This is a genomic window from Pseudomonas sp. PvP089 (assembly GCF_017875165.1).
GTDB classification, from domain to species: domain Bacteria; phylum Pseudomonadota; class Gammaproteobacteria; order Pseudomonadales; family Pseudomonadaceae; genus Aquipseudomonas; species Aquipseudomonas fortuita.
The window spans coordinates 5,183,158-5,239,662 of sequence record NZ_JAGGME010000001.1; the positions used below are offsets into that span (position 1 = coordinate 5,183,158).

Sequence of the window (56,505 nt, forward strand, 5' to 3'; positions counted from 1 at the left end):
CGGTGAAGGCGCTGTTCAGACCGCGGTTACGCTTGGCGATAACAACGCCTTCGAACGCCTGCAGACGGGAACGCTCACCTTCCTTCACTTTAACCTGGACAACAACGGTGTCGCCTGGTGCGAAGGTCGGGATTTCCTTGCTCATCTGCTCGGCTTCGAGCTGCTGGATGATCTTGTTGGTCATGCTGTGCTCCTAAGATGGATACGCGATCCACCATCGATACGTTTAACTATCGTCCCGCTCGCGGAGGTATTCCTCGAGCAGCTTCTTCTCTTCTCCAGAAAGCGAGCGACTTTCCAGAAGATCGGCGCGTCGTTCGAAGGTCCTACCAAGGGACTGCTTCATCCTCCAACGCCGGATATGTGCATGGTTGCCACTTAGCAACACGTCGGGAACACGCTGATCCGCATACACCTCAGGTCGGGTGTAGTGCGGGCAATCCAGCAGACCGTCGGTGAAGGAGTCTTCTTCCGCCGAGTCCACATGCCCTAAAGCTCCGGGCAGCAGCCGTGTAACCGCATCGATCAGTACCATGGCCGGCAGCTCGCCACCGGAAAGCACATAGTCACCAATCGACCACTCCTCATCGACATGAGCCTCGATAAAGCGCTCGTCGATGCCTTCATAACGACCGGCGATCAGGATCAACGATTCCTGTTCGGCCAGGCCTTTGACCGCCTGCTGAGTCAGCTTGCGGCCTTGTGGCGAGAGGTAGATCACCTTCGCCGCAGCTCCGGTCGCTTGCCTGGCGCTAACCAGGGCGTCTTCCAGAGGCTTGATTTTCATCACCATGCCCGGACCACCGCCAAACGGCCGATCATCTACCGTGTGGTGACGATCTGTGGTGTAGTCCCGCGGGTTCCAGCAAGTTACCTGAAGCAACCCCTGTTTCACCGCGCGGCTGGTAATGCCGTACTCCGTGATGGCCGAGAACATCTCGGGGAACAACGTGATGACGTCTACGCGAAGGTTACCCATCGTTTAGAAGTCCGCGTCCCATTCGACCCGCATCACGCCTGCTTCCAGGTCGACGTTGAGCACGCATTGCGCCGTGTAGGGCAACAGACGCTCGCGATCATCCAGGCTGCCTGCGCAGGGCTTGACCACCATTACATCGTTCGCACCGGTCTCCAACAGGTGATCGACCTTGCCGAACAGCTGTTCGTCCTGGTTGATGACCTTCAGACCTACCAACTGGTACCAGTAGTACTCGTCGGCAGCCAGGTTGGGCAAAAGGCTCCGCGCAATGCAGATTTCGTAACCGCTCAGAAGACGGGCTTCATCACGATCATCGAGGCCTTTCAACTTCACGACCAGGCCCTTTTGGGAGCCACGACCGCTGACCAGCTCGACCTGCTTTACCTTGCCTTCGTGCCGAAGCGTCCAGCCGGGATAATCCAACAGGTTTTCAATCGGATCGGTAAAGGAATACACCTTCACCTCGCCGCGAACGCCGTGAACCGAAAAAATCTTGCCAACGACGATGAGGTCGTCAGCCTTTTCTGGCGTCGCGTTCATACTGTTCAGGCAGCGGCCTTGGCAGCGTCCTTCAGCAGCTGAGCAACACGCTCAGACGGCTGTGCGCCCTGGCTCAGCCAGTAGGTGACGCGCTCTTGGTTGACCGACAGCTTGACTTCGGCGCCCGATGCGATCGGGTTGAAGAAGCCAACGCGCTCAACGAAACGGCCGTCACGGGCGTTACGCGAGTTGGTCACGGTCAGGTGGTAGAATGGGCGCTTTTTCGAGCCGCCACGGGCCAGACGAATGGTTACCATGTGAACATCGTTCCTATAGTCGGTGTTGCAGTTTGTACTGCAAATCTGAATGCCAAATAGGCACACGGGTGCCCAAAAGGCCGCATATTCTCGGGGAATACACGGACATTTGCAAATGACTTTTTCGGCAAGGCATTGCCCCACCGTCCAGATTTGCCGATTTAGCCGCTAAATCAACGGCAGTTGCCCCGCCAGGCGGGGGTTCTGGAAGCCTGCCCCGCTAAAGGCGGGCTCCCGGAATAGGGATTACAGCTTCGGCATGCCGCCGCCTGGCAGCATCCCGCCCAAGCCGCGCATCATCTTGGCCATGCCGCCTTTGGCGGAGAATTTCTTCATCATCTTCTGCATTTGCTTGTGCTGCTTGATCAGCCGGCCGATGTCCTGCACCTGCGTGCCGGAACCCAAGGCGATACGGCGCTTGCGCGAACCACTGATCAGGTCAGGGTCGCGGCGCTCGGCCGGGGTCATGGAGTTGATGATCGCTTCCATCTGCTTGAACTGTTTCTCGGCCGCGCCCTGGGCGTTGCCCATCTGCGACAGGTTGACCCCACCGATGCTCGGCAGCTTGTCCATCAGGCCGCCCAGGCCGCCCATGTTCTTCATCTGTTGCAGCTGGTCGCGGAAGTCTTCGAGGTCGAAGCCCTTGCCCTTCTTCAGCTTCTTGGCCAGCTTGTCGGCCTTGGCCTTGTCGATGGTCTGCTCGGCTTGCTCGATCAGGCTGAGCACGTCACCCATGCCGAGGATGCGCGAAGCGACGCGGTCAGGGTGGAACGGCTCGAGGGCCTCGGTCTTCTCACCCATACCGATGAACTTGATCGGCTTGCCGGTAATGGCACGCACCGACAGTGCAGCACCGCCACGGGCATCACCGTCCACCTTGGTCAGCACCACGCCGGTGAGTGGCAGGGCCTCGCCAAAGGCCTTGGCAGTGTTGGCGGCGTCCTGGCCGGTCATGGCGTCGACCACGAACAGGGTCTCGATCGGCTTGACTGCAGCGTGCAGCGCCTTGATCTCGTCCATCATGTCGGCGTCGATGTGCAGACGGCCGGCGGTGTCGACGATGACCACGTCGATGAACTTCAGCTTGGCTTCGCGGATGGCCGCTTCGGCAATGGCCACCGGCTTCTGGCTGATGTCGGACGGGAAGAAGGTGACGCCGATGTCGTTGGCCAGGGTTTCCAGCTGCTTGATCGCCGCCGGACGGTAGACGTCGGCGGACACCACCATCACGCTCTTTTTCTTGCGCTCTTTAAGGAAGCGCGCGAGCTTGCCGGCAGTGGTGGTCTTACCAGCGCCCTGCAGGCCGGCCATCAGTACAACGGCAGGCGGTGCGGCGTTCAGGGCAAGGTCTTCGTTGGCCGCGCCCATCAGGCTTTCCAGCTCGGCCTGGACGATCTTCACGAACGCCTGGCCCGGGGTCAGGCTGCGCGACACTTCGGTGCCGACCGCACGCTCCTTGACGCTATTGACGAAATCCTTGACCACCGGCAGGGCAACGTCGGCCTCAAGCAGGGCCATGCGCACTTCGCGCAGCGTGTCCTTGATGTTGTCTTCGGTCAGCTTGGCCTTGCCGGTGACATGGCGCAGCGTCTGTGACAGGCGGTCGGTCAGGTTTTCGAACATGGTGATCCTTTCAGGCCCAGTAAAAGCCGAGGTTTGTCAGGCACCCTGGGGGAAATACACACCCGCCGGGCACAGCAAGGCGGCGATTATAGCGAAGTGCAGCGGCGGCGCACACCTTGGGAGACATTCGGTGGCTGCAGTGCCCCCTTCGCGGACACGCCCGCTCCCACCGGATCCCCACCTTATTGCGACCTGCGCTGGACCTGTGGGAGCGGGCGAGCCCGCGAATGCCCTGACACAAGCCTTCAGTCTTCCTTGATCAGCGGAATCTATGCCAAACTCCGTCTCTTTAAGGCTCGCCAACCAGGACTTATGGTTTCCTCTCCCAGCCTCATCCCCAACCTGATCGCTGCCGGCCTTTATATAGCGGCGGCCATCTACCAGGGTTCGCACCTGGCCCAGGGCCGCAAGTCCGACAAGCGCCTGCTTGCCCTGCTGGGTACTTTTGCGGTGCTCGCCCAGGCCGGTGCACTGTACTTCCAGCTGATCACCCCGCTGGGCCTGAGCCTGGACTTCTTCAGCGCCGCCAGCCTGATCGCCGTGGCCGTCATCGCCCTGACCCTGGTGGCCTGCCTGCGCATACCGGTGGAAAACCTGCTGGTGCTGCTGTTCCCGCTGGGTGCGGTGACTGCACTGCTGGCGCAGTTCGCGCCACCTGGCACAGTGCCGCTGATCAACGAAGAGCCGGGCATCCTCGCGCATATCCTGCTGTCGATCCTGGCGTACGGGCTGTTTACCATCGCGGTGTTCCAGTCGCTGCTGTTGCTGCTGCAGGACCACCAGTTGAAGCACAAGCACCCGTCCGGGCTGATCCGGAATTTCCCGCCCCTGCAAACCATGGAAAGCCTGCTGTTCGGCTTCCTCTGGGCCGGCTGGTGCCTGCTGTCGCTGTCGCTGATCTCCGGCTGGCTGTTCCTCGACAACCTGTTCGCCCAGCACCTGGTACACAAGACCTTGCTGGCCTGTGTCGCCTGGGTGGTGTTCAGCGTACTGCTGTGGGGCCGCACCCGCCTGGGCTGGCGTGGCCACAAGGCCATCCGCTGGACGCTGGCCGGTTTCTGCCTGCTGATGCTGGCCTATTTCGGCAGCAAGCTGGTTCGCGAATTCATCCTGCATATCTGACGGCCGCTCATGGACACACTGCCGTACGCACCGCTATTCGGCACTTTGGCACTGGCGCTGCTGTGGTCGGCGCTGTTCACCACGGTGGAAGCCGCCCGACTGCAGCTCAATGGCACCCTGCGCGCCCACGAGGACGGCCAGCCCGTGCTCCCGGCACAGGCCCTGGTGCTGTGCGCCAGCCTGGGCAAGCTGCTGGTGTTGGGCCTGGCCTGCCTGGTGGGCCAGCGCCATAGCGGCGAGCACGGCTTCTGGCTGGCAGGGCTGGCCGCAACCCTCACCTTGCTGGTGTTTGCCGAGTACCTGCCGCGGCGCCTGGCCCGGCGCAACCCACAGGCATGTGTCAACCTCGGTACCAGCCTGCTGAAAGTGCCCCTCGCCCTGCTGCAGCCACTGGCCTGCCTGCTGGACGGTTTCGCCAAGCTGCTGCTGCGCCCGTTCCGCGTGCAACCCACGGCCGTGGCCCTGCACCCGCAGGAAGCCGACGACTTCGACGAAGACGAGGAGCACGAAACACCCCGCCATGGTCTGCTCGATGGCCTGCAGGCGCTGGACAAGATCACCGTCAACGACATTCTGGTACCGCGCAACGAAGTGGACGGCATCAACCTCGACGAGCCGATCGAGCGCATCATCGAGCAGTTGATCGTCAGCCGCCATACCCGCTTGCCGGTCTACCACAACGACATCAATCAGGTCGAAGCAATCCTCAACACCAAGCTGATCAGCCACCTGCTACCCAAGGCCGACCTGACCCTGGAGGCACTGCACGGCGCCTGCTACGAACCCTATTTCGTGCCGGAAAGCACGCCCTTGCAAATGCAGCTGCTGAACTTCCACAAGCAACAGCGCCGGTTGGGTGTGGTGGTGGACGAGTACGGCGAGGTGCAGGGCATCGTCACCCTGGAAGACATCCTCGAAGAGATCGTTGGCGAGTTCGAGGACGAACAGAGCCTGGAAAACCCCCATGTACACCCGCAAACCGATGGCACCTTCGTCATCGACGGCAACGCCTCGCTGCGCGAGATCAACCGCACCCTGGGCTGGCACCTGCCCTGCGACGGCGGGCCGAAAACCCTCAACGGGCTGGTGACCGAAGCGTTGGAAAGCATCCCGGAAACCGCCGTTTGCCTGAAGATCGGCCGCTATCGCCTGGAAATCCTCGAAACAGAGGACAATTGTGCCAGCAAGGTACTGGTTTGGACGGTGACCCGATAGCTATACTCGGGTCACGCTTACCCAGCCCCGCCGCCACGCCTGCTACCCGCACCCGGCGTTCCACGGCCAGTCCGCTCCACTGACACGCCCTGCGGTCCTGCTTCAACACCCCGAACAGTGCCCGCGCCGCCCCTACCCCCCTTGGGCTATCGTCAGTCGTGCGCACACAACAACAAAACGCTCCGGCGCCCGCGCAACCGTGCCTGCCTTTTTTCGGCACGCCGCTGCGGGCCATGCCCATGGAGCCGGACCAGACTGTCAGGGACCTATTCAATGACAAGCAGCACCTATGCCGAAGCGCCTGATGCGCCGGTCAACTCGCCCGCGCGGGTCGCCACTGCCAGCTTCATCGGCACCGCCATCGAGTTCTACGATTTCTATGTCTACGCCACCGCTGCAGCCCTGGTGATCGGCCCGGTGTTCTTCCCGTCCGGGTCGAGCACCGCGCAAATGCTGGCAGCCTTCCTCACCTTTGGCATCGCCTTTCTCGCCCGCCCGCTGGGTTCGGCGCTGTTCGGCCACTTTGGCGACCGCATCGGCCGCAAGTCGACCTTGGTTGCCTCGCTGCTGCTGATGGGCGTCTCTACCACGGCCATCGGCGTGCTGCCTGGCTATGACAGTATTGGCGTGTGGGCGCCGATCATTCTTTGCCTGCTGCGCTTTGGCCAAGGACTGGGCCTGGGCGGTGAATGGGGTGGCGCGGCGTTGCTGGCCACCGAGAACGCCCCGGAGGGCAAGCGCGCCTGGTTCGGCATGTTCCCGCAGCTGGGCCCTTCGATCGGCTTTTTGGCCGCCAACGGCCTGTTCCTGACCCTGGCCCTGACGCTCAGCGACGAGCAGTTCCGTGAATGGGGCTGGCGTATTCCGTTCTTGCTCAGTGCCGCGCTGGTACTGGTGGGCCTGTATGTGCGCCTGAAGCTTGAAGAAAGCCCGGTCTTCGCCAAGGCTGTCGCCCGCCATGAGCGGGTGAAAATGCCAGTGTTCGAGCTGTTTTCCAACTATTGGGTGCCTACCCTGCTGGGCGCTGCAGCGATGGTGGTGTGCTATGCGCTGTTCTATATCTCCACGGTGTTCTCGCTGAGCTATGGCGTGACCACGCTGGGTTACAGCCGCGAGACATTCCTTGGCCTGCTGTGCTTCGCGGTGGTGTTCATGGCCTTGGCGACGCCGCTGTCGGCCTGGCTCAGCGACCGTTACGGGCGCAAGCCGGTGCTTATCGTCGGCGGCCTGCTGGCGGTAGCCTCAGGCTTTACCATGGAGCCGCTGCTGACTTCGGGGTCGACGGCCGGTGTGGCGCTGTTCCTGGCGATCGAGCTGTTCCTGATGGGCGTGACCTTTGCGCCGATGGGGGCACTGCTGCCTGAACTGTTCCCGACCCACGTGCGTTATACCGGGGCTTCGGCGGCGTACAACCTGGGCGGCATTGTCGGCGCCTCGGCGGCACCGTTCTTTGCCCAGAAGCTGGTCAGCATGGGCGGGTTGAGCTGGGTGGGGGGATATGTATCGGTCGCGGCGGTGATCAGCTTGATTGCCGTGCTGTGCCTGAAAGAGACCCGTAATACCGCACTTTGAGTGGACCGGGGCTGCTTTGCAGCCCATTCGCGGGACAAGCCCGCTCCCACAGGATTGCCACAGGCCTCAGGCATTGCGAGTGGTCTGTGGGAGGCCATTCGCGGGGCAAGCCTGCCCCCACAGGATTGTCACAGGCTGCAGGCATTGCGATTGATCTGTGGGAGGCCATTCGCGGGACAAGCCCGCTCCCACAGGATTATCACAGGCTGCTGGCATTGCGAGTGGTCTGTGGGAGGCCATTCGCGGGACAAGCCTGCCCCACAGGATTATCACAGGCCGCTGGCATTGCGATTGATCTGTGGGAGGTCATTCGCGGGACAAGCCCGCTCCCACAGGATTATCACAGGCCGCTGGCATTGCGATTGATCTGTGGGAGGTCATTCGCGGGACAAGCCCGCTCCCACAGGATTATCACAGGCTGCAGGCATTGCGAGTGGTCTGTGGGAGGCCATTCGCGGGACAAGCCCGCTCCCACAGGATTATCACAGGCCGCTGGCATTGCGAGTGGTCTGTGGGAGCGGGCTTGTCCCGCGAATGGGCCGCAACGCGGCCCCATACGGTCTCAGATCAGAACTCGACCTTGACCGCCTGGGAAGCGCGGGTCGCCTTGGCCCGTGCCAGCTCCACCGACTCGTCACGCGCCAGGCACACGCCCATGCGGCGAGTACCGTTGATTTCCGGTTTGCCGAACAGGCGAATGGCCGTGTCCGGCTCGCTCAGTGCTGCGCCCAGGTTAGCGAAGCTGGTCTGTTGCGACTGCCCTTCTGGCAGAATCACCGCCGACGCCGACGGGCCAAACTGACGCACCACCGGAATCGGCAGGCCGAGAATGGCACGGGCATGCAGCGCGAACTGCGACAGGTCCTGGGAAATCAGGGTTACCAGGCCGGTGTCATGCGGGCGCGGCGACACTTCGCTGAACCACACCTGGTCGCCCTTCACGAACAGTTCCACACCAAACAGCCCGCGACCGCCAAGGGCATCGGTGACTGCCTTGGCCACGCGCTGCGACTCGGCCAGCGCTTTCGGGCTCATGGCCTGCGGCTGCCACGACTCCTGATAATCGCCCTTCTCCTGGCGGTGGCCAACCGGCTCCAGGAAGGTGGTACCGCCAACGTGGCGCACGGTCAGCAGGGTGATTTCGTATTCGAAGTCGATGAAGCCCTCGACGATCACCCGCCCCTTGCCGGCGCGGCCACCTTCCTGGGCGTAGTCCCACGACTTCTGCAGGTCGGCATCGCTGCGCAGCAGGCTCTGGCCCTTGCCGGACGAGCTCATCACCGGCTTGACCACGCACGGGTAACCCACATCGGCCACGGCCTTGGCGTAGTCTTCATAGGTGTCGGCGAAGTGGTACGGCGAAGTCGGCAGGTCCAGCTCTTCGGCGGCCAGACGGCGGATGCCTTCACGGTTCATGGTCAGCTGCGTGGCGCGGGCGGTCGGCACCACGTTGAAACCTTCATTTTCCAGCTCGACCAGGGTGGCGGTGGCGATGGCTTCGATTTCAGGGACGATATAGTGCGGCTTTTCTGCCTCGATCACCGCGCGCAGGGCAACGCCATCGAGCATGTTGACCACGTGGCTGCGATGCGCGACCTGCATGGCCGGGGCATTGGCGTAGCGGTCGACGGCGATCACTTCGACGCCCAGGCGCTGCAGCTCGATCACCACTTCCTTGCCCAACTCGCCACAGCCGCAAAGCAGTACACGGGTCGCGGTGGGCGACAAGGGGGTTCCGATACGGGTCATTTCAGGTCCTCGAAGGCGTCCGGGGCCGCGCCAGGCTTTGCGCCGCCCGCTGAAAAAGGACCGCTATTCTACACCATCAACCGGCGACGGCGGCCCGTCGGGCGCGAAATGCCATGGCCAGCCACACGGCAGTGACACCGGCGAACTTTGACGCCATCGCGGTGCCAATCACCGCCGGGGTCAGGGCGCCGATCATGCCGAAAAAGATGAAGGTATCCACCGGAATGCTCAGCGCCGAGCTTAGCCACAGGCGGTCACGCAGTGGCCGGCGGGTAATGCTGAACACCAGCCAGTCGATCAGCTCGGAAATGAAGAACGCGGTGGCGCTGGCCAAGGCAATGGCCGGCTCCGAGGTGACATAGGACAGCACCAGGGCCACCAGCATGGCAACCAGGGCACCATGGCCGAAGCGGGTCTGCACCATGTCGCGCAGGATGAACACCAGGCCGCCCCAGGCGGACCAGATGATGTCCAGGTGCGGGGCGCTGGAAAAGGCGTAGTTGATCAGCACTACGCTGCTGATGTAGGCAATCAGATAGAACATGGCGGGTCGTCTGTGGGCAAGCCGAACAGATTACCGCTGGCGCCCCCGACAGGCAACGCCGTCCCTGTAGCAGCCTTGTGTCGCGCCTACAGGATGAGGCCAGCCTCTACTGCCCGTTCATGGCAAAGCTTGAGCACCGCCCGGCGCTCATCATTGTCCATCCGCCCCCAGCGGCCAATCTCCGCCACGGTACGCTGGCAGCCCGTGCAGATATCCTGCTCGTCCAGTGCACAAATGCTCACGCACGGCGAAGCTACCGGCCGCTCTGCAACATCACTCATCATCAACCACCAGCTCCTGAGCATAACGCTGGGCATTGTGCACGTAATGCGCGGCACTGGCTTCAAGCATGCGTTTCTGCTGTTCTGTCAGTTCACGGACTACCTTGCCGGGCGAGCCCATCACCAGCGAACCGTCCGGGATTTCCTTGCCCTCGGCGATCAGCGCATTGGCGCCGATGATGCAGTGCTTGCCAATGCGCGCGCCGTTGAGGATCACGGCATTGATACCGACCAGGCTGTAGTCGCCCACCGTGCAGCCATGCAGCATGGCGTTATGACCAACGGTAACGCCCTTGCCCAAGGTCAGCGGCGAGCCCATGTCGGTATGCATCACCGTGCCGTCCTGCACGTTGCTGCCTTCGCCAATATCAATGAGCTCGTTATCGCCGCGCAGCACCGCGCCAAACCACACGCTGGCATTGGCCTGCAGGCGCACGTTGCCGATCAGCGTGGCGTTGGGTGCAGCCCAACTGGTGGGGTGGCTTTCGACCCGCAGGTCGCCCAGGCGGTATTTCATGCATGCTCCTCAGGCTGGAACGCAGACGGCGGGGTGAGCCCCGCTCAGGTTTCGATGTAACGCTCTGGTGGCTGGTGCAGGCTGATGCCGGCATCAAACAGCACGTTGACCAGTTCGACGATCATGATCGCCGACAAGCCCCAGATCTTGTATTCGCCATAGCGGTAGCTGGGCACGTACCAGCTGCGCCCCTGATAATCGATACGGTGGGTATGGTCGCGCGGGTCCTGGCGGAAGAATTCCAGCGGCACGGTGAATACTGCCGCGATTTCGGCATCGTTGGCACGGTATTCGACGAAGTCGGGAATAAGCCCGACGAATGGCGTCACTTTAAGGCCATGCAGCGAAACAAGCGGGCTGAGCGGGCCTATCACTTCCACCAGCCCAGGCGGCAGGCCGATCTCTTCCTCGGCCTCGCGCAGGGCGGTAAACACCAGGTCCGGGTCTTCCGGGTCGCGTCGACCACCGGGAAAGGCCACTTCGCCACCATGGGTGGACAAGCCCTTGGCGCGCAGGGTCAGGACCAGCTCGGGCGCTTCGCTGCGGGTAATGGGCAAAAGGACCGCCGCTTCAGGGAACCGCCGGTCGGTTTCCAGTGATGCGGGTTGGTGGTTGCTCATTCGGCGAAGTAGCTCGTCCAGCATTGCGCACGCTCGTATCCAAGGCCTGCCTTGCATGATGCACCAAAGCCGCGAAGCACCCAAGCCCCTGCGCTTGCGGCAGACCTGCCTGCACGCCAAGATAGCCCTGAACAAAAGGAACCTCACATGAAATTCTGCAGCGCGTGCGGCCAGCCGGTCACTCAGCGGATTCCCGAGGGCGATAGCCGCCTGCGGTATGTCTGCGAGTCTTGCCAGACCATCCACTACCAGAACCCCAACATCGTCGCTGGCGTACTACCGACCTGGGGCAGCCAGGTGCTGCTGTGCCGGCGCGCCATCGAGCCACGCCGTGGCTTCTGGACCCTGCCTGCCGGGTTCATGGAGAACGGCGAAACCATCGACCAGGCCGCCCGTCGCGAAACCGTCGAGGAAGCCTGCGCCCGGGTCGGACCCATGAGCCTGTACCAGCTCTTCGATTTGCCGCACATCAACCAGGTGCATGTGTTCTTCCGCGCAGAACTCGCAGACCTGGCGTTTGATGTGGGTATCGAAAGCCTGGAAGTGCGGTTGTTCGAACAACATGAGATTCCGTGGGGCGAGCTGGCTTTCCGCACCGTCACACGCACACTAGAATGCTACTATCGCGACCGCATCGGGGCGCACTACCCCATAGGCCATGAGTACCTGCCGCCGATGAACGTCTCGACCTCGACCTCTACTTAGAAGAAGCCTTCAGGGATACCGTTCCATGCGCTGGTTGCTTGCCCTTTTCTGCCTTTGCGTTACCTCGGTGTCCCAGGCGGCCTTCACCGAGACCATCATCCGCAAGCCTGTGCCGGCAGCGCAAACGCCGTCGCCTTCGCAGCAGGCCATGCAACCGCTGATCGACAAGGTGCTGGTGATCAAGTCCGAGCGTCGCTTGCAACTGATCAGCCGTGGCGAGCCGCTGAAAACCTACCGCATTTCCCTGGGCAAGCAGCCCAAGGGCGCCAAGCAACGCGAAGGCGATAAAAAAACCCCTGAAGGCCTGTACTGGCTGGACTGGCGCAAGCAGAGCGACCGCTTCAACCTGGCCATGCACATCAACTACCCGAACGTGAGCGATGCCGCCCGCGCCACGCGCGAAGGGGTGAGTGCCGGCAGCATGATCATGATTCACGGCACGCCGATCAACGACGAGTACCCGGAGTGGTACTTCCATACCCTGGACTGGACCGACGGGTGTATTGCCATGCGTAACCGTGACATGCAGGAGGTCTGGGACCTGGTACGTGATGGCACGTTGATCGAGATCAGGCCCTGATATAGGGCCTTCCGGCAAAGGTTGTAGGAACCTTCCCACCATTTTACGCGACCTTGCCTCACAGTTGCTTAGGCAAGGTACTGCATCCAGGCGAATGCCTTAATTTTTAGCATCCACGCAGACGAGTACGAAGACCGTACATCATTTGCGGGGTGTATCAATGCCGTGCCTGTTTTACCGCATCGCCCGTTGGCTGCCAGCCAGTTGCCTGTCAGGCCTGTTGTCCATCGCCCAGGCGCTGGCCGACGACCCGGCCAGCCAGCAACTGCGCGATCAACAGCATGGGCTGCGGCAGCTGGAGCAACAGCAGCGCCTGGAACGCTGGCAGCGTGCGCCCGCCGCAGCTCAACCCACCGACAGCACGCCTCACCGCCCGCACGACGCCCGCTGCTGGGCAGTCGATGGCGTGCGCGTGGCGGGCAACCACCAGCTTTCAGACACGGCGCTGGCGCCAATCATCCGCGCCCTCACCCCTGCCTGCATGGGCATCGCCGACATAAACCGGCTGCTCCAGGCCATCACCCGGCGCTACGTGCAAGCCGGCTATCCGACCAGCCGACCTTACCTGCGGCAAGCACCAGAGAACGGCGCACCGTTGGACATCGTCATACTCGAAGGCTTTGTCGAATCCATCGAACTGGCGGGCCCCGACCTGCCCTTGTCCCTCTCCAGCGCATTCCCGGGCCTGCTTGGGCGGCCACTGTACCTGCCAGACCTTGAACAAGGTCTGGACCAGCTCAACCGCCTGCGCGCCTACGAGCTGACCGCCACCCTGCTGCCCGGCGAACTGCAGGGCGGCTCGCGCGTGGTGGTGCAGCCAGACAAGGTCGCGTCACGATGGCACCTGGACAGCCGCTTCGACAACCGTGGCAGCGAGCTGACCGGTCGTCACCGCGTCAACCTTGGCATTGGCCTGGACAGCCCCTTGGGCCTCAATGATGACCTGCGCCTGTCGCTGACCAGCACCGTGCTCGATACCCCTGGAAAAAGCCAAGGTCTATCGCTGTACTACAGCATCCCCTATGGCGCCTGGTCGCTGTCGCTCAGCGCCAGCGAACTGCGCTACCAGGCGCCGCTGCCCGGCAGCGACAAGGCTGCCGACGGCAGCAGCAGCTATCAGGGCCTGGGTATCGAACGGGTATTGTGGCGCAACGCGCAAGGCATGCTCAGTGCCAGCGTGCGGCTGGACCGCAAGCAATTGGTCAACCGCAGCGCTGGCGCTGTCATCGTCCAGCAAAGCCCGACACTGACTACGGTGGAAGCCGGTATCAACCTGCTCTGGCTGGAGGGTGGTTTGTGGAACGGCTACCTCGGGGTTGCCCAGGGCATTGACGCATTCGGTGCCGACCAATCGCCACTGGGTGCGCAGCGCCTGCGCCCGGACTTTCGCAAGTACCGCGCCAGCCTGCTGCACCTGCGCCAGGGCCCGGCCCGTAACCCATGGCGCTGGCAGAGCGAGCTGGGGCTGCAGTACAGCGGCGATCAGTTACCTGCCGTCGAGCAGTTACTGGTCAGTGACGACTCTGCCGTGCGGGGGTTTCGTCTGCGCACTTACTCCGGCGCCAGCAGCGCCGTCTGGCGCAACACGTTCAGCCAACCGCTGCCCCTCCCCTGGGCTTCTCCCGTCCAGGTTCGCCCGTACATCGGCCTGGATCTGGGCTGGACCCGTACCGCCCAAGGCAACCCGTCACAACGCCTGGCAGGGGCGGCCGCCGGGCTGGAGCTGAGCCTGCCCGGCAGCCGCCTGCGCCTGGACTACCAACGCGCCTTGAACGCCAGCGACCTGCCCCGCCCGCTGCTGGAACCGGGGTTTTGGGTACTGGACTGGACCCTGAGCATCTGATTCACCCACAACAAAGAGAACGAGAAAATGCAAACACTCTCGCAGTTACCGCCCATTCGCCCGAACACCCTGCGCTGGGCCATCTTCCTCGCCTTGCTCGGCTCCAGCGCCGCACTGGCAGACAGTGCGCTGGAGGCAGCCAGCGGACCGGGTGGCATGCCGGTCATCCACAACGGCCACGGAATACCGGTGATCGACATCGTGCCGCCCAATGCCAGCGGGTTGTCCCACAACCAGTTCATCAACTACAACGTTGGCAACCCTGGCCTGGTGTTGAACAACGCCACCGGAGCCGGGCAGTCGCAACTGGCCGGCGCCTTGGCCGCCAACCCGCAGTTTCAGGGCCAGGCCGCTTCAACCATCCTCAACGAGGTAGTCAGCCGCAACGCTTCAATGATCGAAGGGCCGCAGGAGATCTTCGGGCGCCCGGCCGACTACATCCTGGCCAACCCCAATGGCATCACCCTCAATGGCGCAAGCTTCATCAACACCACGCGCGCAGGCCTGGTGGTTGGCACCCCGGAATTCGAGCAGGAGCAACTGCGCTACCTCGACACGCTCAACGCCAGCGGCTCTCTGCAGGTACTGGAGCAGGGGCTGAGCAATACCGCTGGCGCCATTGAACTGATTGCGCCGCGCGTGGACAGCAAAGGCCTGCTGATGGCCAGCGAAGCGCTCGACATCACGGTCGGGCGCAACCGTATCGACAGCCGCAGTAGCGAGGTGGTCGAACACCTGCCCAGCCCCACGTCGAGCATTGATGCCAGCCTGTTCGGTGCAATGCGCGCTGGGCGGATCCGCGTGGTGAGCACGGCCGAGGGCGCAGGCGTGCGGGTGGGCACATCACAGATTCTGGGCACGGAGGGGGTGGAAATACGCTCGGCGGGGCGTCTGCATGTCAGCGGCGAGGCCGACACCCCCGCCGAGCTGCGCAGCGAGCACGGTACACTGAAACTCACCGCTGCCGATGACCTGACGCTTGAAGCGGTCGACGGCCAGGCCCCGCGAATCGAAGCCAAGGCCGGCAAGAAGCTGACGCTGGATGCCAAGACCCGCGAGCGCATCGAACACGACACTGACAGCTGGAACAAAAAGTTCTTGTTCATCACCCGCGAAACCTACAACCGCAAAACCACCACCACCGAGCAGCAGCAACAGGGCAGCCAATTGCTGGGCAGTGACAGCGTGCTGCTGCAGTCCGGTGACGACATGCGCATGACCGCCGCGAACGTGGCGGCAGGCAACACGCTGACGGTAGACAGCAGCGCCGGCCTGGACATCGTGGCCGGCATCGACAGCCAGCGCGTCGAAGAGCAGGTGCGCCATCGCAAGGACTTGTGGCGCGGTGACCGGGATACCGATCAGCTGAAGGAAACCGCAAACGGCAGCACTCTCGGCGCCACGCACATGACGATCAAGGCAAGCGGCAACCTCAATGTTCAAGGCAGCAGCTTGCAAAGCCGCGGCGATATGGCCATCCATGCGAAACAGGCTGATATCGGCACCACCACCCTGCAAGAACGCGGAACCGGGCGTAACTACCGTGGCGACCTGGTATCAGGCACCTTCTTTGCCGACCGCGAAGGGAACGACAGCGAGGGCCAGGCCATTGCCGGCAGCACAGTTGCCAGCGATGGCAAGCTTACCGTGACAGCCGAACAGGTCGCCATCAAAGGCAGTACCGTGCACGGCAAACAGGACGCGGTGCTTTACAGCGACAAAGGGGCGCTGGCCATCGAGGCTGACCACAGCCGCAGCACTTCCACCCACCGTACCCAGGACAGCAAGCTGTTCGGCCTGATTGGCAATGAGCATGAAAGCACGGACCGTAAACAGCAGGTACTGGTCAGCGACGTCAGCTCGGCCAGCAACCTGCGCCTGGCCAGCGCCGCCGATTTACGCATCCAGGGCGCCAAGATCGAAGCTGGCAAGCACTTGCAGGTCGAGGCTAAAGGCGATCTGCGGGTGGGCAGCGCGCAATCGGTCGATGAGCGCGAAACCCGCGACCAGCATCGCGGCTTCACAGCCAGCGCCAGGCAAACCCAGGAAGCCGAGGATGGCAAACCCGAGTCCCGCCAGTACGCAGCTGGCGTGGCGTACGAGGTGGCTACCAGCACCAGCAGGCAACGCACGACCGGCCAGGTCGCCAGTGAACTCAAGGCTGCCTCGGTGGGCATGAACAGTGGCGCACACCTGCAGGTCAATGCCAGCAAGGTCCAGGCCACTGCCGGTGGCCTTGATGTACAGGCGCGTAAAACGACGCTGGGCGCAGCCCGCAATGACCGCGACGCGACCACCAGTACCACCCACAGTGGTGGCGGTTTGACGGTAACCGGCGGCATCGACCGGCTGGGCAGCGCGTTCGAAGGCCATCACAACCGCGAGTTGCGGACTGAGCGCGAAAGCAAGGTGCAGCGCAGCGAGTTGCAAGCCAGCGGCGATCTTGAATTGCGCAGCGACGACCTGGTCACCGAGGCCGCACGCGTCAAGGCCGGCAACACCTTGCAGGTGACCGCAAAACGCATCGACAACCGCGCGGTGCAGGATACCCAGGCGCATGAGCAGCGCCGTGACGACTGGTCGGGCAGCCTGGGCGCGAGTGTCGAGTACCGCGACCTGACCCGCCCCATCGAACGCCTGGTACTGGGTGAGGAAGCCGCTCGCTTCCAGCAGGCCTCGCCCGAAGATGCCATGGCGCTGCCCAGCGCAGGTGCCGACATGACCGTCGAGCACCTCAAGCGCCTGGAAAACCAGCGCCGTGGTTTTGCCCAGGTGAGCGAGCTGTCAGGGGCCAAGGCCGAGGTCAAGGCCGACGCCCTTGCAGACCAGGGCACCCAATGGCGGGCCACTGCCGGCTCGCTGAAGATCGAGGCGCAGCAACATGATTTGCGCGCCGCCAGGAACAGTGAGGAAACCAGCGTACAACGTCTGGCCTATGGCGGCGACGCACGCCTGGACACCAGCACCGGCAAGGACCTGAATGTGCGCGTGGCAGGCAAAGGCGGGTCGCTGGATAAAAAGGATAGCGCCAGCACGGCTGTGCCGGGCAGCCTCTACGGGCAACAGGGTATCCAGGTCCAGCTGGGGAGCGATGGCCGCTACGAAGGCGCCCGCATCGATGGCGGTGAAGGCAGCGTGGTCATGCACAGTGCCGGCTCGCTGGCCCTGCTGCAGGCGACCGACCAGGCCGAACAGCAGTCACGCCAGCTCGACGGCAATGCCTGGACCAAAGTCGGCAATCGACCAGGCAGCACCGGTGTCGATGGCCGTGGCTATCTCGACCACGGCCAACAGCTGAGCACGCAGACCAAGGCCCAAGTGGCGCAAATCGACGCCAAAGGCGAGGTGCAGCTGACCAGCACAGGCGACCTGATGCTCGAAGGCACCCGCATTGGCAGCCGAGCGGCCAAGACCGGCGACATTCTGGTGCAGAGTGGTGGCCAGCTGCAGGTCAAGGCCGCCAGCAATACCCAGCAAGCCACCGGCGCCAAGCTGGGCGGCGGCCTGGAACTGGCGGTGAAGGCAGGCGAGACCAAGGGGGGCGCCATAGGCGGCCACTTCAGCCACGGCAAGCAGAACGAAAAGGCGCGGCAGGCGGTCGATGCCCAGTTTGCAAGCAACGGCACACTGACCCTGAGCAGCAACGCCCGCGAGGACGTCGCCCTGCACCTGCAAGGCCTGCAGGCCACGGCCGGGCAGATCAGCCTCGAGGCCCCGAATGGCGGCATGCGGGTGGAGGCCTCCTCCAACCAGGAGCAACGCGACAACCTTGACATCACCGCCGGTGCCGGTTTCAACATCGCCCAGGGCGCACTCGACACACGCGGCGTACATGGTCGCCTGAAGGTGGCACTCGACAAGCGCGACAACCTCACCTGGAATGCCAGTGACCTGCGCGCCGAGCGCATCGACCTGAAAAGCCTCAGCGACACCCGGATCGAGGGCACAAGCCTGGAAGCGGGGCACATCGGTGGCGCGATCGACGGTGACCTGTACATCGCCAGCCGCAAGGACAGCGTCGATACCCTGAGCGTGAACGGCGATGCCAGGCTCAGCCAGGAGAAAAACCCGCAGGGCTATGTCAACGCAGCCACTTCGATGGCAGGGCCGCTGGCGAGCAAGGTCGAGAAAAAGGCCGGTCCGGCCCTGAGCAAGGCTGAGCCTGGGTTCTCGCCAACCTTCAGCCTTGACGTGTCGCATGTGCAGCGCGACGGCGTGGCCCATCAGGCCGTGCTCAAGGGCCGCGACGGTATCGACCTGCAGGTCGGTGGCAATGCCCGGTTGCTGGGGGCACGCGTGCAGTCGGCCAAGGGCGACGTGGTGCTCGACGCCGACGCGGTCACCCGGGAAACGCTGAGCGGTAGTGACTATCGCCGGGACGTGTCGCTCAATGCATCCAACTCGCCAGTGGACCTGGGCACGGCCATCGCCGAGATGGCCAAGGGCAAAGGGGCTGCGGAGGGGGAAAATGCGCTGGACCTGGGTGTATTGAGGACCAGTGGGTACAGCCGCAGCGAGCAATGGGCTTCGAGTGTGCAGGGTAAGAAAAACTGAAGCACACGCGCAGGCCGCGCAAGACCAAGTCGAGCGGCCCCGGCAGGAGCAACCGCCCCTGCCGGGGGCCGCGTCAGGTTGCGTTTTACCAGCGTAGGTCTCGCTGCCCCGCCAGCGCCTGGGGCCCGAGCCATTGGGCGCCCCGCAACAATGGCGTCAGTGCCGCCTCTGGTTGCAGCTCGAATACCACCTCTGCCCGGCGCGCCCCCAGGTCGGCATCCACGGCCAGTTGATGCTGCCCCTGCTGCGCCAGTTGCCCACGAAGCCGCCACCCACTGTGGCAGTCCATCTCCAGCCAGCCCTGCCCCAAGCCCAGTGACCATGGCTCGCTCAGGGCCAGGTCGTTTACCGTTACGCGGCCTTCGCTGGCTCGGCATAGCCGCCCTGCCCCCTGCACCTTCAACGCGCCCTGCCACTGACCCGCCAGACGATAATCCGTGGACACCGTCGCCTCGGCGCCCCGTGCGGTAACCTCCATCTGCCAGCGCCATGGCCAGCCCGCGATGTGCAACTGCCAGCCCTGCCCCTGGACGCCAAACTGCGCATCCGCCTGCAAGTGCCAAGGCTGCACCGCCCAGCGCAGCGGCCCGACTGGCCCTAGCTGATGTGCCTGGCCTTGCCAAAGGCTCCCGCTCACCTCACGCATTGGCAGGCCGGACGCACGCACCAGCCAATTGGCCGGCAGCTCAACCAGCAGCGTCAGCACGAAGACCAGCAGAACCCACACCATCGCTCTGCGGTTCATGGCTGCACCCGCACATCGAACCGTAACCCCTTGCCATCCATCTCCAGCCCCCATTGCAGCGGCTGTGCGCCTTCTGCGCGCAGGCTTTGCAACCAGCCTTGCAGGGCCCGCTCATCAGCCACCTGGCCCTGCAGTTGCCAGGTGTTGCCCTGCACATCGACCTCGGCCAGTTCGATCTGCCGGGCCTGGGCCGACTGGCGTAGCCGTTCCAGGTTCAGCCCGGGGCCGCCATGCAGGTTGGCGGCTTGTTCTGCCAGCCCCCGCCACTGGCTGAGCTCGCGCCATTGCGCCAAGCCCTCGCGCACCGCCAGGAAGGTCAGCAACACGGCAATCAGCAACCAGGCGAATTTCAGCCGATGGCGCTGCATCCAGGCCCGGTTCATGCGGCCACCCCCAAGTCGAAGACCACTTCACCACCCTGTACCTGTACGGCAGCACCGGCAGCGTTGGCCATGTCCTGCCAGGGTGGCGCGGCGCCGTCGCCCTCTAGCCGCAAGTGCCAGCGCTGGCCGTCGAAACGCACCGCTTGCAGGCGCCAGCCGGGGTGATCCTGCAGCCAGGCCTGTAACGCTGCCTGCAGGTCTTCAAGCTGGCGGGTGCGTACCTGCTGCTGAAGCTCGCTTTCGCGCAGGCGCTTGAGGGCCTGCGCGGCGTGGCGTGGGCTGGCCTGCTCGCCCGTCACGGCAATGACCTGAGCGCGCCAAAGTTGTGCCTGGCGCCATTGCTGGCTCAACCACAGCCCGCCCCAGACTGTCGCCAGTACCAGGCAGGCTGCCAACAGTCGTTGCTGCGGGCGTGAAACGTCGGGCAACGAAGGGGCCTTGCGTGCACGTTCGAACAGGCCGGGTATCGTGTCGAGCGGCGCAAGCGCGCCTGGCCAGTTTCCACTCAGCGGCACGCTTTGCAGATGTGCCCACGGTTGCTGCGGCGTCTCACCCAGTGCTTGCGGCCATGCCAGCCAATGCTCCTGCCCGTCCTCGGCCAGCCCTTTGTACAAGGACATGCCGGGCGTGCGCTGCCAATGCCAGGCGGTGCCTGCCTCAGGCCCCGGCAGCAACTGCAACTCCGCCCAGCAACGCTCTACCTGCCAGCCCCATGCGGCACACTGCCCGCGCCAGCCGTCCAGTTGCTCACGCGCCACCACCAGCAAGCGAAGGTGCCCCGGCGCACGGGCCAGGCACGCGCAGCTGACTTCGTCCGGCGGTTGCAGCAAGCGGTCTTCGAGCAACAACGGCCACTCCTCACGCTTGAGCCCGGGTGGGGCGGGCACGTGGAAGAGGCTGCAGGCCTCGGCAGGCAGAATCAGGGCAACCCGGGCTTGCAGGTTAGCCGGTGGCTCACCCTGCCCCTGGCTTTGCACGGTGCCACCGTCCGCCAGCGCCCAGTGCCAGACATCACCCGGGCGCAGCAGCAACCAGGGCTGAGCAAATCTGCGCTGTCGCCATTCAAATTTCATGAGCGCCCCCACGGGAGGGCGAAGGTGCAGACATAAGGTGCTCCATCACGCTGCAGTTCCAGGCGCACGCCACGGCCGGGGTGCGCAGGCTGGTCAGAAGGCCAGGCCAGCCAACGGCCGCCCTGGTAATAAAGGATATTCATGGCACCGACCCGGTCGAGCCGCTCACGCTGTACCCAGTGCGGTGCGGCGGCGGCGTACAGGTCGGCCGAGCTTTCCAGCAGCAGGCGCTGCTCACGGGGCTCGAAGCGCAAGCGCTGGCGTTGCAGGCGCGAGCCGCCTTCGGCTTGCGGCAGGCCGGTGGTGGCAACCCACTGCAACTGGTTGCTTGCCGGTTGCCAGTCCAGCCAGCGGCTGGCCAGCGGCAGACGCTGGTCGTAGACGCGGCGCAGCACCGGGCTGTCGAAACGCCGCTCAAGGGCCAGGCAAAAGTCCAGCACCGAGGTTTCCTGGGTGGTCACCTGCAGGCGCTCGCGCACTTTCAGCCAGCCATTGACCAACGCAGCGAGCATGATGCCGAGCAGGACGGTCAGGGCCAGGGCGACCATCAGTTCGATCAGGGTAAGGCCTGCCTGGCGGCGCTTCATGTATTGATGCTCGGGTTCAATGCCTGCACAGAACCTTTGTAGGAGCAGTGGTGGCGAGCTTGTCATGGGCGCTCCAGAAACACGGTGTACTGGCCCAGTGGCACGCGCTGGTCGCGGTCGGCGAACAGTTGCAGCTCGCCACGGCGCAGGTCGCGCACACCAGTGCGGCGCAGTTGCAGTTGCCAATGACACGGCTGGCCACCCTGGCTCAGTTCACCCCTCACCGGGTTGGCGGCAGGCCAGAATTGCTCGACGGCGAAGCGTGTTTGCAGTTCGCGGGCACACAACAGGCCAAGGCGGTGTTGTTGCAGGTTGTGCTGCACGGCCAGGCGCTGACGCAGGACCTGGCTGGTGATCACCGCCAGCACAGCGGCGATCGCCAAGGCCACAGTGACCTCCAGCAAGGTGAAGCCACGCTGGCGTCGCTTCATGGTGCAACCGCTACCTGTAAACGGCCATCGCGGCTCCAGGCCCATTGCTGGCTGCCATCGGCCCAGCGCCAGCGCACGCTGCCCGGCTGTGCCCAGCCATGCGGGGTAAACACCAAGTGGGGCTGCGGGCTGGCGGGCCAGTCCGGGTGCAGGCCCTTGGGCCAGTCGCCAAGCCCGACCGCTTCGACCACCCAGGCATTCCCCTCACGCCGCACGAACTCCGGGCGTCGGCCATTCCAGCGCAGGCCCCGCAGTTGCCCGGCATGCCGGGCCAGCGCGGCCTGGGCGCGAGTTTCGCTGGCCAGGCGTTGCAGGGCCTGATCGACACGGGCCTGGCCACCGCCGAGGCCGACCACTGCCAGGCCTGTCATCAGCCCGGCGATGGCCAGCACCACCAGCAATTCGATCAGGCTGAAGCCCCGCTGACGGCGCACCCTTACAGCGCCCAGTTACCCAGGTCGGCATCCTGGCCTTCGCCGCCTGGCTGGCCATCGGCACCCAGCGAGTACACATCAACCCGGCCATGTTCACCGGGCATGCGGTACTGGTACGGGGTGCCCCACGGGTCTTGCGGCAGGCGTCGCACATAGCCGTCGCTGCGCCAGGCCCGCGGCAGCGGTTCCTGGCTAGGTTTTTTCACCAGTGCGGCCAGGCCCTGCTCGCTGCTGGGGAAGCGCAGGTTGTCCAGCCGGTACATGTCCAGCGCCTGCTCCAGGGTGGCCAGGTCGGCCATTACCTTCTGCTTCATGGCTTTGTCCTGGTTGCCCAGCACGCTGGGTGCAACCACGGCGATCAGCAGGCCGATGATGAAGATCACCACCATGATTTCCATGAGGGTGAAACCGCGCTGGCGGTTACGTCGATGCTGCATGGCAGTGCTCCTTGTATTCACAGTTGCAGGCCCTGGTTGAGTTGCATGATCGGCAGCAGCACCGCCAGCACGATGAACAGCACCACGGCGCCCATCACCAGGATCATCAGGGGTTCGAACAGCGCCATGGCGGTATCCACCTGGCGCGCAAAGCCACGCTCCTGGTCGTCGGCCACACGCTCGAGCATGTCGGCCAGGGTGCCGCTGGCCTCGCCGCTGCCGACCATGTTCACCAGCAGCGGCGGGAATTGCTGGCTGGCATCCAGGGCACGGTGCAGGCTGGTGCCGCCCTGCACTTGCTGGCGCACCTGCTCCATGGCCAGGCGTATGCGCCGGTTGCCGACGGTTTCGGTGGCCACTTGCAAGGCTTCGAGCAGGGCCACGCCACTGCCGCTGAGAATCGCCAGGCTGCGCGCCAGGCGTGCGCTTTCCAGCACCTGCAACAGGCTGCCGATACGCGGCAAGCGCAGCAGCAACTGGTCACGGCGCAGGCACCAGTGCGGCTTGCGCAGCAGCCAGGTGCCAAGCCCACCCGTCAATAGCGCCAACCCCAGCAACCAGGGCCCGGCGTGCACCAGCCCCTGGCTCAGGCCGATCAGCAACGCGGTAATCAGCGGCAGGCTTTGCCCGGCGTGGGCAAACTGTTCGGTGAGCTTGGGCACGACAAAGGTCATCAGGCCGATGACCACGGCAAGCGATACGCCCATCAATACGGTGGGGTAGATCAGCGCAGTACGCGCCTTGTGTTGTTGCCTTTGCACCTGTTCCAGGTGGTCGGCCAGCCGGGTCAGCACCTGTGCCAGGCGTCCGGAGCGTTCGCCGGCCTCGACCAACGCGCAGTACAAGCCAGTGAACGGCGCCCCCTGGCGGGCCAGGCTGCGGGCCAGGCCCAGGCCTTCGGCGAGAGCGCCGCGCAGGGCCACCAGCACACTGTGCAGGGCCGGCTGGCGCAGTTGGCGTTCAAGGGTGGCCAAGGCATCGACCAAGGGGATGCCGGCACCGGTCAGCGTCGCCAATTGACGGGTTAGCTCACACAGTTGGGGCTGGCTCAGACGCTGGCGCCGGGGTTGCCGGTTGCTGATGTCCTGGCGCTGCAACTGGCGGGCAAACAGGCCCTGCTCGCGCAGCAACTGGCGCGCATGGCGTTCGCTGTCAGCCTGCAGGCTGGCCTTGCGGGTCTTGCCGGTGAGGTCCACGGCCAGGTAGCGATAGGTCGGCATGGGTTAGCCCTGCACCACGCGCAGCACTTCGGCCAGGCTGGTCTCGCCACGGGCCAGGCAGTCGCTGGCCATCGCGACCAGGCTCTGCCGGCGTTCGGCCAGGTAATCCTGCATGGCCAGTTCACTGGCGCCGTCATACAGCAAGCAGATCAGCCCGGCATCCAGCTCGATGAATTCGTACAGGCCCACGCGCCCGACATAGCCGCTGCCCTGGCACAGCTCGCAGCCCACCGGGTGGTAGCTGCTACCCAGCGCCGCCAGTTCCGGCCACAGGCCACGCTCGGCATGTTGCAGCGGCTGCGCTACGGCGCAACTGCACAGGCGCCGCACCAGGCGCTGGGCCAGCACCCCACGCAGGCACGAGGCAATCAGGAACGGTTCGATGCCCATGTCGCGCAGGCGGGTCACCGCGCCCACGGCACTGTTGGTGTGCAGGGTGGACAGCACCAGGTGGCCGGTCAGGCTGGCCTGCACGGCGATCTGCGCGGTTTCCTGGTCACGGATTTCGCCGAGCATGATCACGTCCGGGTCCTGGCGCAGAATCGCACGCAGGCCACTGGCAAAGGTCAGCCCCGCACGCGGGTTGATAGCGGTCTGGCCGATGCCGGCGATGGCGTATTCCACCGGGTCCTCGACAGTGAGGATGTTGCGGCTGCCATCGTTGAGGCTGTTGAGGCTGGCGTACAGGGTGGTGGTCTTGCCTGAACCGGTCGGGCCGGTGGACAGCACGATGCCATTGGGGCGGGCCAGGCAGCTGCGCAGGCCTTGCAATACCGAGGGCGGCATACCCAGGTTGCCCAGCGCCAGCAAGCTGGCCTGCTTGTCGAGCACACGCATGACCACGCGCTCGCCATGAATGCCGGGCAGGGTCGAAACCCGCACATCCACCTCACGCCCTGCCGCGCGCAGGGTAATACGGCCGTCCTGGGGCTGGCGCTTCTCGGCGATATCCAGGCGTGCCATGACTTTGATCCGCGACACCAGCATGGCCGACAGCGCACGTGGCGGGCGCAACACTTCGCGCAGGTGGCCATCGACCCGCAGGCGCACCACCAGGCTTTGCTCGAAGGTTTCGATATGGATATCCGAGGCACGCAGGCGCAGGGCCTGGCCGAACAGACCATTGATCAGGCGGATTACCGGGGCTTCGTCATCGCTTTCCAGCAGGTCTTCGATCTGCGGCATCTCGCTCATCAGGCTGTCCAGGTCGACCTGGTCGCCAATGCCTTCGATCAACGCTTCAGTGGCGCCATCGCCAGCCTGGTACAGCTGGCCGAGGCGCTCATCGAACACGGCAGGTTCCAGGTATTCGAGCCTGCACGGCTGGCCATGCACCCGCAGCAGCTCCTGCACCTGGGCACTGTCGGCGTCGGGCCGCAGCCACAGCTGCCAGCCCTGTTCCGTGGTGGTCATGGCCACCCCGCTCTGCCGCGCCTGGCGATAGGGCAGCATCACCAGGCACCGCCTTCGAGGCGCGCGCGGCTGGAGGGGAATACCTGCAACAGCGGCGTACCCTCGGCAAGGTCCGGCAGTTGCAATGGCGTGGTCTGCTGCAAGGTGCGGTATTTTTCTTCGCTGAGCCCGGCCAGGCTCGGCCCGTCCCGCAGAATGCGCGGGCGGATGAACACCATCAGGTTCTGCTTGGTGTTTTTGCTGGCATCGGAGCGGAACAGCCGGCCCAGGTAAGGGATGTCACCGAGCAGCGGCACGCGCTGGTTGCTGGTGCTCAACTCGTCGCTGATCAGGCCGCCGAGAATGACCAGGCCATTGTCTTCCACCATGACTTTGGTCTTGATCTCGCGCTTGTTGGTGATCACGTCACTGGCCGCGCTGGACTCGGCGATCGACGACACTTCCTGGACAATGTCCAGGCGCACGCTGTTGTCGATGTTGATCTGCGGCTTGATGCGCAGCTTCACCCCGACTTCTTTGCGCTCGATGGTCTGGTAGGGGTTGGCGTTGTTTTGCGTCACCGAGCCGGTAACGAACGGCACTTCCTGGCCGACCAGGATCGATGCTTCGGCATTGTCCAGGGTCAACAGGGTAGGCGTGGACAGCAGGTTGAAGCCGCTCTTGCCCTTCAGCGCATTGACCAGCATGGCAAAGTTGAACCCGCCGCCGAAATGGCCGATGCCCGCCGTGGCGCCGGTAGTCGCGGACAACAGGTCGCCAAGGGCCTGGTTGTCACCGCCGGCAGCAGCCCCGGCAATGTTGGCGATGTTTACCCCATTGCTGCCGAAATTGACGATGCCGGCCCCGAATTTTTCGTCGGCAAACAGCCATTGCACGCCCAACTCCTGGGCGCTGCTATCGGACACCTCGGCGATGATGGCCTCCACTACGACCTGGGCGCGGCGGATGTCCAGCTGTTCAACGATGGTGCGGTAGGCGGCCAGCTCGCTGTCGGGGCCGACCATGACCACGGCGTTGGTGCCTTCTTCGTACTCCAGACGGATGCCCGGGGCACCGGCAGCGGCCATCACCGGCCTGTCCTTGGCCTCGCCTGCGCCCGTGCCTTCAGCCGGCGCCATGCCTTCCTGACCAAGCCCGCGCAGCACCTTGACCACTTCACCTGCGTTGGCGTGCCGCAGGTAGATGACTTGGGTACTGCCGCTGCCGGGTGCTTCCTGAGGGCGGTCAAGCTGGCGCAGCAAGCTGGCGATACGGTCCAGGTTGCTGCGCCAGTCGGTTACCACCAACTGGTGCGCCGCCGGGTACGGGGTGATCACCCCCACCCGTGGGTCGATCAGCGGTTTGAGGATACCCAGCACCTGCTCGCTGGCGGCGTTGCGCACATTGAATACCCGAGTTGCCACGCTGTCACTGCCCTCGCCCTGCTGCCCACCCGCCTCCACCGGCACCGGCTCCAGGCGCGCGGCCTGGTCGGGGACAATCTTCACGCTGCCGTTGGGCAGGTCGACGGTGGCGTAGCCCTGGGCGCGCAACTGCGCCAGGAAGATGTCGTAGATGGCATCGGCGTCGTGCAGGTCAACGGTGCGCACGGTGACCTTGCCCTTGACCCGGGGGTCGACGATGAAGGTGGTGCCGGTGATGCGCGACACGCTGTCGATGAATTCGCCCAGTTCGGTGTCGACGAAGTTCACCTCGTACATCGGCGTACCATTTTCATCGAACACTGGCTCTTCGGCGCGTGCCTCAGGCAGGCCTGTGGCCAGGGCCAGGCTCAACACGGCGGCCACGCAGTATCTAACAGGCATCGTTCATCCTTGCCGCTTGAAGCCGGTCACGGCGGGGCGTGGCGGCCAGGGCAAGCGTTCACGCCGCCCCTGGTTGTTGAAAATCAGGCCATCGGTGTCGATGTCCTGCAGCACGATCCCCGGCGCCAGGCGCTGACCGCGGGCCAGGGTGCGCACCTGCTGGCCGTAGCGCAGCACCACTACGCTGGAAGACAGCGGCTGCGCCCTGAGGCCGCCGAGGTAGTGCAATGGCAGGCGGGTAATGGCGATGGCGCCATCGTCGATGGGCGCTTGCCAGTGCCCGACCATCAGCCCGGGCAGCGGGTTGGCGGCGGCCACCGGCGCGATGGCCGGTTGCGGCTGGCGGCTCAGTTGCAGCACGCACTGGGCGGCTAGCCAACCGGCCAGGGTCAGGCCAGCGCCGGTGAAAACGCGCGAGGCGAGCGTCACGAGGCCAACTGCCGTGGGTGCCAGCCCGGATGCCCCTGCACGTAACGCACTTCGGGCAGTTGCAGCGGTGCCAACTGCCAGTCGCCACGCTGCCGGGCGAGCCAGGCTTCGACCCGTTGCCACAGGGGTTCGCCAGCCTGGCTTTCAAACTGCAGGCCGAAGGTGCGGCACAGGCCCTGCACTGGCTCCAGCCCAGTGACGCGCTTGCCTTGCGGGCTGTAGCTGACGCGCCAAGCCTGGCTCTGCCAGCGGGGCAGATCCTGGCTGTTGTCCAGCAACAGCGGGTCACCGAACAACTGCTCTGCCGCGTTCTCCAGCACTTGCTCCACTTGCCGGGCCGGCGCTTCGACCACCGGCGCCGGGTAGCCACCGGTGAGGCTGATCAGGTGTTCGCGTGTGATCGATGCACCTGCGGGCAGCGGGTAGTCGTAACGCAGGCCCGGCAACAGCACGGGCATGCTGCTGTCATCGGCCAAGGCTTGATGCAGCAGGCGGTCCCAGCTACCGCCACGGGTATCGCGGCGCCACAAGGCCTGAGGCGCACGGGCCAGCGGTTGGTCGAGCCACGCCGCATGGCCGGCACGTTGCTGGCGCAGCTCTGCCTGCAATGGCGCGACGCGCAGCTGCGCGGCAGGCGCCAGTTGTTGTTCAAAGGCCGGGAAAAAACGCCCGTCGAAGTGCCACTGCCCGGCCACACGCTGGCAGCGCAGGCGGAACGCACCGCTGCCCCGGCAACCGGCGAACAGCACCGGTACCCGGCGACCACTGGCTTGGGTTACCTCGACGGGCGCCGGCCACAGGTCCTGGCCACGGGCGCACAACAGCACATCGATGTGGGGCACACGCTCGGCCAGCCAAAGGCCGGGGCCGGTGCCGACATCGGCCATGGCCACCACCAGGTCGGCCTCGCGCCGGGCCTGCTCGAAGACCGGCTGAAGTGACTGGTACCACTGTTTGAGAGAGGCTTTCTGGTCTTGGGCGTAGGGGTCGGTCACGCCGACCACGGCAACCCGGGCGCCGCCGCGCTCGAAGACGTGCAAGGCTTCCAGGCCCAGGGCCTGGCGTTGCCCGTCCGCCAGGCCGGCGCCGAGGCTAACTGCACCCGCCTGGCGATACAGCCCTGTGCTGCGTTGTGGCCACAGCACACGCTCGTCACTGCTGACCCGCGCTTCGATACCCAGCAATTGGCTGCCCTGCACCCCGCTCTCGCCCTGGGTCAGGTAGGCCAGCCCACTGCCGTTCCAGCCCTGGCCATTCTCCAGGGTCAGGCTGTTGCCTGCGCCGGCCTCGCCGCGCAGTTGCTCCAGCAGGGCCGCCAGCACCGCATAGCCGCCGAGCTGGGCTGATGTTGCCTGGCTGGCATCGAGCAGCGGCGCCAGCTGCGGGTAGGCCAGGCTGGCGCTGCTACCGGTCATCCACGGCGCGCGGCCCAGGTGGCTGACCGGCCCCAGGCGGGTGGCTGGCACCACGGCCTGGCCGGGTTGGCGGGCATCGAGGGTATCGGCCACGTACAGCAGGTCGAGCCGGGCGTTGCCGCCCTGCTGCCCAGGGAAGGCGGAACAGGCGCCGAGCAGCGGTGCCAATGCCCCGACACCCATCCAGCCGATCACTTCGCGCCTGTGCACACTGCTCGCCATCGCACCCGCCATCCTTTTTCGCACCATTCAGGGCCCCGGATGTTGCGGCGTTGGCATTACAGTTTGATGGCAGAAATCCGACAGCAATTCCAAATTGATCTGTCAGCGTAATTTCTAAGAGCGCGCCGTTTTAAAAGCCCCTTAACATTTCTGCCAATCAATCATCATATTTCCCCCCTAAAGTCGCGGGTTCCTCTAACTCAGCCACTACAAGGACACCCTGATGAGTCGAGATACCGGCGACAACCTGGACCGGAACCACAGCGGCAACATGCCGATGGCCAATGTCATGGACGCCTACCTGAGCCGCCGCAGCGTGATGCGCGGCAGCCTGGGCGCCGCCATCGCCATGATCGCCGGTACCGGCCTGACAGGCTGCTTCGACGGTGGTGGTTCCGATCACGATGATCCGGTCACCGAACCACCGGTGACCGAGCCGCCTGTCACCGAACCAGAGGTGCCGAAACTGGCACTGGGCTTCCAGTCCATCCCCGGCTCGCGTACCGACGCCTGCGTGGTTGCCGCCGGCTACAGCGCCTACGTGCTGGCGCCCTGGGGCACGCCACTGAACAGCAACGCCAACCCATGGAAGCCCGACGGCAGCAACACCTCGACCGACCAGGCCAACGCCATGGGCATGCACCATGACGGCATGCACTTCTTCCCTATCAACGGCAGCTCGGAAGACGGCCTGCTGGCGATCAACTTCGAGTACATCGACACCGCCGCCCTGCACCCGGCCGGCCCGACCACCGATGTCAACGGCAAGCGCCCGGTCGAGGAGGTGCGCAAGGAAATCAATGCCCATGGCGCTGGCGTGGTACGCCTGCAGAAAGTCAGCGGCCGCTGGCAAGTGGTCGACAACGACCCGCTGAACCGCCGCTTCACCACGGCTTCGCGCATGGAAATCACCGGCCCGCTGCGCGGCACCGACCACGTCAAGACCAAATACTCCACCGCCGGTACCCACTGCCGCGGTACCAACAACAACTGCGGCAACGGCTATACCCCGTGGGGCACCTACCTGACCTGTGAAGAGAACTGGCCGGGCATCTTCGTCAACAAGGGCACCCGCCCCGAAGACCAGCGCCGCATTGGCGTAGGCACCTCCAGCGGCCAGTACAAGTGGGAAAGCGCTGCCGGTGACAGCACTGAAGTGGCTGACGAATTCGCCCGTTTCGATGTGACCGTCAAGGGCGCCAGCGCTACCGACGACTACCGCAACGAAGCCAGCACCTACGGCTATATCGTCGAGATCGACCCGTACAACAGCAGCACCCTGGCCACCAAGCGCACCGCCCTGGGCCGTTTCCGCCACGAGGGCTGCGCACCAGGCCTGCCTGTCGCCGGCAAGCCGCTGGTGTGGTACATGGGTGACGACTCGAACAACGAGTACCTGTACAAGTGGGTGTCCACCGCCGTGTGGGATGCCGCCGACGCCACTCCGGCGGACCGCCTGGCCACCGGCGCCAAGTACCTGGACCAGGGCAAACTCTACGTGGCCCGCTTCAATGCCGATGGCACCGGTGTATGGCTGCTGCTGGATGTGGCCACTGCCACCACGGGCGGTAGCACCTTGGGTGCGCTGTATGGTGACCTGCCGGGCATCATCCTCAACACCCGGGGTGCCGGCGATGCCGTGGGTGCAACACCGATGGACCGCCCGGAATGGACCACGGTCAACCCGCTGAACGGCGATGTGTACCTGACCCTGACCAACAACAGCGCGCGCACCCCGGAGAAGGTCGATGCGGCCAACCCGCGCGGCCCGAACCGCCACGGCCATATCATTCGCTGGCATGACAGCGACGACCAGTTGAGCTTTACCTGGGACATCTTCGTGTTCGGCGCCAACGCGGCCGGTACCGCCGACATCAACCGCTCCGGCCTGACCGAACTGAACCAGTTCGCCAGCCCCGACGGCATGAGTTTCGATAGCCGTGGCGTGTTGTGGTTCGAGACCGACAACGGCGAGAGCACCCTCACCGATTACACCAACGACCAACTGCTGGCGGTGATCCCTACCGACCTGGTGGACGCCACCGGCAAGCAGGTGCCGGTGAACGCACAGAACCAGGTGGACCTGCGCCGCTTCTTCGTTGGGCCGAATGACTGCGAAGTGACCGGGATTGCCTTTACCCCGGACAACAAGACCTTGTTCGTGAACATTCAGCACCCGGGGAACTGGCCGTATACCGACAAGGCAACCGATGCTACGCCGGCCGGAGCCAAGGTAAGGCCGCGGGCTTCGACGGTGGTGATTCAGCGGATTGATGGCGGGGAGATCGGGACTGCCTGATCGAGCTGTTTACGGGCCCGCTTTGCGGCCCTTTCGTCGGCAAGCCAGCTCCCACAGGGATATCACAGGCCATGAATGCCTTGGTTTCCTGGGGGAGCTGGCTTGCCGGCGAAAGGGCTGCAAAGCAGCCCCGGCAATATCGAGCCCTACCAGGCCATCGGCTCCCGGCTACGCACCCGCACCTGCTGCGCCGGCACCCGGGCATGCCATTGCACCACTCCCAGCGCCTCTACCTGAAACTCGCTGCGTATCACCCGCCCCTCTTCCTCGAACGACAGCTGCAGCAGGAAGTACCCGCTGTTGAGCAGCAAACCCTCACTCAGCCGTTCAAACGTTTCGTCATCCACCGCCCCTAGCGCCTGGCGCAACGCGGCCGCATCCACATACCCCGACGCCGGCCGCCCGCTGATGATGCGGCTGAGCAGCGACCGCGAATAGCGCCCTTCGTACAGCGCTTCCAGCAACGAGAGGTGCTCCAGCCCGAGCGCATTGGCGTTCAGACGCCAGCCGGTGATCTCGGGCAAGGCGCACAGCATCGGATAACGCGCTTGGCGGCTGGCGTCCGGCTCCAGCAACAGGTTCAGTTCGCTGGTGTCGAGCATCGGCTGGTTGGCCGCCAGGCGCGGCGGTTGCTGGCGCAGGTACTGGGCACTTTCGGCGCCCTGCAGGCGGGTGTCGCTGTCGGCGTCGAGCCAGTCGGCCAGCGCATCGACCAGGCGTTCGGCGGCCATGTCGTCGCCCAGCAGGTGACGCAATTGGCGCTCGGCGCGCTCGCCATCGGCACCCAGCAGCGCATTGACGTTGAAGCAGGTGTGCTGGTCGCGCACCCGCAGCTGCGCCTGCCCGGCGCCAAAGTCGTAATTCAGCGGCTGCCCCCGCAAGGCCTGCCAGAACAGCGGGCTAAGCCGCCAGGCGGGGTCGCGCAGAGCCTGCTCGGCATAGGCCAGGCCGGCCTGCTCCATAGCCCGCACCTGTATGCGCTGGTGCAGCATGCGCACTTCATCCACCTGGCGCCGGCCATCTTCCACCAACCAGGCCATGCCCGCCGCCAGCATTGCCAGCACCACCATCACCATCAGCAGGGCCGCACCCTGCTGTTGCCTGCCACCCATCCGTGCGTGCCTCGCTCGCAGAATAAAGACGCCAGTCAACACGCGGTGTGTTGCAGGTAGATGGCAATGCCAGTCCGTCATCTGCGCGTCATCTGCACGAGGCAGGATTGCCCTTCCTTTTCATGACCTTACAGGAGTGGTGGCAATGGGTGGCATTGGAATCTGGCAACTGGTGATCGTACTGCTGATCGTATTCCTGCTGTTTGGTACCAAGCGCCTCAAGGGCCTGGGCAGCGATGTGGGCGAGGCGATCCAGGGTTTTCGCAAGTCCATGGGCGGCGACACTGATGCCAACGCAACTGGCCAGGCGCAGGTTCAGCAACAGGCCCCGCTGACCGGCCAAGCCGCGCAGCAGCCTCAAGCGGACCGTCAGGCCTGATGTTCGAGGTAGGCTTCAGCGAGCTGCTGCTGGTGGGCGTCGTCGCGCTGCTGGTGCTGGGCCCGGAGCGCCTGCCGGTTGCAGCGCGCACCCTCGGGCGCGGCCTGGGCCAAGCACGCCGGGCCATGTACGCCTTGCGCACGCAGGTAGAACGCGAAATCGAGTTGCCCAACCTCGACAGCGCACCGCTGCAGCGCCTGGAACAGGAAATACGCCAGGGCATCAGCCTGAACACGGTGCCGGCCAATGATGCCACCACGCTCGCCGCCCCCAAGGAAAACGCCTCATGAGTATTGCCATGGACCCGACAGCCAGCATGCCGCTGACCGAACACCTGCGGGACCTGCGCAAACGCCTGGTGCGTTGCCTGGCACTGGTGGCCTTGGTATTCGCCGGCCTGTTCCCCTTCGCCCAGACGTTGTACACGCTCATCTCCGAACCGCTGCGGCGCTTTTTGCCGGAAGGCGCCAGCATGATCGCCACCAGCGTCACCTCGCCGTTTCTGACGCCGTTCAAGCTGACCGCAATGTGCGCACTGTTCATCGCCATGCCGCTGCTACTGCACCAGGCATGGGGCTTTCTGGCACCGGGGCTGTACCGCCGTGAGCGGCGCATTGCCCTGCCACTGCTGGTGTCGAGCATCGTGCTGTTCTATGCCGGCATGGCGTTCGCGTTCTTCCTGGTATTCCCGATGATGTTCGGTTTCTTTGCCAGCGTGACGCCGGACGGTGTGGCGATGATGACCGATATCAGCCAGTACCTGGACTTTATCCTGGCGCTGTTCCTGGCATTCGGGCTGGCGTTCGAGATCCCGGTGGCAACGTTCATCGTTGTCTGGGTGGGGTTGGCGGATGTGGCCACATTGCGGCGCAGCAGGCCCTACGTGATCGTCGGGTGCTTTGTGGTGGGGATGATTTTGACGCCACCGGATGTATTTTCGCAGACGATGCTGGCGGTGCCGATGTGGGTGCTGTTCGAGGTGGGGTTGCTGGCGTGTGGAATGTTGAAGCAGCCTGAACAAGGCAAGGAGATGGTGCCTGACTGACAGGGCCCTATCGCCGGCAAGCCAGCGCCCACAGGGATATCACAGGATCTGAAAAGGGTGATATCCCTGTGGGCGCTGGCTCGCCAAACGATGGCCTTGATGCGGTCTAGAACTCGGCGAGCCGCCAGACCTCATAGGCTGGCGTCTCGTACGGGTGGCTTTGCTTCAGCGCTGCGACAGCCTGGGCAATCAGCTCGTCAGCCACCACCAGCTCTACCTTCCACTCCTCCACCACCTCGACCTGACCGGCTTGCCCGAGGAACGGCTGGCTGCCGTCCAACGGGCGGAACTGGCCCTGGCCCAAGGTTTGCCAGGCGCAGTGGTCATAGTCGCCGATGCGCCCGCCACCAGCAGCGAACACAGCGGCCTTGACCACCTCGACATGGCTGGCGGGGACAAAGAAGGCGAGCTTGTACACGCCTTAGTTCACCCACACCCGCGCGTTGCGGAACATACGCATCAGCGCGGCATCTTCCTGCCACTCATCCGGGCGCCAGGAGTTCTGCACGGCGCGGAACACGCGCTCCGGGTGCGGCATCATGATGGTCACGCGGCCGTCGCGGCTGGTCAGGCCGGTGATACCACGCGGCGAGCCGTTCGGGTTGGCCGGGTAGGCTTCGGTGACCTTGCCGTGGTTGTCGACGTAGCGCAGGGCCACACAACCGGACAGGTCGGCTTCCAGCAGTGCCGCTTCATTGGCGAACTCGGCATGGCCTTCACCGTGAGCAATGGCGATCGGCATGCGCGAACCGGCCATGCCCTGCAGGAAGATCGAGTTGGACTTCTGCACCTCGACCATGGCAACGCGAGCCTCGAACTGCTCCGAGCGGTTACGCACGAAGTGCGGCCAGTACTCGGTGCCCGGGATCAGCTCGTGCAGGTTGGACATCATCTGGCAACCGTTGCACACGCCCAGGGCGAAGCTGTCGGTACGCTCGAAGAAGGCCTGGAACGCATCACGGGCACGGGCGTTGAACAGCGCCGACTTGGCCCAGCCTTCACCGGCACCCAGCACGTCACCGTAAGAGAAGCCACCGCAGGCGACCAGGCCCTTGAAGGCCTCGAAGTTGACACGGCCCGCCAGGATGTCGCTCATGTGCACGTCGATGGCGGCAAAACCGGCACGGTCGAAGGCAGCGGCCATCTCGACCTGGCCGTTGACGCCCTGCTCACGCAGGATGGCCACTTGCGGGCGCACGCCCTTCTTGATGTACGGCGCAGCGATGTCGTCGTTGACGTCGAAGCCCAGCTTGACCGACAGGCCTGGGTTGTCTTCCTCGAGCAGCAGGTCGAATTCCTGGTCGGCGCAGTCAGCGTTGTCGCGCAGGCGCTGGATCTGGTAGCTGGTCTCGGCCCACTGACGCTGCAGCATGCGACGGTCGTCGTCGAACAGCACTTCGCCGTTCAGGCTGATGGACACTTCGGCGTTGTTGACCGGCTTGCCGATCACCGCGACGCACTCCTCGCCCAGGCCAGCCGCGCTGAACTGCGCCAGCACGTCCGGGGTGGCATCCTGGCGAACCTGGATAACCGCACCCAGCTCTTCGTTGAAGAGGATGGCCGGTACGTCTTTACGGTTGTCAGTCAGTGGGTCGAGTTGCAGGTCCAGGCCGCAGTGGCCGGCGAAGGCCATTTCCAGCACGGTGGTGATCAGGCCGCCGTCGGAGCGGTCGTGGTAGGCCAGCAGGTGGCCGTCGGCGTTCAGCCCCTGGATCACGGCAAAGAAGGCCTTGAGGTCTTCGGCGTCGTCCACGTCCGGTGCCTGGGCAGCAATCTTGCCGTAGGTCTGCGCCAGGATCGAGGCGCCCATGCGGTTCTTGCCACGGCCCAGGTCGATCAGGATCAGGTCGGTCTCGCCCTTGTCCATGCGCAGTTCAGGGGTCAGGGTCTTGCGAATGTCGGTGACCGGGGCGAAGCCGGTGATGATCAGCGACATTGGCGAGGTGACGCTCTTCTCGCCACCCTCATCGCTCCACTTGGTCTTCATCGACATCGAGTCTTTGCCGACCGGAATGGTAATGCCCAGCTCCGGGCACAGCTCCATGCCGACAGCCTTGACGGTGTCGTACAGGCGGGCATCTTCACCCGGGTGACCGGCGGCGGACATCCAGTTGGCCGACAGTTTGATGTCGGACAGTTTCTCGATGCGCGAAGCCGCCAGGTTGGTCAGGGTTTCACCGATGGCCATGCGCCCGGACGCCGGGGCATCCAGCAGCGCCAGCGGGGTGCGCTCGCCCATGGCCATGGCTTCACCGGTGTAGACGTCGAAGCTGGTGGCGGTGACGGCGCAGTCAGCGACCGGTACCTGCCACGGGCCGACCATCTGGTCGCGGGCAACCAGGCCGGTGATGGTACGGTCGCCAATGGTGATCAGGAAGCTCTTGCTGGCCACGGCCGGGTGGTTCAACACGCGCTGCACGGCGTTGTCCAGGTCCAGCTCGCTCGGGTCGAAGTCATCGCCCAGCTCGGCCTCGCGGGTAACCGAGCGGTGCATGCGCGGCGGCTTGCCCAGCAGCACGTCCAGCGGCATGTCCACAGGCGTGTTGCCGAAGTGGCTGTCGCTTACGGTCAGGTGCGGCTCTTCGGTTGCTTCACCGACCACGGCAAACGGGCAACGCTCACGCTCGCAGATGGCCTGGAAACGCTCGAAGTCGACCGCGCTGACGGCCAGCACGTAACGCTCTTGCGATTCGTTGCTCCAGATTTCGTGCGGGGCCATGCCCGGCTCGTCATTTGGCACGTTACGCAGCTCGAAGCGGCCACCACGGCCACCGTCGTTGACCAGCTCGGGGAAAGCGTTGGAGATACCGCCCGCGCCCACGTCGTGGATGAAGGCGATCGGGTTGTTGTCACCCAGCTGCCAGCAGCGGTCGATGACCTCTTGGCAACGGCGCTCCATTTCCGGGTTTTCGCGCTGTACCGAGGCAAAGTCCAGGTCAGCCGAGCTGGCACCGGTAGCCACCGACGAAGCGGCGCCGCCACCCAGGCCGATCAGCATGGCCGGGCCGCCGAGCACGATCAGCTTGGCGCCGACGGTGATCTCGCCCTTCTGCACGTGGTCTTCACGGATGTTGCCCATACCACCGGCCAGCATGATCGGCTTGTGGTAGCCGCGCACTTCTTCACCGTGCGGGGTATTGATGGCCTGCTCGAAGGTACGGAAGTAACCGGTCAGGGCCGGGCGACCGAATTCGTTGTTGAACGCGGCGCCACCCAGCGGGCCTTCGATCATGATGTCGAGGGCGTCGACGATACGCTCAGGCTTGCCGTAGGCCTGCTCCCAAGGCTGTTCGAAGCCCGGAATGCGCAGGTTGGACACGGTGAAGCCGGTCAGGCCCGCCTTGGGCTTGGCGCCGCGGCCGGTAGCACCTTCATCGCGGATTTCGCCACCGGAGCCGGTGGAGGCGCCGGAGAACGGGGCGATGGCAGTCGGGTGGTTGTGGGTTTCCACCTTCATCAGGATGTGCACCGGCTCCTGCACCGCGCCGTACTGGCGGGTTTCAGGGTTCGGGAAGAAGCGGCCGGCCACGTTACCGACGATGACCGAGGCGTTGTCCTTGTACGCAGACAGCACGCCTTCGCTGTGCATCTGGTAGGTGTTCTTGATCATGCCGAACAGGCTTTTTTCCTGAGCCTGGCCGTCGATGTCCCAACTGGCGTTGAAGATCTTGTGGCGGCAGTGCTCGGAGTTGGCCTGGGCGAACATCATCAGTTCGATGTCGTTCGGGTTGCGCTTGAGCCCCTGGAAGGCAGCGACCAGGTAGTCGATCTCGTCTTCGGCAAGGGCCAGGCCCAGGTCGATGTTGGCCTGGGCCAGGGCGTCACGGCCACCGGCCAGGATGTCCACCGAGGTCATCGGCTTGGGCTGGGCGTGGCTGAACAGGTCGGACGCCTGCTCCAGCTGGCCGAGCACGCGCTGGGTCATGCGGTCGTGCAGTTCGGCAGCAATCAACGCGGCATCAGCGTCGCTCAGGGTGCCGGCAACGTAATAGGCGATGCCGCGCTCCAGGCGCTGGATCGACTGCAGGCCGCAGTTGTGGGCGATGTCGCTGGCCTTGCTGGCCCACGGCGAAATGGTGCCCAGGCGCGGCACGACCAGGAACAGGCGGCCAGTCGGCTCCTGTACCGGCACGCTCGGGCCGTACTTGAGCAGACGGCCCAGCACCTGCTGCTGGTCGGCGGTCAGCTCGCCATCGACATCGGCGAAGTGGGCAAATTCGGCATACAAACCAGTAACAGCGGGGACTTTCTGGCTCAGTTGCTCGAGTAATTTACCGTGGCGAAAGGCAGAAAGGGCAGGAGCGCCGCGCAGGATCAACATCGTCGGGACAGCCTCAGGAAGGGGTGTGCTTAGAGGCCGTGCATTCTAGCCTACTTCGATGGTTTTCGGCACCCGCTCTAAGCCACGGCTGCCGGGCGGCGTAACCGGACTTTCGGGTCAGAATTTGAAGTGCTCGCCTTGAGAGGTTTGTCGCGTGGAAGATCGAGCGCCGCCCGCGCGGCGCTTCGCGGGGCAAGCCCGCTCCCACATTTGTTTCAGGCCAATCATTCCTGAACCATTGGCGCGCGGGCCCTTGTTTGCTCCATTCGATATCGCGTGTTGCGCTGATGCTTTTCATCCCTTTCCAGCCATGCACCCCGGGTGCGCGCGCCAATGGAGGCAGGAGAAACTGGCCCGAAACAAATGTGGGAGCGGGCTTGCCCCGCGAAGCGCCGCGCGGGCGGCGCTCGATCTTCCACGCGACAAACCTCCCAAGGCCAGCACCTGGTGGCCCCAACGCAATCCTCCGCCACGCCCCACAACACATAAACCGCTACCAGACAAGCTAACCGTTGTCGAGATATGGCTGAACCGGTCCTTTGCGTATACTGCAACCTATGTTCGCCCACACTGCTTTGCGCCAGCGTTGCGCCAAATGGCTTCTCGCAACCGGACTCTTTCTGCTGCTCGGTGCCTGCGTTGAAAAACCCAGCACCCTCGAGCGCGTGAAGGAGGATGGCGTGCTGCGCGTGATCACCCGCAACAGCCCGGCCACCTACTTCCAGGATCGCAACGGCGAAACCGGTTTCGAATACGAGCTGGTCAAGCATTTCGCCGACGATCTCGGTGTGAAACTGGAGATCGAGACTGCCGACAACCTCGATGAGCTGTTCGACGACCTCGGCAAACCCTCCGGCCCGGTGCTGGCTGCAGCCGGCCTGGTCAGCAGCGAACGGCGCACCGCCCAGGCGAAATTCTCGCACCCTTATCTGGAAGTGACCCCACAGGTCATCTACCGCAACGGCCGGCCCCGCCCAACCAACGCCAAGGGCCTGGTCGGCAAGAAGATCATGGTGCTCAAAGGCAGCAGCCATGCCGACCTGCTGGCCGAGCTGAAAAAGCAGAACCCCGGCCTTGAATATGAAGAGTCGGATGCGGTGGAGGTGGTCGACCTGCTGCGCATGGTCGACGAAGGGCAGATCGACCTGACCCTGGTCGACTCCAACGAGCTGGCGATGAACCAGGTTTACTTCCCCAACGTGCGCGTGGCCTTCGACGTGGGCGACACCCGCGACCAGCGCTGGGCAGTGGCAGCGGGCGAAGACAACAGCCTGCTCAACGAGATCAACGAATTTCTCGACAAGGCACAGAAGAACGGCACCCTGCAACGCCTGAAAGACCGTTATTACGGCCATGTCGACGTATTAGGTTATGTGGGTGCCTACACCTTCGCCCAGCACCTGCAACAGCGCCTGCCCAAGTACGAAAAGCACTTCAAGAGCTACGCCAAGGTCGAGCAGGTGGACTGGCGTCTGCTGGCCGCCATCGGCTATCAGGAATCGATGTGGCAGCCGGAGGTCACCTCCAAGACCGGTGTTCGCGGCCTGATGATGCTGACCCAGCGCACCGCCCAGGCCATGGGTGTGTCCAACCGGCTGGACCCGAAACAGAGCATCCAGGGTGGTGCCAAGTATTTCATGAAGATCAAGGCCGAGCTGGACGACAGTATCCAGGAGCCGGACCGCACCTGGTTCGCCCTGGCTGCCTATAACGTCGGCAGTGGCCACCTGGAAGACGCCCGTACCCTGGCCAAGCGCGAGAAGCTCAACCCGAACAAGTGGCTGGACGTGAAGAAGATGCTGCCGCGCCTGTCGCAGAAGCAGTGGTATCGGCAGACCAAATACGGTTATGCCCGTGGCGGCGAGCCGGTGCACTTCGTGGCCAACATCCGCCGCTACTACGACATCCTTACCTGGGTGACCCAGCCGCAACTGGAAGGCCAGGTGGCCGAAGGCAACCTGCATGTGCCCGGGGTCAACAAGACCAAGCCGGCAGAACAGTCGCCGCCGATGTAGGCACCATCGCCCTCAGGCCAATAGATTTCCTGCAGGAGCAGCCTTGCGCTGCGAAGAGGCCGGTATAGCCACAAAGAATCTATTGCCATGCGGGCCTTTCTGGAACGCTAGGTCTTGGCCCGGCGGGCCTTGAAGAAATCGCTGAGGATCTGCCCACACTCCTGCGCCAGCACCCCGCCCTCCACCATCACCCGATGGTTGAGGAAGCCTTGGCCGAAGAACTGCCCCTGGCTCTGCACAATGCCTGCCTTGGGCTCCAGCGCGCCAAATACTACCCGCATCACCCGCGAATGCACGATCAGCCCTGCACACATGCTGCACGGTTCCAGGGTCACATACAGGGTGCTGCCGGGCAGCCGGTAATTACTGGCTGTTTTCGCCGCTGCGCGGATGGCCACCATCTCGGCATGCGCGCTGGGGTCGCTGTCGATGATCGGCCGGTTGAACCCCTGGCCGATCACCTGCCCATGCTGCACCAGCACCGCGCCCACCGGCACCTCGCCGAGGGCCGCGCCCTCGGCCGCCAGGGCCAGGGCCAGTTGCATGAACTCCTGATCACGGCTGCGATCGATGATCTGCGGGCGCATCAGACCACCGCAATCGCGGCCATCAGGCCGGTTTCCATGTGGTCGATGACGTGGCAGTGGAACATCCAGGTACCCGGGTTATCCGCCACCAGCGCTACCTGGGCGCGCTCGTTCTTGCCCAGCAGGTAGGTGTCGGTGAACCACGGCTCTTTTATGTCGTGACGGTTGGAGGCGATCACCTTGAAGCTCATGCCGTGCAGGTGGATCGGGTGCTGGTACTGGGTCATGTTCTTGAGCTCGAAGATGTAGCTCTTGCCCTTTTTCAACGTGGCGATGGGGCGGTCGGCGCAGGTCTTGTCGGTGATATCCCAGGCCTGGCCGTTGATCTGCCACATGCTCGACGGTTTGTCCGGGTCGGGGGTGACAGAGACGCTGGCCGCCCACTCGAAATTGAAGTTGAGCTTTTCGGCATTCTCCAGGTCCGGCTCGGCGATCGGGTTGGGCGGCAGCGCTGGCGGCCAGCCACCCACGGCGTCGTTACTGGGCACTGAACGCAGTGTACCCAGGCGCACGAAACCGTCGCGCAGGGAGATTTCTTCACCCGCTTCGGGAATACGTATGGCCAGACAGATGCGCATGCCGGGGCCGAGCCAGTATTCATCCTCCAGCGGCCGCGGGGTCACCGGGTTGCCGTCGAGCGCGTAGATTTTCGCCTCGCAGTTGCCCTTGAGGTTGAGCCGGTAGGTCCAGGTGTTGTCCAGGTTCAGCAGGCGCACCCGCACCACCTGGCCGGCCGGCAGCTCGGTGACCGAGTCGGCCTGGCCGTTGATGGTGATCAGCCGCCCAGCCGTACCGTTACGCGCCGCCTCGCGAGGGATGCTGAAAGGCAGCCAGGCACCCTGCTCGTCCACATGCCAGTTCTTCAGGCTCAACGTGCGCTCATGCTGGAACCCTGTAGGTTCGCGCTCCTCGACGATCAACGGGCCGACCAGGCCGCGGCCCAGCTCTTCGGAGCTGCTGACATGCGGGTGGTACCAGTAGCTGCCGGCGTCCGGCACGCGGAACTTGTAGTCGAAGTACTCGCCTGGCTTGACCGGCAGTTGCGACACGTAGGGCACGCCGTCCATTTCCAGCGGCAGGCGAATGCCATGCCAGTGGATGGTGGTTTCCACCGGCAGGTGGTTGATAAAGCGTACCCGCAGCCAGGTACCCTGGCGCACACGCAGCTCGGTGCCCGGTGCCGACGGGCCGAAGGCCCAGGCCTCGGTCTTGAAGCCCGGCACCAGTTCGACGTCCAGCGGCGCCGCGATCAGCTCGTAATCATGCCCGGCGTTGTCATCTTCGACCTTGCCCAGCCAGTAACGCACCGCGCCACCGGCGCCCAGGCCAACCACAACCAGGCCGGTCAGGCCTTTGAGCATTTGTCGACGGGTGAAGGACATCGGTGCGGGTACCTCGTGTTCGGCGCAATCAAGCTGCCAGCAGTGGCTGGCAATGAAGGGCGAATACGATACACCTGCAAATGCGAAAGATTAAGTGAAGTCTTGTTTTGCCTGGGCTGGCCTCTTCGCGGGTAAACCCGCTGCCACAGGGACCGCACAGTGATTGAGGCTTGCAGCACTTTGTGGGGGCGGTTTTACCGCAAAGGGGCCAGGACAGGCGACAGATACAACAAGGGCGCCTTGCGGCGCCCTTGTGGCTCAACTTATTCCCACTCGATGGTGGCCGGCGGCTTGCTCGACACGTCGTAGGTAACGCGCGAGATACCGTCGATTTCGTTGATGATACGGCCGCTGACAGTTTCCAGCAGCTCGTATGGCAGGTGTGCCCAACGCGCGGTCATGAAGTCCACGGTTTCGACGGCACGCAGGGCCACGACCCAGGCGTAGCGACGGCCGTCGCCAACAACACCCACCGATTTGACCGGCTGGAACACCACGAATGCCTGGCTGGTCTTGTGGTACCAGTCGGCCTTGCGCAGTTCTTCGATGAAGATGTGGTCGGCGCGACGCAGGATGTCGGCGTATTCCTTCTTCACTTCACCAAGGATACGCACGCCCAGGCCCGGGCCCGGGAACGGGTGGCGATAGACCATGTCGTACGGCAGGCCCAGTTCCAGGCCAATCTTGCGCACTTCGTCCTTGAACAGCTCACGCAGCGGCTCGACCAGCTTGAGGTTCATTTCCTCCGGCAGGCCACCCACGTTGTGGTGCGACTTGATCACGTGGGCCTTGCCGCTCTTGGCGCCAGCCGACTCGATCACGTCCGGGTAGATGGTGCCTTGGGCGAGGAACTGGATGTTATCCAGCTTGCTGGCTTCGGCGTCGAAGACGTCGATGAAGGTGCGGCCGATGATCTTGCGCTTCTTCTCCGGGTCGGCTTCGCCTTCCAGGTTGTCGAGGAACTGCTTTTCAGCGTCGGCGCGGATCACCTTGACGCCCATGTTCTCTTTGAACATGGCCATCACCTGGTCGCCTTCGTGCAGGCGCAGCAGGCCGTTGTCGACGAATACGCAAGTCAGCTGGTCGCCGATGGCGCGGTGCAGCAGTGCAGCAACCACCGAGCTGTCAACGCCGCCGGACAGGCCCAGCAGGACGTTGGCCGAACCGACTTGCGCACGCACCTGGGCGATGGCGTCTTCAACGATGTTGGAGGCGGTCCACAGGGCTTCACAGCCGCAAATGTCCTGCACGAAACGGGACAGGATGCGACCGCCCTGCTTGGTGTGGGTCACTTCCGGGTGGAACTGCACGCCGTAGTAGCCGCGAGAATCGTCGAACATGCCGGCGATCGGGCAGCTCGGGGTGCTGGCCAGTACATGGAAGTTGCCGGGCATCTGGGTGACCTTGTCACCGTGGCTCATCCATACATCAAGGCCCAGCACGCCATCGGCGTCAACGTGATCTTCGATGCCGTCGAGCAGGCGGCTCTTGCCGACCACGTCCACGCGGGCATAACCGAACTCACGCAGGTCGGAACCTTCAACCTTGCCGCCCATCTGCTCGGCCATGGTCTGCATGCCGTAGCAGATGCCCAGCACGGGTACGTTCAGGTCGAACACAGCCTGCGGCGCGCGCGGGCTGTTGGCTTCGTGGACCGACTCGGGGCCGCCGGCGAGGATGATGCCGCGCGGGTTGAATTCGCGGATCGCTTCATCGTCCATGTCGAACGGGTGCAGTTCGCAGTACACGCCGATTTCGCGCACGCGGCGGGCGATCAGCTGGGTGTACTGGGAACCGAAATCGAGGATCAGGATGCGGTGAGCGTGAATGTCGAGGGCCATGACTCAATCTCGTCAGTGGAAATCGGAAACGACGCGGGGCTGTCGTGACAGCCCCGCATGCTTGTATTGCTGGAAGCCTCAGCCTACGCGGTAGTTAGGGGCTTCTTTGGTGATCTGCACGTCATGCACGTGGGACTCGGCCATGCCGGCACCGGTGATGCGTACAAATTCCGGCTTGGTGCGCATCTCTTCGATGGTGGCGCTGCCGGTGTAGCCCATGGACGAACGCAGGCCGCCCATCAGCTGGTGGATGATCGCAGCCAGGGCGCCCTTGTAAGGCACACGGCCTTCGATCCCCTCAGGAACAAGCTTCTCGGCGCCGGCCGAGGAGTCCTGGAAGTAACGGTCCGACGAGCCTTGCGCCTGTGCCATGGCACCCAGCGAGCCCATGCCGCGGTAGGCCTTGTAGGAACGGCCCTGGAACAGTTCGACTTCGCCTGGGGCCTCTTCGGTACCGGCAAACATCGAACCCATCATCACGCAGGAAGCACCGGCAACGATGGCCTTGGACAGGTCACCGGAGAAGCGGATACCGCCGTCGGCGATCAGTGGCACGCCAGTGCCTTCCAGTGCGGCAGCAACGTTGGCGATGGCGCTGATTTGCGGCACGCCGACACCGGCAACGATACGGGTGGTGCAGATGGAGCCTGGGCCGATGCCGACCTTGACGGCGTCAGCGCCAGCTTCGGCCAGGGCCTTGGCTGCGGCGCCGGTGGCGATGTTGCCGCCGATCACCTGCACTTGCGGGTAGGTTTCCTTCACCCAGCGAACGCGGTCGATCACGCCTTTGGAGTGACCGTGTGCGGTGTCGACCACCACCACATCAACGCCAGCGGCAACCAGCGCGGCAACACGCTCGCCGGTGTCCTTGCCGGTGCCGACCGCAGCGCCAACGCGCAGGCGACCCTGGTCGTCCTTGCTGGCCAGCGGGTAAGCCTTGGCTTTTTCGATGTCCTTGACGGTCATCATGCCCTTGAGGTTGAACTTGTCGTCAACGATCAGGACCTTTTCCAGGCGGTGCTTGTGCAGCAGCTCGCGGACTTCGTTCTTGTCGGCGCCTTCGCGGACGGTGACCAGACGCTCTTTGGGGGTCATCACGTCGCGGACCTTGGCGTCCAGGCGGGTTTCGAAGCGTACGTCACGGGAGGTGACGATACCGACCAGGTCACCATTCGCCAGCACTGGAACACCGGAAATGTTGTTCAGGCGGGTCAGGTCGAACAGGTCACGCACGGTGGCGTCGGCTTCGATGGTGATCGGGTCCTTGACCACGCCAGCCTCGAACTTCTTGACCTTGCGTACTTCGCCGGCCTGCTGCTCGATGGTCATGTTCTTGTGGATGATGCCGATGCCGCCTTCCTGGGCCATGGCAATGGCCAGACGCGCTTCGGTCACGGTATCCATGGCGGCGGAAACCAGCGGAATGTTCAGCTCGATGCCACGGGTCAAACGGGTCTTGAGGCTGACTTCATTAGGCAGTACCTCGGAATAGCCAGGTACAAGGAGGATATCGTCGAAGGTCAGGGCTTCTTGGCTGATACGCAGCATCGCGGGGGCTCCCGGGCGGGAAAAATGGAAGCGCGCCATTATACTCATCCACGGCGCGCCGCTCAATGCAAAATAAGGGCCTTCGGTCAGCCTTGTGGCAGTTTTACCTGCACCACGGTCACCGGCTGGTCGAGCCAGTCGGCAAAGCTGTCGAGAAAGGCCTGGGTAAACCCGGCCGCGCCCCAGTTGTTGAAGATGAACCCCAGGTTGGAAAAGGCACATGGCTGCAGGTAAATGAAGCCATTGATGTCATCTTCAAAGCCGCACAGCGGGCAGGTGAAGTTGTCGGTCACCGCCGGCGTCCACTCCTCCAGGCTTTCGAACAGCGGCTCGCCCACCTCGCGCCGGCACTCCGGGCAACCGGCCTCTTCGAGAAAACCTTCGGTGGGGGTGTAGATGCAGCGCTTGAGCACCACCTCCATGCCGTTGACCGGCTGGTCGAAGGGCAGTTTTTCCGGATGAAGGGCCACCTTGCGCGCCCCTGCGGCCAGGGCATGGCCCATGCGGTTGCCGGTGCGGCCACAGGTGGTCAGCTGCTCTTCGACGACTTTTTCGCGCACCAACCAGCGCACGATGGCGCGCGCGCGGGCTTCATGCACCGGGACGGTGGACAGCTTGGGAACGATGATGCTCTGGGTGTTCATGAACGGGACAAGCCTGAAAAACGCCGGTAATGGCGCAATTCTACCGCTCAGGCGCTCAGGTAGCGATCGATCAACGCCAGGCCGCTGGCCAGCACCAGCCAGGTGACCAGGCGAACGAAAGCCTCACGCGACAACCGGTTGGTCAGCCGGCGCCCCACCCAGAGGCCGACGAACATGACTGGCAGCAAGCAGGCGGCGAGCAGCAGCAGGCTTTGGTCGGCATAGACACCGGCGATCAGGAACAGCGAAAGGCGCACTACGGTACTGCAACTGATCAGCGCACTCTGGGTGGCGCGAACCTGTTCCTTTACCTCCAGCCGTGCGCTCAGGTAAAGCGCATAAAGAAACCCGCCACTGCCGAACAGCGCCCCGAACAATCCGCCTGCCGTACCCATCGGCACCGCCCACAAGCCTGACAGGGTGGCCGGCCGGGCCTTCACTGCCAGCCCGTATAACGCATAGGCGGTCACGAACACGCCCATCAACAGCAGCAAAAGGTCGGATTTCAGTTGCAGCAGGAACACCACGCCCAACGTGCAGCCCAGGGCCATGAACGGTAACAGCCGCAACAACTCGCTGCGCACCACATCCCGGCGCGACGGCAGCAGGTTGCCGAACGCGGCAACGAAGTCCAGCAGCACCAGTAGCGGGATGATGCGCGACAACGGCATGAAATGGATCAATATCGGCCCGGCCACCAGCGCGGTACCGAAACCGGCAATGCCGAATACGACATAAGCAACGCCGACACCCAGCAGGATGGGTAGCCAATCGAGGCCGGAAAACGACAGTTGGGCGAGCATGGCAGCGGTTCCTGGGAAGACAGGCAAAGATTAGCCAGACACGAGCCATGCCGACTAATATGCCTTTACTGTCAAACCCATCTCAAAAAGGCATGGCATGACCTCGATCCGCCAGTTGCGTTACTTCGTTGAAATCGCCGAGTGCGGCAGTTTCAGCGCTGCCGCCGAACGGCTGTACATCGCCCAGTCGGCGCTTAGCCGGCAGATCAAGGAGCTGGAGCAGCAACTGGGCACGCCGCTGTTCGAACGCACCGCGCGCCTGCCACGCCTGACACTGGCCGGCGAAGCATTGCTTGAACGGGCGCGGCGCTTGCTGGCCGACCTTGCACAAGCCGAGCGGGTAACCCGCGACATTGGCGAGGGGTTGCAAGGCAGTCTGCGCCTGAACCATTCCAGTACCGTGCCGCTGACCGGCACGCTGCTGGCTCGCCTGGCCGACTACCTGAAAGACAACCCGGGGGTTTCGCTGGAGATTGCGCAGCAGTCTTCGGAGGCACAGCTGGAAGATATTGCTGCCGGGCGGCTGGATATCGGCCTGCTGCGGTTGCCGGTGCTGCGTCAGCACGAAGGTGTGGTGCTGCATGAACTGTTCAGCGAACCCTTGTTGCTGGCGGTCGCTGCCGGGCACCCCTTGGCCAGCGCGCCACGGGTGAAACTGGAGCAGCTGAGGGAAGAGCGCTTCATTTCCATCCCGCACCGGGACCGTGGCGGGCTGAGTTACCTGTCGGCTTCGCTGTGCATGGAGGCAGGCTTCTTCCCACAAGCGGCGCAGGTGCTGTCGCGCAAGACCACGCAGTTGCAGCTGATTCAGGCGGGGTTCGGGGTGGCGCTGTTGCCGCAGTGCATGCGTGAGATTGCGCCGGCTTCAGTCAGCTTCGTGGCGCTGGACGGTGATTGCCAGAGCACAGTGGCACTGGCCTGTCGTCGCGATGCAGGGCAGATGGTGCGGCAGTTCGTGGCGACGATGCAGGGCTGAAGGCACCGGCTGCGATCTTGTGGGAGCGGCCTTGCGTGGCGAAAGGGCTGCGAAGCGGCCCCAGGTTTTCAGCTTCGCCGCATGAAGTGCCGGGGCCGCGTTGCGGCCCTTTCGCGACGTAAGGCCGCCTCCACAAGGATTGGGTCAAGGCTGGCAGTAGGGGCAAGACAGACAACCGGGGCCGATGTCCTTTATGATGCCTGCCATGATCAAAGACCCCTTCGAACGACTCGGCCTGGACCGTGAGGTCCTTACCGTCAGCCAACTCAACGGCCGCGCCCGCGTGCTGCTGGAAGACGTGTTCCGCAGCGTCTGGGTGGAAGGCGAAATCTCCAACCTTGCCCGCCCGGCATCCGGCCACATGTACTTCACCCTCAAGGACAGCGGCGCTCAGGTGCGTTGCGCGCTGTTCCGGCAGAACGCCACGCGGGTGCGCCAGGCGCTGCGCGACGGCCTGGCGGTGCGGGTACGCGGTAAGGTTTCGCTGTTTGAAGGGCGTGGCGACTACCAGCTGATCCTCGACACCGTCGAGCCGGCCGGCGACGGCGCACTGCGCCTGGCCTTCGAGGCGCTGAAGGAAAAGCTCAGTGCCGAGGGGCTGTTCAGCGCCGAACGCAAAAAACCGCTACCGGCCCACCCTCAACGTATCGGCATCATCAGCTCGCCTACCGGCGCCGTGATCCGCGACATCATCAGCGTGTTCGGCCGCCGCGCTCCACAAGTGGAGCTGAACCTGATTCCCACGGCGGTGCAGGGCCGTGAAGCCATCGCGCAGATCGTGCGCGCCATTCGCCTGGCCGACAGCCTTGGTTTCGACGCGCTGATACTGGCCCGCGGTGGTGGTTCGCTCGAAGACCTGTGGTGCTTCAACGAAGAAGCCGTGGCGCGTGCCGTAGCCGCCTGCGTCACCCCTATCGTCAGCGCCGTGGGCCATGAAACCGATGTATCGATCAGCGACTTCGTTGCCGACGTACGGGCACCCACGCCGTCTGCCGCCGCGGAGTTGCTGGCCCCCGACAACAGTGGCTTGCAGCAACGGCTGGACGGCCTGCAGCGGCGCCTGCTGCTGCGCATGCAGAACCGCCTGACCCATGACCGGCTGCGCCTGGAATCACTGACCCGGCGCCTGCGCCACCCGGGCGAACGCCTGCGCCAGCAGGCCCAGCGCCTGGACGACCTGGACATGCGCCTGCGCCGCGCTTTCATGCTCAGCCTCAATCAGCGCCGCGAGCGCGTGGCACGCATGGACACGCGCCTGGCCGCGCAGCACCCGGGGCGCAACCTGAAATTGCTGAGCCAGCGCCTGGACAGCCTGGCCGAGCGCCTGCCACGGGCCATGCGCGAGGTGCTGAAAGACCGCCGCCAACGCTTCCAGGCCCAACTGCAAACCCTGCAGGTGGTGAGCCCGCTGGCCACCCTCGCCCGCGGCTACAGCATCCTGCTGGACGACCAGGGCCAGGCCATTCGCAGTGCCGAACAGACCCGCAATGGCCAGCGCCTGACCGCCCGCCTGAACGAAGGCGAACTGCAGGTGCGGGTCGAAGACAACCACCTGACCCCGGTCACCCTCTCATTACTGGACTGACACATGCCCCGCCTGCTCGCGCCCCTGCTCGCCCTCTCCCTCGTGCTGCTCGCCGGCGGCGCCCAGGCCAGCTATATCACCCGCACACTGAACAAGCCGGTGCCGGGTGGCGTGGCGGTGGTTGACCTGGGCCCCGCCACAAGCGCGCCCAGCGCCCGTTTCGACGGCAAGCCGGTGCTGGTGGTGAAGGAGCAGGACAACTGGCTGGCCATCGTCGGCATCCCGCTGACCCAGAAGCCCGGCACTGCCGTGCTGAGCCAGGACGGCCGCACCCTGCCCTTCAGCGTCGGGAGCAAGAAATACCCTGAACAGCGCATCACGCTGAAGAACACTCGCCAGGTCAACCCGAACCCGGCCGACCTCAAGCGCATCGACCGCGAGCTGGCCGAACAGATCAAGGCCTACCGCAGCTTCAGCCCGACCCTGCCAAGCAACCTGGTCCTCGACAAGCCGGTCAACGGCCCGCTGTCGAGCAAATTCGGCGTGCGCCGCTTCTTCAACGGTGAAGAGCGCAACCCGCATGCCGGGCTGGACTTTGCAGTGCCAGCGGGAACACCGATCAAGACACCGGCCAATGGCAAGGTGATCCTGGTGGGGGATTACTTCTTCAATGGCCGCACGGTGTTCGTCGACCATGGGCAGGGCTTTATCAGCATGTTCTGCCACATGTCGAAGATCGATGTGCAGGTGGGGCAATCACTGCGCCGTGGCGAGGTGGTCGGTCGCGTGGGCTCGACCGGGCGGGCAACCGGGCCGCACATGCACTGGAACGTCAGCCTGAATGATGCGCGGGTGGACCCGGCTATTTTCATCGGCGCGTTCCAACCCTGAGACCTGCGCTGCCTATGCTGGCCTCTTCGCGGGTAAACCCGCTCCCATAGGTACGACGTAGCTTTCAAATGCGGCGCGATCCCTGTTGGAGCGGGTTTACCCGCGAAGAGGCCAGCACAGGCAGCCCCCTTACCACTGGGTTGCGCCATCGAAATATACCGCGCAAAAATCACGAAACACTCAACAAATTACAGCCATAAAATCTCGCCTAATCGCTTTTTTTAAGCATTCCTCTCAATTTTTTCTGGACACTTGCCATCCCTGACCTCTCTGGTTAGGGTTGAGGGCATGAAAACCTTCAGCACCCTCATCCTGCTCCGACAACATCGCAGCCTCTGCCTGGTCAGCGCCCGACTACCAGGCTGAATCGCGTCGCCTCGCCTCTTCATCTCGTTATCGCTCGGCAGGCCCGATCTCGGCCGCACACAAAAGGATTGCTTCCATGACCATGCTCAAAGACCCTTCGAAGAAATACCGCGCCTTTCCGACCATCGACCTGCCTGACCGTACCTGGCCGTCGAAGACCATCACCGCCGCGCCGATCTGGTGCAGCTCCGACCTGCGTGATGGCAACCAGTCGCTGATCGAGCCGATGGATTCGGAGAAGAAACTGCGCTTCTGGAAGACCCTGGTGCAGGTGGGCGTGAAGGAAATCGAAGCGTCGTTCCCGTCTGCCTCGCAGACCGATTTCGACTTCGTTCGCACCCTGATCGAGGACGGCCACATCCCGGACGACACCACCATCCAGGTGCTCACCCAGGCCCGTGAAGACCTGATCGCACGCACCTTCGAATCGCTGCGCGGTGCGAAGAAGGCCATCGTTCACCTGTACAACGCCACCAGCCCGTCGTTCCGCCGCATTGTCTTCAACCAGGACAAGCAAGGCGTAAAAGACATCGCGGTGAACGCCGCCAAGCTGTTCGTCAAGTACGCTGCCCAGCAGCCGGAAACCCAGTGGACCTTCCAGTACTCGCCAGAAACCTTCAGCGCCACTGAAATGGAGTTCGCCAAGGAAGTCTGCGATGCAGTCATCGAGGTGTGGAACCCGACGCCTGAGCACAAGATCATCCTCAACCTGCCGGCCACGGTGGAAGTGTCCACGCCAAACATCTACGCCGACCAGATCGAGTGGTTCTGCCGCAATGTCAGCCGCCGCGACAGCGTGATCATCAGCCTGCACTGCCACAACGACCGTGGCACCGGTATTGCTGCCACCGAGCTGGGCCTGATGGCCGGCGCCGACCGCGCCGAAGGCTGCCTGTTCGGCAATGGCGAGCGTACCGGTAACGTCGACCTGGTGACCTTGGCCCTGAACCTCTACACCCAAGGCATCGACCCGTTGCTGGACTTCTCCGACATCGACGGCGTGCGCAAGGTGGTCGAAGAGTGCAACCAGCTGCCGGTGCACCCACGCCACCCGTACGTGGGCGACCTGGTCCATACTGCCTTCTCCGGCTCGCACCAGGATGCCATCCGCAAGGGTTTCGCCAAGCAGCAGGAAGGCGAACTGTGGGAGGTACCGTACCTGCCAATCGACCCGGCCGACATCGGCCGCAGCTACGAGGCGGTTATCCGCGTCAACAGCCAGTCGGGTAAAGGCGGCATCACCTACCTGCTCGAACAGGAATATGGCATCAGCCTGCCACGCCGCATGCAGATCGAGTTCAGCCAGGTGGTTCAGGGTGAAACCGACCGCCTCGGCCTGGAAATGACCGCCCAGCAGATCTACAGCCTGCTGCACAAGGAATACCTCCAGGCCAACGCGCCATACGCGCTGGTCAGCCACCGCCTGCAGGAAGAAAACGGCCACAGCGCCGTGGAAGTGGAAGTTGCCGGTGAAGGCGAAACCACCCTGCACTGGCGCGGCAAGGGCAACGGTGCCCTCGAAGCCCTGGTAGCCGGCCTGCCGATTGCCGTGGAGATCATGGACTACAACGAGCACGCCATTGGCGCAGGCACCAATGCCAAGGCCGCAGCCTACATTGAACTGCGCGTGGCCGGTGGCCGCCCGGTGCATGGCGTGGGCATCGATGAAAACATCACCACGGCCAGCTTCAAGGCACTGTTCAGCGCGTTGAACCGCTCGCTGAGCCAGCAGGATGCCAAGGCAGCCTGAGCACGCTTGCGAAAAGAAAAAGCCCGCTGTTGAAAGCGGGCTTTTTCCATTATTCGGGGCAAAAAAAAAGGGGCGCCGACCAAGCGCCCCACAAGCCGTAAAGCACACAACAAATTCAGTTGGCGTCCAGCAGCGCCATCGCCTCGGCACTGCACGCTTCGATCCGCGCCCAATCACCGTTCTTGATCCAGCTGCTGTCGAGCATCCAGGTACCCCCCACGCACATTACATTGGGCAAGGCCATGTAGTTACGCACGTTGGCCGGGTTCACGCCGCCGGTTGGACAGAAGCGAATATCGCCGAACGGGCCACCAAAGGCCTTGATCGCCGCCACGCCGCCGCTGATTTCAGCCGGGAACAACTTGAACCGGCGGTAGCCCAAGGCATAGCCCATCATGATTTCGGATGGCGTACTGATGCCCGGCAGCAGCGGGATTTCACTGTCCACGCCCGCCTTCAGGATGTCCTGGGTAATGCCCGGGGTAACGACGAACTGTGCTCCGGCAGCCTCGACAGCGGCGAACATACTGCGGTCGAGCACGGTACCCGCGCCTACGCACAACTCCGGGCGCTGTTCACGCAGCACCTGAATGGCTTTGAGCCCATGCTGCGAACGCAGGGTCACTTCCAGGGTACGGATGCCACCGGCGGCCAGGGCATCGGCCAGCGGCAGGATGTCTTCCTCACGGGCGATGGTGATTACCGGCAGGATGCGCGCCTGTTCGCAAATGGCGTCGATCCGGGCGGCTTTGGCGGCCATCGAGAGCTTTGGCTGTGGGCGTTCGAGGGTGGTCATGACAGTGGATCCTTGGCTCATGGGCACCAGTAGATGTCCAGGGGGTCGTGAAGAAAAGCGCGAATCGGCATTTCAGTAAGGTCGTTGCCAGCCAGCGCGGCGCGCAGGGTAGCGAGTTTGCCCGGCCCTTGCACGGACAGCGCTGTGAAGGCGGCGCTGGCCAGCAGCGAGCGGGTCATCGACAGGCGCTGGTGCGGCACGCTCGGCGCCAGCAACGGCAGGCAGCGACGCCCGCTGGCGAGGTCCAGGCCTGCTTTCAGGTTTGGGCTGCCAGGGAACAGCGAGGCGGTATGGCCATCATCACCCATGCCCAGTACCAGCACGTCGATTGGCGGCAGTGCGAGCAGAGCCTGGTCGGCCTTGCCAGCTGCGGTATCGAGGTTGTCCGCCTGCTGGTACAGGCCGACAAAGCGGGCCTTGGCTGCCGCGCCTTTGAGCAGATGGCGGGCCAACAGCCCGGCGTTGCTGTCAGCGTGCTCCACCGGCACCCAGCGCTCATCGGCCAGGCTGACGGTGACCTTGGCCCAGTCCAGGGTTTCACTGGCCAACTGCTCAAGGAATGGCACCGGGCTGCGGCCACCCGACAGCACCACGCAGGCCTGGCCCTTGGCAGCAATCGCTGCACGAAGGCGTTCGGCAACATCATGGGCCAGGGTGGCAGCCAACGCCTTGGCATCCGCCAGGTCGTGAACCTTCACAGTCGCTGGAAAATTCAATTCAGATATCTCCATACCACGCCCTCCCATCGCGTGTGATCAAAGCTATCGAGCTCATCGGCCCCCAGGAGCCCGCCGCGTAAGGCTTGGGCGCATCGCCTGCATTACGCCAGCCGGCAATCAACTGGTCGCACCACTTCCAGGCATATTCGATTTCGTCCTTGCGCACGAACAGGTTCTGGTTACCGCGCATCACTTCGAGCAACAGGCGTTCGTAAGCGTCCGGAATCCGCGTGCTGCGCCAGGTGTCGGAAAAATTAAGCTGCAACGGGCCGCTGCGCAGTTGCATGCCTTTGTCCAGGCCCTGCTCCTTGGTCATCACCCGTAAAGAAATACCCTCGTCCGGTTGCAGGCGGATGATCAGCTTGTTGCCGACTTGCAAACGCTGTTCCGGGGCAAAGATGTAGTGGGGCGTTTCCTTGAAGTGAATGACGATCTGCGACAGCTTCTGCGGCATGCGCTTGCCGGTACGCAGGTAGAACGGCACGCCCGACCAGCGCCAGTTGCGGATGTCGGCACGCAGGGCGACGAAGGTTTCCGTGTCGCTGCTGGCGTTGGCGTTGTCTTCTTCCAGGTAACCCGGCACCGGCTTGCCCTCGCTGTAGCCGGCAATGTACTGACCACGCACCACTCGGGTGCTCAAACCCTCGCCAGTGATCGGTGCCAGGGCCTTGAGCACCTTCACCTTTTCGTCACGAATGGCATCGGCGGACAGCTCGCTCGGCGGGTCCATGGCGATCAGGCACAGTAACTGCAACAGGTGGTTCTGGATCATGTCGCGCAACTGGCCAGCCTTGTCGAAATAGCCCCAGCGGCCTTCGATACCCACCTTTTCGGCCACGGTGATCTCCACGTGGGAGATGGAATTCTGGTTCCACTGGGTTTCGAACAGGCTGTTGGCGAAGCGCAGCGCAATCAGGTTCTGTACCGTCTCCTTGCCCAGGTAGTGGTCGATGCGGTAAACCCGGTTTTCGGGGAAGAACCGTGCCACGGCATCGTTGACCCGGCGTGACGACTCCAGGTCGTGGCCGATGGGCTTTTCCAGCACCACCCGGGTACGCGGAGCCAGCCCGGCCTTGTCGAGGTTCTCGCAAATGGCCCCGTACACCGCTGCCGCCGTGGCGAAGTAAGCGATCAGCGGCAGTTCGCCCGGCAGCTGCTCGGCCAGTGCCTGGTAACCCTCGGGTTGCAGAAAGTCGAGGTGCTGGTAGCTCAACCGGGCCAGGAAACGGCCTAATGCAGCAGGCTCGATATCGGCCTCGGGCACATGCCGGCGCAAGTGGGCTTCGATGCTGTTCAGGTGCTCCTGTGCGCTGCCTGCCTCGCGGGCCAGCGCCAGCAGGCGCGTGTCGGGGTGCAGCAGGTTAGCCCGGTCGAGCTGGTAGAGCGCAGGAAACAGCTTGCGCAATGCCAGGTCACCGAGGGCGCCAAACAGGGCAAATGTGCAAGGTTCGACACTGATTGCAGCCATGATGTAGGTTCTTTCCTAAAGTTTGTCTAGGAATACCGCTTTCACATACGGTTTTCAAGGGATAATGTAGTAAAAACCACAACATTACACACAAGTATTACAGACAAGTGGTGCGCCATCCGCACCAACAGTACGATAGACGACCGTGCAAAAAGCCTGCTGCTTCGCCAGCCGGCTGTCTTCCCGACCCAAGGACACACCCATGGACCGCGTGCGAAACCTCCTGGAACAGATCCAGGGACGCCTCGACGAGCTGAACAAGGCCGAACGCAAAGTCGCCGAAGTCATCCTGCTCAACCCGCAACAAGCCACCCGTTTCAGCATTGCTGCGCTGGCACAGGCGGCCAAGGTCAGCGAACCGACCGTCAACCGCTTCTGCCGCTCGTTCGGCGTCAGCGGTTACCCCGAACTCAAGCTGCAGCTGGCGCAAAGCCTGGCCAGCGGCGCCGCTTACGTCAGCCGCGCGGTAGAGGCCGACGATGACCCGGCAGCCTACACCCAGAAAATCTTCGCCAGTGCCATCGCCTCGCTCGACGGCGCGTGCCAGCTACTGGACCCGCAGCAGGTCAGCCGTGCCGTGGACATGATGATCCAGGCCCGGCAGATCCACTTCTTCGGCCTGGGCGCCTCAGCCCCGGTGGCCCTGGATGCGCAGCACAAGTTCTTCCGCTTCAACCTGGCTGTATCGGCCCACGCCGATGTGCTGATGCAGCGCATGCTGGCCTCAGTGGCCCACACCGGCG

General features: G+C 64.0%; 51 protein-coding genes (2 of these 51 cut by a window edge). 17 read left to right on the forward strand and 34 right to left on the reverse strand.

Going from position 1 to position 56,505, the window contains the following annotated elements:
• The 5 genes from rplS to ffh all read right to left on the reverse strand — a co-directional run.
• On the reverse strand, nt 1–184 hold the 5' portion of the coding sequence (rplS, locus tag J3A71_RS23655) for a 50S ribosomal protein L19 (protein WP_003252148.1). 167 nt of this gene lie to the left of the window's left edge; the window shows 184 of its 351 coding nt (coding positions 1–184); its start codon is at nt 182–184; its stop codon lies beyond the left edge, outside the window.
• A gap of 42 nt (nt 185–226) precedes the next feature.
• Complete coding sequence (gene trmD, locus J3A71_RS23660) at nt 227–979, reverse strand: tRNA (guanosine(37)-N1)-methyltransferase TrmD (protein ID WP_003252146.1); 753 nt, start codon at nt 977–979, stop codon at nt 227–229.
• Nucleotides 980–982: 3 nt separating this feature from the next.
• The gene (gene rimM / locus J3A71_RS23665) at nt 983–1,519 is read right to left on the reverse strand and encodes a ribosome maturation factor RimM (RefSeq protein ID WP_023047325.1); all 537 of its coding nucleotides are present in this window, start codon (nt 1,517–1,519) and stop codon (nt 983–985) included.
• A 5-nt stretch (nt 1,520–1,524) separates the two neighbouring features.
• Nucleotides 1,525–1,776, reverse strand: a complete 252-nt coding sequence (rpsP, locus tag J3A71_RS23670) for a 30S ribosomal protein S16 (RefSeq protein WP_008094480.1) — start codon at nt 1,774–1,776, stop codon at nt 1,525–1,527.
• Between the two features lie 246 nt (nt 1,777–2,022).
• Nucleotides 2,023–3,399, reverse strand: a complete 1,377-nt coding sequence (gene ffh / locus J3A71_RS23675; protein ID WP_012270758.1) for a signal recognition particle protein — start codon at nt 3,397–3,399, stop codon at nt 2,023–2,025.
• Nucleotides 3,400–3,711: 312 nt separating this feature from the next.
• On the opposite strand from ffh, the gene J3A71_RS23680 reads away from it, so the two are divergent.
• From J3A71_RS23680 to J3A71_RS23690, 3 genes are all read left to right on the forward strand, one after another.
• Complete coding sequence (locus J3A71_RS23680; RefSeq protein ID WP_016485143.1) at nt 3,712–4,521, forward strand: inner membrane protein YpjD; 810 nt, start codon at nt 3,712–3,714, stop codon at nt 4,519–4,521.
• Between the two features lie 9 nt (nt 4,522–4,530).
• A complete protein-coding gene (locus J3A71_RS23685) occupies nt 4,531–5,736 on the forward strand; it encodes a transporter associated domain-containing protein (protein ID WP_209953348.1) in 1,206 nt (401 codons plus the stop codon).
• 273 nt (nt 5,737–6,009) lie between these two features.
• Nucleotides 6,010–7,308, forward strand: a complete 1,299-nt coding sequence (locus J3A71_RS23690) for an MFS transporter (RefSeq protein ID WP_102690157.1) — start codon at nt 6,010–6,012, stop codon at nt 7,306–7,308.
• A gap of 567 nt (nt 7,309–7,875) precedes the next feature.
• Here the strand turns inward: J3A71_RS23690 and purT are convergent.
• From purT to J3A71_RS23715, 5 genes are all read right to left on the reverse strand, one after another.
• Entirely contained in the window at nt 7,876–9,057 is a 1,182-nt protein-coding gene (purT, locus tag J3A71_RS23695; protein ID WP_016501237.1) for a formate-dependent phosphoribosylglycinamide formyltransferase, read from the reverse strand.
• A 76-nt stretch (nt 9,058–9,133) separates the two neighbouring features.
• The gene (locus tag J3A71_RS23700; protein ID WP_010952556.1) at nt 9,134–9,601 is read right to left on the reverse strand and encodes a VUT family protein; all 468 of its coding nucleotides are present in this window, start codon (nt 9,599–9,601) and stop codon (nt 9,134–9,136) included.
• An 86-nt stretch (nt 9,602–9,687) separates the two neighbouring features.
• Nucleotides 9,688–9,885: a DUF1289 domain-containing protein gene (locus tag J3A71_RS23705; RefSeq protein ID WP_016485139.1), complete on the reverse strand. Its 198-nt coding sequence runs from the start codon at nt 9,883–9,885 to the stop codon at nt 9,688–9,690.
• A complete protein-coding gene (locus tag J3A71_RS23710) occupies nt 9,875–10,399 on the reverse strand; it encodes a gamma carbonic anhydrase family protein (protein WP_016485138.1) in 525 nt (174 codons plus the stop codon). The genes J3A71_RS23705 and J3A71_RS23710 overlap by 11 nt, the downstream gene beginning before the upstream one ends.
• Before the next feature lie 44 nt (nt 10,400–10,443).
• Entirely contained in the window at nt 10,444–11,043 is a 600-nt protein-coding gene (locus tag J3A71_RS23715) for a CoA pyrophosphatase (RefSeq protein WP_016485137.1), read from the reverse strand.
• A gap of 123 nt (nt 11,044–11,166) precedes the next feature.
• Here J3A71_RS23715 and J3A71_RS23720 point away from each other — a divergent pair, with 123 nt between their 5' ends.
• The 4 genes from J3A71_RS23720 (at nt 11,167) to J3A71_RS23735 (ending at nt 18,701) form a co-directional block, all read left to right on the forward strand.
• On the forward strand, nt 11,167–11,724 hold the full coding sequence (locus J3A71_RS23720) for an NUDIX hydrolase (protein WP_016485135.1): 558 nt from the start codon (nt 11,167–11,169) through the stop codon (nt 11,722–11,724).
• 25 nt (nt 11,725–11,749) lie between these two features.
• On the forward strand, nt 11,750–12,304 hold the full coding sequence (locus tag J3A71_RS23725; RefSeq protein ID WP_016485134.1) for a L,D-transpeptidase family protein: 555 nt from the start codon (nt 11,750–11,752) through the stop codon (nt 12,302–12,304).
• A 160-nt stretch (nt 12,305–12,464) separates the two neighbouring features.
• On the forward strand, nt 12,465–14,147 hold the full coding sequence (locus tag J3A71_RS23730) for a ShlB/FhaC/HecB family hemolysin secretion/activation protein (protein ID WP_145913299.1): 1,683 nt from the start codon (nt 12,465–12,467) through the stop codon (nt 14,145–14,147).
• A 27-nt stretch (nt 14,148–14,174) separates the two neighbouring features.
• Nucleotides 14,175–18,701: a hemagglutinin repeat-containing protein gene (locus tag J3A71_RS23735; protein ID WP_209953350.1), complete on the forward strand. Its 4,527-nt coding sequence runs from the start codon at nt 14,175–14,177 to the stop codon at nt 18,699–18,701.
• A gap of 85 nt (nt 18,702–18,786) precedes the next feature.
• Here J3A71_RS23735 and J3A71_RS23740 read toward each other — a convergent pair whose 3' ends face one another.
• The 12 genes from J3A71_RS23740 to J3A71_RS23795 form a co-directional block, all read right to left on the reverse strand.
• Nucleotides 18,787–19,446, reverse strand: coding sequence for a general secretion pathway protein GspN (locus J3A71_RS23740; RefSeq protein WP_209953352.1), 660 nt, complete (start codon nt 19,444–19,446; stop codon nt 18,787–18,789).
• Nucleotides 19,443–19,829: a type II secretion system protein GspM gene (gspM, locus tag J3A71_RS23745; protein ID WP_209953355.1), complete on the reverse strand. Its 387-nt coding sequence runs from the start codon at nt 19,827–19,829 to the stop codon at nt 19,443–19,445. The genes J3A71_RS23740 and gspM overlap by 4 nt, the downstream gene beginning before the upstream one ends.
• A complete protein-coding gene (gene gspL, locus J3A71_RS23750) occupies nt 19,826–20,902 on the reverse strand; it encodes a type II secretion system protein GspL (protein WP_102690023.1) in 1,077 nt (358 codons plus the stop codon). Before gspL ends, gspM begins: the two co-directional genes overlap by 4 nt.
• Nucleotides 20,899–21,489, reverse strand: a complete 591-nt coding sequence (locus J3A71_RS23755; RefSeq protein ID WP_016485128.1) for a prepilin-type N-terminal cleavage/methylation domain-containing protein — start codon at nt 21,487–21,489, stop codon at nt 20,899–20,901. Before J3A71_RS23755 ends, gspL begins: the two co-directional genes overlap by 4 nt.
• 62 nt (nt 21,490–21,551) lie before the next feature.
• Nucleotides 21,552–21,920: a type II secretion system protein GspI gene (locus J3A71_RS23760; protein WP_016485127.1), complete on the reverse strand. Its 369-nt coding sequence runs from the start codon at nt 21,918–21,920 to the stop codon at nt 21,552–21,554.
• Nucleotides 21,917–22,354: a type II secretion system minor pseudopilin GspH gene (gene gspH, locus J3A71_RS23765; protein ID WP_096425652.1), complete on the reverse strand. Its 438-nt coding sequence runs from the start codon at nt 22,352–22,354 to the stop codon at nt 21,917–21,919. Before gspH ends, J3A71_RS23760 begins: the two co-directional genes overlap by 4 nt.
• A gap of 2 nt (nt 22,355–22,356) precedes the next feature.
• Nucleotides 22,357–22,791, reverse strand: coding sequence for a type II secretion system major pseudopilin GspG (gspG, locus tag J3A71_RS23770; RefSeq protein WP_016485125.1), 435 nt, complete (start codon nt 22,789–22,791; stop codon nt 22,357–22,359).
• A gap of 17 nt (nt 22,792–22,808) precedes the next feature.
• A complete protein-coding gene (gspF, locus tag J3A71_RS23775; protein ID WP_016485124.1) occupies nt 22,809–24,011 on the reverse strand; it encodes a type II secretion system inner membrane protein GspF in 1,203 nt (400 codons plus the stop codon).
• Nucleotides 24,012–24,014: 3 nt separating this feature from the next.
• Nucleotides 24,015–25,463 (reverse strand): ATPase, T2SS/T4P/T4SS family, encoded by a 1,449-nt coding sequence (locus J3A71_RS23780; protein ID WP_096425651.1) that lies wholly within the window; start codon nt 25,461–25,463, stop codon nt 24,015–24,017.
• Complete coding sequence (gene gspD / locus J3A71_RS23785) at nt 25,463–27,229, reverse strand: type II secretion system secretin GspD (RefSeq protein WP_177434962.1); 1,767 nt, start codon at nt 27,227–27,229, stop codon at nt 25,463–25,465. Before gspD ends, J3A71_RS23780 begins: the two co-directional genes overlap by 1 nt.
• A 3-nt stretch (nt 27,230–27,232) precedes the next feature.
• Nucleotides 27,233–27,658, reverse strand: a complete 426-nt coding sequence (locus tag J3A71_RS23790) for a pilus assembly protein PilZ (RefSeq protein WP_095115761.1) — start codon at nt 27,656–27,658, stop codon at nt 27,233–27,235.
• On the reverse strand, nt 27,655–29,295 hold the full coding sequence (locus tag J3A71_RS23795; RefSeq protein ID WP_096425649.1) for a lipoprotein UxpA: 1,641 nt from the start codon (nt 29,293–29,295) through the stop codon (nt 27,655–27,657). The genes J3A71_RS23790 and J3A71_RS23795 overlap by 4 nt, the downstream gene beginning before the upstream one ends.
• Before the next feature lie 223 nt (nt 29,296–29,518).
• Here J3A71_RS23795 and J3A71_RS23800 point away from each other — a divergent pair, with 223 nt between their 5' ends.
• Nucleotides 29,519–31,594 (forward strand): PhoX family phosphatase, encoded by a 2,076-nt coding sequence (locus tag J3A71_RS23800; protein ID WP_016485119.1) that lies wholly within the window; start codon nt 29,519–29,521, stop codon nt 31,592–31,594.
• Nucleotides 31,595–31,740: 146 nt separating this feature from the next.
• Here the strand turns inward: J3A71_RS23800 and gspK are convergent, their stop codons facing one another.
• Nucleotides 31,741–32,706: a type II secretion system minor pseudopilin GspK gene (gene gspK / locus J3A71_RS23805; RefSeq protein ID WP_096425648.1), complete on the reverse strand. Its 966-nt coding sequence runs from the start codon at nt 32,704–32,706 to the stop codon at nt 31,741–31,743.
• Between the two features lie 145 nt (nt 32,707–32,851).
• On the opposite strand from gspK, the gene tatA reads away from it, so the two are divergent.
• From tatA to tatC, 3 genes are read left to right on the forward strand one after another with little or no spacing between them, the layout of a single operon-like run.
• A complete protein-coding gene (gene tatA / locus J3A71_RS23810; RefSeq protein WP_016485117.1) occupies nt 32,852–33,085 on the forward strand; it encodes a twin-arginine translocase TatA/TatE family subunit in 234 nt (77 codons plus the stop codon).
• Nucleotides 33,085–33,375, forward strand: coding sequence for a Sec-independent protein translocase protein TatB (tatB, locus tag J3A71_RS23815; RefSeq protein WP_095115767.1), 291 nt, complete (start codon nt 33,085–33,087; stop codon nt 33,373–33,375). The genes tatA and tatB overlap by 1 nt, the downstream gene beginning before the upstream one ends.
• Nucleotides 33,372–34,130, forward strand: a complete 759-nt coding sequence (tatC, locus tag J3A71_RS23820; RefSeq protein WP_096425647.1) for a twin-arginine translocase subunit TatC — start codon at nt 33,372–33,374, stop codon at nt 34,128–34,130. The genes tatB and tatC overlap by 4 nt, the downstream gene beginning before the upstream one ends.
• A gap of 106 nt (nt 34,131–34,236) precedes the next feature.
• On the opposite strand, the gene J3A71_RS23825 is transcribed toward tatC, so the two are convergent.
• Together J3A71_RS23825 and purL are read right to left on the reverse strand one after the other, a co-directional pair.
• Complete coding sequence (locus tag J3A71_RS23825) at nt 34,237–34,548, reverse strand: NIF3 1 (RefSeq protein WP_016485114.1); 312 nt, start codon at nt 34,546–34,548, stop codon at nt 34,237–34,239.
• Nucleotides 34,549–34,551: 3 nt separating this feature from the next.
• Entirely contained in the window at nt 34,552–38,451 is a 3,900-nt protein-coding gene (gene purL / locus J3A71_RS23830) for a phosphoribosylformylglycinamidine synthase (protein ID WP_096425646.1), read from the reverse strand.
• Between the two features lie 557 nt (nt 38,452–39,008).
• Here purL and mltF point away from each other — a divergent pair.
• On the forward strand, nt 39,009–40,466 hold the full coding sequence (mltF, locus tag J3A71_RS23835; RefSeq protein ID WP_016485112.1) for a membrane-bound lytic murein transglycosylase MltF: 1,458 nt from the start codon (nt 39,009–39,011) through the stop codon (nt 40,464–40,466).
• Nucleotides 40,467–40,573: 107 nt separating this feature from the next.
• Here mltF and tadA read toward each other — a convergent pair whose 3' ends face one another.
• The 6 genes from tadA to J3A71_RS23865 form a co-directional block, all read right to left on the reverse strand.
• Nucleotides 40,574–41,053 (reverse strand): tRNA adenosine(34) deaminase TadA, encoded by a 480-nt coding sequence (gene tadA / locus J3A71_RS23840; protein WP_023047716.1) that lies wholly within the window; start codon nt 41,051–41,053, stop codon nt 40,574–40,576.
• The gene (locus tag J3A71_RS23845; RefSeq protein ID WP_016485110.1) at nt 41,053–42,435 is read right to left on the reverse strand and encodes a multicopper oxidase family protein; all 1,383 of its coding nucleotides are present in this window, start codon (nt 42,433–42,435) and stop codon (nt 41,053–41,055) included. Before J3A71_RS23845 ends, tadA begins: the two co-directional genes overlap by 1 nt.
• Nucleotides 42,436–42,698: 263 nt before the next feature.
• The gene (gene guaA, locus J3A71_RS23850; RefSeq protein WP_016485109.1) at nt 42,699–44,276 is read right to left on the reverse strand and encodes a glutamine-hydrolyzing GMP synthase; all 1,578 of its coding nucleotides are present in this window, start codon (nt 44,274–44,276) and stop codon (nt 42,699–42,701) included.
• Nucleotides 44,277–44,354: 78 nt separating this feature from the next.
• Nucleotides 44,355–45,824, reverse strand: coding sequence for an IMP dehydrogenase (guaB, locus tag J3A71_RS23855; protein ID WP_012270723.1), 1,470 nt, complete (start codon nt 45,822–45,824; stop codon nt 44,355–44,357).
• A gap of 86 nt (nt 45,825–45,910) precedes the next feature.
• Nucleotides 45,911–46,468 carry a sugar ABC transporter ATPase gene (locus J3A71_RS23860; RefSeq protein ID WP_096425645.1) on the reverse strand — a complete coding sequence of 186 codons (558 nt, stop codon included), beginning with the start codon at nt 46,466–46,468 and terminating at the stop codon, nt 45,911–45,913.
• Nucleotides 46,469–46,515: 47 nt separating this feature from the next.
• Complete coding sequence (locus J3A71_RS23865) at nt 46,516–47,271, reverse strand: sulfite exporter TauE/SafE family protein (RefSeq protein WP_209953357.1); 756 nt, start codon at nt 47,269–47,271, stop codon at nt 46,516–46,518.
• A 97-nt stretch (nt 47,272–47,368) separates the two neighbouring features.
• On the opposite strand from J3A71_RS23865, the gene J3A71_RS23870 reads away from it, so the two are divergent.
• The 4 genes from J3A71_RS23870 to leuA all read left to right on the forward strand — a co-directional run bounded on the left by J3A71_RS23870 (nt 47,369) and on the right by leuA (nt 52,779).
• On the forward strand, nt 47,369–48,247 hold the full coding sequence (locus J3A71_RS23870; protein ID WP_016485106.1) for a LysR substrate-binding domain-containing protein: 879 nt from the start codon (nt 47,369–47,371) through the stop codon (nt 48,245–48,247).
• A gap of 205 nt (nt 48,248–48,452) precedes the next feature.
• On the forward strand, nt 48,453–49,832 hold the full coding sequence (gene xseA, locus J3A71_RS23875) for an exodeoxyribonuclease VII large subunit (protein WP_024717654.1): 1,380 nt from the start codon (nt 48,453–48,455) through the stop codon (nt 49,830–49,832).
• Between the two features lie 3 nt (nt 49,833–49,835).
• Complete coding sequence (locus J3A71_RS23880) at nt 49,836–50,663, forward strand: M23 family metallopeptidase (protein ID WP_016485104.1); 828 nt, start codon at nt 49,836–49,838, stop codon at nt 50,661–50,663.
• Nucleotides 50,664–51,105: 442 nt separating this feature from the next.
• The gene (leuA, locus tag J3A71_RS23885; protein ID WP_023048427.1) at nt 51,106–52,779 is read left to right on the forward strand and encodes a 2-isopropylmalate synthase; all 1,674 of its coding nucleotides are present in this window, start codon (nt 51,106–51,108) and stop codon (nt 52,777–52,779) included.
• 115 nt (nt 52,780–52,894) lie between these two features.
• Here the strand turns inward: leuA and J3A71_RS23890 are convergent, their stop codons facing one another.
• From J3A71_RS23890 to zwf, 3 genes are read right to left on the reverse strand one after another with little or no spacing between them, the layout of a single operon-like run.
• Nucleotides 52,895–53,575, reverse strand: coding sequence for a bifunctional 4-hydroxy-2-oxoglutarate aldolase/2-dehydro-3-deoxy-phosphogluconate aldolase (locus tag J3A71_RS23890; protein WP_016485102.1), 681 nt, complete (start codon nt 53,573–53,575; stop codon nt 52,895–52,897).
• A gap of 17 nt (nt 53,576–53,592) precedes the next feature.
• Nucleotides 53,593–54,306 carry a 6-phosphogluconolactonase gene (gene pgl / locus J3A71_RS23895; RefSeq protein WP_023048429.1) on the reverse strand — a complete coding sequence of 238 codons (714 nt, stop codon included), beginning with the start codon at nt 54,304–54,306 and terminating at the stop codon, nt 53,593–53,595.
• The gene (zwf, locus tag J3A71_RS23900) at nt 54,293–55,762 is read right to left on the reverse strand and encodes a glucose-6-phosphate dehydrogenase (protein WP_016485100.1); all 1,470 of its coding nucleotides are present in this window, start codon (nt 55,760–55,762) and stop codon (nt 54,293–54,295) included. Before zwf ends, pgl begins: the two co-directional genes overlap by 14 nt.
• Before the next feature lie 211 nt (nt 55,763–55,973).
• On the opposite strand from zwf, the gene hexR reads away from it, so the two are divergent.
• Nucleotides 55,974–56,505 carry the 5' portion of a DNA-binding transcriptional regulator HexR gene (gene hexR / locus J3A71_RS23905; protein ID WP_172455959.1) on the forward strand. The gene runs 332 nt beyond the window's last position, so 532 of the gene's 864 nt are visible here — the first part of the coding sequence; the start codon lies at nt 55,974–55,976; its stop codon lies off the right edge, out of view.

What these genes read in the sequence shown, in the direction of transcription:
- guaA (WP_016485109.1), bottom strand. Translation starts at nt 44,276, where the DNA reads ATGGCCCTCGACATTCACGCTCACCGCATCCTGATCCTCGATTTCGGT.
- tatC (WP_096425647.1), top strand. Translation starts at nt 33,372, where the DNA reads ATGAGTATTGCCATGGACCCGACAGCCAGCATGCCGCTGACCGAACAC.
- J3A71_RS23680 (WP_016485143.1), top strand. Translation starts at nt 3,712, where the DNA reads ATGGTTTCCTCTCCCAGCCTCATCCCCAACCTGATCGCTGCCGGCCTT.
- guaB (WP_012270723.1), bottom strand. Translation starts at nt 45,824, where the DNA reads ATGCTGCGTATCAGCCAAGAAGCCCTGACCTTCGACGATATCCTCCTT.
- tadA (WP_023047716.1), bottom strand. Translation starts at nt 41,053, where the DNA reads ATGCGCCCGCAGATCATCGATCGCAGCCGTGATCAGGAGTTCATGCAA.
- trmD (WP_003252146.1), bottom strand. Translation starts at nt 979, where the DNA reads ATGGGTAACCTTCGCGTAGACGTCATCACGTTGTTCCCCGAGATGTTC.
- J3A71_RS23860 (WP_096425645.1), bottom strand. Translation starts at nt 46,468, where the DNA reads ATGAACACCCAGAGCATCATCGTTCCCAAGCTGTCCACCGTCCCGGTG.
- purL (WP_096425646.1), bottom strand. Translation starts at nt 38,451, where the DNA reads ATGTTGATCCTGCGCGGCGCTCCTGCCCTTTCTGCCTTTCGCCACGGT.
- rpsP (WP_008094480.1), bottom strand. Translation starts at nt 1,776, where the DNA reads ATGGTAACCATTCGTCTGGCCCGTGGCGGCTCGAAAAAGCGCCCATTC.
- J3A71_RS23755 (WP_016485128.1), bottom strand. Translation starts at nt 21,489, where the DNA reads ATGAAGCGCCGCCAGGCAGGCCTTACCCTGATCGAACTGATGGTCGCC.
- J3A71_RS23715 (WP_016485137.1), bottom strand. Translation starts at nt 11,043, where the DNA reads ATGCTGGACGAGCTACTTCGCCGAATGAGCAACCACCAACCCGCATCA.
- J3A71_RS23710 (WP_016485138.1), bottom strand. Translation starts at nt 10,399, where the DNA reads ATGAAATACCGCCTGGGCGACCTGCGGGTCGAAAGCCACCCCACCAGT.
- J3A71_RS23690 (WP_102690157.1), top strand. Translation starts at nt 6,010, where the DNA reads ATGACAAGCAGCACCTATGCCGAAGCGCCTGATGCGCCGGTCAACTCG.
- J3A71_RS23725 (WP_016485134.1), top strand. Translation starts at nt 11,750, where the DNA reads ATGCGCTGGTTGCTTGCCCTTTTCTGCCTTTGCGTTACCTCGGTGTCC.
- J3A71_RS23760 (WP_016485127.1), bottom strand. Translation starts at nt 21,920, where the DNA reads ATGAAGCGACGCCAGCGTGGCTTCACCTTGCTGGAGGTCACTGTGGCC.
- rimM (WP_023047325.1), bottom strand. Translation starts at nt 1,519, where the DNA reads ATGAACGCGACGCCAGAAAAGGCTGACGACCTCATCGTCGTTGGCAAG.
- J3A71_RS23705 (WP_016485139.1), bottom strand. Translation starts at nt 9,885, where the DNA reads ATGATGAGTGATGTTGCAGAGCGGCCGGTAGCTTCGCCGTGCGTGAGC.
- leuA (WP_023048427.1), top strand. Translation starts at nt 51,106, where the DNA reads ATGACCATGCTCAAAGACCCTTCGAAGAAATACCGCGCCTTTCCGACC.
- xseA (WP_024717654.1), top strand. Translation starts at nt 48,453, where the DNA reads ATGATCAAAGACCCCTTCGAACGACTCGGCCTGGACCGTGAGGTCCTT.
- purT (WP_016501237.1), bottom strand. Translation starts at nt 9,057, where the DNA reads ATGACCCGTATCGGAACCCCCTTGTCGCCCACCGCGACCCGTGTACTG.
- gspK (WP_096425648.1), bottom strand. Translation starts at nt 32,706, where the DNA reads ATGGGTGGCAGGCAACAGCAGGGTGCGGCCCTGCTGATGGTGATGGTG.
- gspM (WP_209953355.1), bottom strand. Translation starts at nt 19,829, where the DNA reads ATGAACCGGGCCTGGATGCAGCGCCATCGGCTGAAATTCGCCTGGTTG.
- J3A71_RS23795 (WP_096425649.1), bottom strand. Translation starts at nt 29,295, where the DNA reads ATGGCGAGCAGTGTGCACAGGCGCGAAGTGATCGGCTGGATGGGTGTC.
- J3A71_RS23730 (WP_145913299.1), top strand. Translation starts at nt 12,465, where the DNA reads ATGCCGTGCCTGTTTTACCGCATCGCCCGTTGGCTGCCAGCCAGTTGC.
- J3A71_RS23780 (WP_096425651.1), bottom strand. Translation starts at nt 25,463, where the DNA reads ATGCTGCCCTATCGCCAGGCGCGGCAGAGCGGGGTGGCCATGACCACC.
- J3A71_RS23800 (WP_016485119.1), top strand. Translation starts at nt 29,519, where the DNA reads ATGAGTCGAGATACCGGCGACAACCTGGACCGGAACCACAGCGGCAAC.
- tatA (WP_016485117.1), top strand. Translation starts at nt 32,852, where the DNA reads ATGGGTGGCATTGGAATCTGGCAACTGGTGATCGTACTGCTGATCGTA.
- pgl (WP_023048429.1), bottom strand. Translation starts at nt 54,306, where the DNA reads ATGGAGATATCTGAATTGAATTTTCCAGCGACTGTGAAGGTTCACGAC.
- gspD (WP_177434962.1), bottom strand. Translation starts at nt 27,229, where the DNA reads ATGCCTGTTAGATACTGCGTGGCCGCCGTGTTGAGCCTGGCCCTGGCC.
- gspG (WP_016485125.1), bottom strand. Translation starts at nt 22,791, where the DNA reads ATGCAGCATCGACGTAACCGCCAGCGCGGTTTCACCCTCATGGAAATC.
- J3A71_RS23700 (WP_010952556.1), bottom strand. Translation starts at nt 9,601, where the DNA reads ATGTTCTATCTGATTGCCTACATCAGCAGCGTAGTGCTGATCAACTAC.
- J3A71_RS23845 (WP_016485110.1), bottom strand. Translation starts at nt 42,435, where the DNA reads ATGTCCTTCACCCGTCGACAAATGCTCAAAGGCCTGACCGGCCTGGTT.
- J3A71_RS23890 (WP_016485102.1), bottom strand. Translation starts at nt 53,575, where the DNA reads ATGACCACCCTCGAACGCCCACAGCCAAAGCTCTCGATGGCCGCCAAA.
- J3A71_RS23685 (WP_209953348.1), top strand. Translation starts at nt 4,531, where the DNA reads ATGGACACACTGCCGTACGCACCGCTATTCGGCACTTTGGCACTGGCG.
- zwf (WP_016485100.1), bottom strand. Translation starts at nt 55,762, where the DNA reads ATGGCTGCAATCAGTGTCGAACCTTGCACATTTGCCCTGTTTGGCGCC.
- J3A71_RS23880 (WP_016485104.1), top strand. Translation starts at nt 49,836, where the DNA reads ATGCCCCGCCTGCTCGCGCCCCTGCTCGCCCTCTCCCTCGTGCTGCTC.
- J3A71_RS23735 (WP_209953350.1), top strand. Translation starts at nt 14,175, where the DNA reads ATGCAAACACTCTCGCAGTTACCGCCCATTCGCCCGAACACCCTGCGC.
- gspF (WP_016485124.1), bottom strand. Translation starts at nt 24,011, where the DNA reads ATGCCGACCTATCGCTACCTGGCCGTGGACCTCACCGGCAAGACCCGC.
- J3A71_RS23870 (WP_016485106.1), top strand. Translation starts at nt 47,369, where the DNA reads ATGACCTCGATCCGCCAGTTGCGTTACTTCGTTGAAATCGCCGAGTGC.
- ffh (WP_012270758.1), bottom strand. Translation starts at nt 3,399, where the DNA reads ATGTTCGAAAACCTGACCGACCGCCTGTCACAGACGCTGCGCCATGTC.
- mltF (WP_016485112.1), top strand. Translation starts at nt 39,009, where the DNA reads ATGTTCGCCCACACTGCTTTGCGCCAGCGTTGCGCCAAATGGCTTCTC.
- J3A71_RS23865 (WP_209953357.1), bottom strand. Translation starts at nt 47,271, where the DNA reads ATGCTCGCCCAACTGTCGTTTTCCGGCCTCGATTGGCTACCCATCCTG.
- gspL (WP_102690023.1), bottom strand. Translation starts at nt 20,902, where the DNA reads ATGAAATTTGAATGGCGACAGCGCAGATTTGCTCAGCCCTGGTTGCTG.
- tatB (WP_095115767.1), top strand. Translation starts at nt 33,085, where the DNA reads ATGTTCGAGGTAGGCTTCAGCGAGCTGCTGCTGGTGGGCGTCGTCGCG.
- J3A71_RS23720 (WP_016485135.1), top strand. Translation starts at nt 11,167, where the DNA reads ATGAAATTCTGCAGCGCGTGCGGCCAGCCGGTCACTCAGCGGATTCCC.
- J3A71_RS23740 (WP_209953352.1), bottom strand. Translation starts at nt 19,446, where the DNA reads ATGAACCGCAGAGCGATGGTGTGGGTTCTGCTGGTCTTCGTGCTGACG.